Annotated in this window: 53 protein-coding genes (1 of these 53 only partly in view); 43 read left to right on the forward strand and 10 right to left on the reverse strand. The window is 51.2% G+C overall.

Going from position 1 to position 57,671, the window contains the following annotated elements; genetic code table 11:
* Positions 1-61 precede the first annotated feature (61 nt).
* The 4 genes from FHS18_RS25165 to FHS18_RS25180 all read left to right on the forward strand — a co-directional run bounded on the left by FHS18_RS25165 (position 62) and on the right by FHS18_RS25180 (position 3,247).
* Positions 62-832 (forward strand): glucose 1-dehydrogenase, encoded by a 771-nt coding sequence (locus FHS18_RS25165; protein WP_183603152.1) that lies wholly within the window; start codon positions 62-64, stop codon positions 830-832.
* A complete protein-coding gene (locus FHS18_RS25170) occupies positions 829-1,680 on the forward strand; it encodes an MBL fold metallo-hydrolase (RefSeq protein WP_183603153.1) in 852 nt (283 codons plus the stop codon). The genes FHS18_RS25165 and FHS18_RS25170 overlap by 4 nt, the downstream gene beginning before the upstream one ends.
* A gap of 602 nt (positions 1,681-2,282) precedes the next feature.
* Positions 2,283-2,789: a hypothetical protein gene (locus tag FHS18_RS35270; RefSeq protein ID WP_343060673.1), complete on the forward strand. Its 507-nt coding sequence runs from the start codon at positions 2,283-2,285 to the stop codon at positions 2,787-2,789.
* Positions 2,786-3,247, forward strand: a complete 462-nt coding sequence (locus tag FHS18_RS25180) for a hypothetical protein (RefSeq protein WP_246427901.1) — start codon at positions 2,786-2,788, stop codon at positions 3,245-3,247. The genes FHS18_RS35270 and FHS18_RS25180 overlap by 4 nt, the downstream gene beginning before the upstream one ends.
* A 33-nt stretch (positions 3,248-3,280) precedes the next feature.
* Here the strand turns inward: FHS18_RS25180 and FHS18_RS25185 are convergent, their stop codons facing one another.
* Positions 3,281-4,150 carry an AraC family transcriptional regulator gene (locus FHS18_RS25185; RefSeq protein WP_183603155.1) on the reverse strand — a complete coding sequence of 290 codons (870 nt, stop codon included), beginning with the start codon at positions 4,148-4,150 and terminating at the stop codon, positions 3,281-3,283.
* 137 nt (positions 4,151-4,287) lie between these two features.
* Here FHS18_RS25185 and FHS18_RS25190 point away from each other — a divergent pair, with 137 nt between their 5' ends.
* The 10 genes from FHS18_RS25190 (at position 4,288) to FHS18_RS25235 (ending at position 15,793) form a co-directional block, all read left to right on the forward strand.
* Complete coding sequence (locus tag FHS18_RS25190; protein ID WP_183603156.1) at positions 4,288-5,817, forward strand: glycoside hydrolase family 31 protein; 1,530 nt, start codon at positions 4,288-4,290, stop codon at positions 5,815-5,817.
* Positions 5,818-6,048: 231 nt separating this feature from the next.
* Positions 6,049-7,140, forward strand: a complete 1,092-nt coding sequence (locus FHS18_RS25195) for a GerAB/ArcD/ProY family transporter (protein ID WP_183603157.1) — start codon at positions 6,049-6,051, stop codon at positions 7,138-7,140.
* The gene (locus FHS18_RS25200) at positions 7,137-8,678 is read left to right on the forward strand and encodes a spore germination protein (protein ID WP_183603158.1); all 1,542 of its coding nucleotides are present in this window, start codon (positions 7,137-7,139) and stop codon (positions 8,676-8,678) included. Before FHS18_RS25195 ends, FHS18_RS25200 begins: the two co-directional genes overlap by 4 nt.
* Positions 8,675-9,778, forward strand: a complete 1,104-nt coding sequence (locus tag FHS18_RS25205) for a GerAB/ArcD/ProY family transporter (protein ID WP_183603159.1) — start codon at positions 8,675-8,677, stop codon at positions 9,776-9,778. Before FHS18_RS25200 ends, FHS18_RS25205 begins: the two co-directional genes overlap by 4 nt.
* A gap of 1 nt (position 9,779) precedes the next feature.
* A complete protein-coding gene (locus tag FHS18_RS25210) occupies positions 9,780-11,003 on the forward strand; it encodes a Ger(x)C family spore germination protein (protein WP_183603160.1) in 1,224 nt (407 codons plus the stop codon).
* 3 nt (positions 11,004-11,006) lie between these two features.
* On the forward strand, positions 11,007-11,228 hold the full coding sequence (locus tag FHS18_RS25215; protein ID WP_183603161.1) for a hypothetical protein: 222 nt from the start codon (positions 11,007-11,009) through the stop codon (positions 11,226-11,228).
* A gap of 82 nt (positions 11,229-11,310) precedes the next feature.
* Complete coding sequence (locus FHS18_RS25220) at positions 11,311-12,000, forward strand: response regulator transcription factor (protein ID WP_183603162.1); 690 nt, start codon at positions 11,311-11,313, stop codon at positions 11,998-12,000.
* Positions 11,997-13,001: a sensor histidine kinase gene (locus FHS18_RS25225; protein ID WP_183603163.1), complete on the forward strand. Its 1,005-nt coding sequence runs from the start codon at positions 11,997-11,999 to the stop codon at positions 12,999-13,001. Before FHS18_RS25220 ends, FHS18_RS25225 begins: the two co-directional genes overlap by 4 nt.
* Positions 13,002-13,100: 99 nt before the next feature.
* Complete coding sequence (locus tag FHS18_RS25230; protein WP_183603164.1) at positions 13,101-13,856, forward strand: ABC transporter ATP-binding protein; 756 nt, start codon at positions 13,101-13,103, stop codon at positions 13,854-13,856.
* Positions 13,853-15,793: an FtsX-like permease family protein gene (locus FHS18_RS25235; RefSeq protein ID WP_183603165.1), complete on the forward strand. Its 1,941-nt coding sequence runs from the start codon at positions 13,853-13,855 to the stop codon at positions 15,791-15,793. Before FHS18_RS25230 ends, FHS18_RS25235 begins: the two co-directional genes overlap by 4 nt.
* A 90-nt stretch (positions 15,794-15,883) precedes the next feature.
* On the opposite strand, the gene FHS18_RS25240 is transcribed toward FHS18_RS25235, so the two are convergent.
* The gene (locus FHS18_RS25240) at positions 15,884-16,756 is read right to left on the reverse strand and encodes an AraC family transcriptional regulator (protein ID WP_246427902.1); all 873 of its coding nucleotides are present in this window, start codon (positions 16,754-16,756) and stop codon (positions 15,884-15,886) included.
* 196 nt (positions 16,757-16,952) lie between these two features.
* Here FHS18_RS25240 and FHS18_RS25245 point away from each other — a divergent pair, with 196 nt between their 5' ends.
* The 4 genes from FHS18_RS25245 (at position 16,953) to FHS18_RS25260 (ending at position 21,980) form a co-directional block, all read left to right on the forward strand.
* On the forward strand, positions 16,953-18,113 hold the full coding sequence (locus tag FHS18_RS25245; RefSeq protein ID WP_183603166.1) for a Gfo/Idh/MocA family protein: 1,161 nt from the start codon (positions 16,953-16,955) through the stop codon (positions 18,111-18,113).
* Between the two features lie 20 nt (positions 18,114-18,133).
* On the forward strand, positions 18,134-19,210 hold the full coding sequence (locus FHS18_RS25250) for a Gfo/Idh/MocA family protein (RefSeq protein WP_183603167.1): 1,077 nt from the start codon (positions 18,134-18,136) through the stop codon (positions 19,208-19,210).
* Positions 19,211-19,236: 26 nt separating this feature from the next.
* The gene (gene uxaC / locus FHS18_RS25255; protein ID WP_246427903.1) at positions 19,237-20,652 is read left to right on the forward strand and encodes a glucuronate isomerase; all 1,416 of its coding nucleotides are present in this window, start codon (positions 19,237-19,239) and stop codon (positions 20,650-20,652) included.
* A 362-nt stretch (positions 20,653-21,014) separates the two neighbouring features.
* Positions 21,015-21,980, forward strand: a complete 966-nt coding sequence (locus tag FHS18_RS25260) for a hypothetical protein (protein ID WP_183603168.1) — start codon at positions 21,015-21,017, stop codon at positions 21,978-21,980.
* Between the two features lie 7 nt (positions 21,981-21,987).
* Here the strand turns inward: FHS18_RS25260 and FHS18_RS25265 are convergent, their stop codons facing one another.
* Together FHS18_RS25265 and FHS18_RS25270 are read right to left on the reverse strand one after the other, a co-directional pair.
* The gene (locus FHS18_RS25265) at positions 21,988-22,485 is read right to left on the reverse strand and encodes an arsinothricin resistance N-acetyltransferase ArsN1 family A (protein WP_183603169.1); all 498 of its coding nucleotides are present in this window, start codon (positions 22,483-22,485) and stop codon (positions 21,988-21,990) included.
* A gap of 4 nt (positions 22,486-22,489) precedes the next feature.
* Entirely contained in the window at positions 22,490-23,035 is a 546-nt protein-coding gene (locus FHS18_RS25270) for an NAD(P)/FAD-dependent oxidoreductase (protein ID WP_183603170.1), read from the reverse strand.
* Between the two features lie 432 nt (positions 23,036-23,467).
* Between FHS18_RS25270 and FHS18_RS25275 the strand changes: the two genes are divergently transcribed.
* A complete protein-coding gene (locus tag FHS18_RS25275; protein WP_183603171.1) occupies positions 23,468-23,920 on the forward strand; it encodes a MarR family winged helix-turn-helix transcriptional regulator in 453 nt (150 codons plus the stop codon).
* Between the two features lie 73 nt (positions 23,921-23,993).
* On the forward strand, positions 23,994-25,406 hold the full coding sequence (locus tag FHS18_RS25280; RefSeq protein ID WP_183603172.1) for an NAD(P)-binding domain-containing protein: 1,413 nt from the start codon (positions 23,994-23,996) through the stop codon (positions 25,404-25,406).
* Positions 25,407-25,506: 100 nt separating this feature from the next.
* Here the strand turns inward: FHS18_RS25280 and FHS18_RS25285 are convergent, their stop codons facing one another.
* The 4 genes from FHS18_RS25285 to FHS18_RS25300 all read right to left on the reverse strand — a co-directional run bounded on the left by FHS18_RS25285 (position 25,507) and on the right by FHS18_RS25300 (position 28,251).
* Complete coding sequence (locus FHS18_RS25285; protein WP_183603173.1) at positions 25,507-25,938, reverse strand: protein-tyrosine phosphatase family protein; 432 nt, start codon at positions 25,936-25,938, stop codon at positions 25,507-25,509.
* Positions 25,939-26,060: 122 nt separating this feature from the next.
* Complete coding sequence (arsC, locus tag FHS18_RS25290) at positions 26,061-26,486, reverse strand: arsenate reductase (thioredoxin) (RefSeq protein WP_183603174.1); 426 nt, start codon at positions 26,484-26,486, stop codon at positions 26,061-26,063.
* Between the two features lie 28 nt (positions 26,487-26,514).
* The gene (locus FHS18_RS25295) at positions 26,515-27,924 is read right to left on the reverse strand and encodes an arsenic transporter (protein WP_183603175.1); all 1,410 of its coding nucleotides are present in this window, start codon (positions 27,922-27,924) and stop codon (positions 26,515-26,517) included.
* Between the two features lie 12 nt (positions 27,925-27,936).
* A complete protein-coding gene (locus FHS18_RS25300) occupies positions 27,937-28,251 on the reverse strand; it encodes an ArsR/SmtB family transcription factor (protein ID WP_183603176.1) in 315 nt (104 codons plus the stop codon).
* A gap of 276 nt (positions 28,252-28,527) precedes the next feature.
* On the opposite strand from FHS18_RS25300, the gene FHS18_RS25305 reads away from it, so the two are divergent.
* Entirely contained in the window at positions 28,528-28,944 is a 417-nt protein-coding gene (locus tag FHS18_RS25305; protein WP_183603177.1) for a hypothetical protein, read from the forward strand.
* A gap of 267 nt (positions 28,945-29,211) precedes the next feature.
* On the opposite strand, the gene FHS18_RS25310 is transcribed toward FHS18_RS25305, so the two are convergent.
* Positions 29,212-31,551, reverse strand: coding sequence for a glycoside hydrolase family 127 protein (locus FHS18_RS25310; RefSeq protein ID WP_183603178.1), 2,340 nt, complete (start codon positions 31,549-31,551; stop codon positions 29,212-29,214).
* A gap of 131 nt (positions 31,552-31,682) precedes the next feature.
* On the opposite strand from FHS18_RS25310, the gene FHS18_RS25315 reads away from it, so the two are divergent.
* The 7 genes from FHS18_RS25315 to FHS18_RS25345 all read left to right on the forward strand — a co-directional run bounded on the left by FHS18_RS25315 (position 31,683) and on the right by FHS18_RS25345 (position 41,304).
* Positions 31,683-32,534: a helix-turn-helix transcriptional regulator gene (locus FHS18_RS25315; RefSeq protein WP_183603179.1), complete on the forward strand. Its 852-nt coding sequence runs from the start codon at positions 31,683-31,685 to the stop codon at positions 32,532-32,534.
* A gap of 449 nt (positions 32,535-32,983) precedes the next feature.
* Positions 32,984-34,324, forward strand: coding sequence for an ABC transporter substrate-binding protein (locus FHS18_RS25320; protein ID WP_343060675.1), 1,341 nt, complete (start codon positions 32,984-32,986; stop codon positions 34,322-34,324).
* Between the two features lie 73 nt (positions 34,325-34,397).
* A complete protein-coding gene (locus tag FHS18_RS25325; protein ID WP_183603180.1) occupies positions 34,398-35,321 on the forward strand; it encodes a carbohydrate ABC transporter permease in 924 nt (307 codons plus the stop codon).
* A 1-nt stretch (position 35,322) separates the two neighbouring features.
* Positions 35,323-36,150 (forward strand): carbohydrate ABC transporter permease, encoded by an 828-nt coding sequence (locus FHS18_RS25330; RefSeq protein WP_183603181.1) that lies wholly within the window; start codon positions 35,323-35,325, stop codon positions 36,148-36,150.
* A 96-nt stretch (positions 36,151-36,246) separates the two neighbouring features.
* Positions 36,247-37,821 (forward strand): glycoside hydrolase family 43 protein, encoded by a 1,575-nt coding sequence (locus FHS18_RS25335; protein WP_183603182.1) that lies wholly within the window; start codon positions 36,247-36,249, stop codon positions 37,819-37,821.
* A gap of 94 nt (positions 37,822-37,915) precedes the next feature.
* Complete coding sequence (locus FHS18_RS25340) at positions 37,916-39,721, forward strand: cache domain-containing sensor histidine kinase (protein ID WP_183603183.1); 1,806 nt, start codon at positions 37,916-37,918, stop codon at positions 39,719-39,721.
* Positions 39,718-41,304, forward strand: a complete 1,587-nt coding sequence (locus FHS18_RS25345; RefSeq protein WP_183603184.1) for a response regulator — start codon at positions 39,718-39,720, stop codon at positions 41,302-41,304. Before FHS18_RS25340 ends, FHS18_RS25345 begins: the two co-directional genes overlap by 4 nt.
* Positions 41,305-41,552: 248 nt before the next feature.
* Here the strand turns inward: FHS18_RS25345 and FHS18_RS25350 are convergent, their stop codons facing one another.
* Positions 41,553-42,407 carry a helix-turn-helix domain-containing protein gene (locus FHS18_RS25350; protein ID WP_183603185.1) on the reverse strand — a complete coding sequence of 285 codons (855 nt, stop codon included), beginning with the start codon at positions 42,405-42,407 and terminating at the stop codon, positions 41,553-41,555.
* A 128-nt stretch (positions 42,408-42,535) separates the two neighbouring features.
* Between FHS18_RS25350 and FHS18_RS25355 the strand changes: the two genes are divergently transcribed.
* The 15 genes from FHS18_RS25355 to FHS18_RS25425 form a co-directional block, all read left to right on the forward strand.
* Positions 42,536-44,473: a glycoside hydrolase family 127 protein gene (locus FHS18_RS25355; RefSeq protein WP_183603186.1), complete on the forward strand. Its 1,938-nt coding sequence runs from the start codon at positions 42,536-42,538 to the stop codon at positions 44,471-44,473.
* 98 nt (positions 44,474-44,571) lie between these two features.
* The gene (locus tag FHS18_RS25360) at positions 44,572-46,302 is read left to right on the forward strand and encodes a sensor histidine kinase (protein WP_183603243.1); all 1,731 of its coding nucleotides are present in this window, start codon (positions 44,572-44,574) and stop codon (positions 46,300-46,302) included.
* On the forward strand, positions 46,296-47,726 hold the full coding sequence (locus tag FHS18_RS25365; RefSeq protein WP_246427904.1) for a helix-turn-helix domain-containing protein: 1,431 nt from the start codon (positions 46,296-46,298) through the stop codon (positions 47,724-47,726). Before FHS18_RS25360 ends, FHS18_RS25365 begins: the two co-directional genes overlap by 7 nt.
* A gap of 162 nt (positions 47,727-47,888) precedes the next feature.
* Positions 47,889-49,598 (forward strand): extracellular solute-binding protein, encoded by a 1,710-nt coding sequence (locus FHS18_RS25370; RefSeq protein WP_183603187.1) that lies wholly within the window; start codon positions 47,889-47,891, stop codon positions 49,596-49,598.
* Positions 49,599-49,668: 70 nt separating this feature from the next.
* Positions 49,669-50,559: an ABC transporter permease gene (locus tag FHS18_RS25375; protein WP_183603188.1), complete on the forward strand. Its 891-nt coding sequence runs from the start codon at positions 49,669-49,671 to the stop codon at positions 50,557-50,559.
* Positions 50,560-50,574: 15 nt separating this feature from the next.
* A complete protein-coding gene (locus FHS18_RS25380) occupies positions 50,575-51,459 on the forward strand; it encodes a carbohydrate ABC transporter permease (protein WP_183603189.1) in 885 nt (294 codons plus the stop codon).
* A gap of 684 nt (positions 51,460-52,143) precedes the next feature.
* A complete protein-coding gene (locus FHS18_RS25385; RefSeq protein WP_183603190.1) occupies positions 52,144-52,422 on the forward strand; it encodes a GNAT family N-acetyltransferase in 279 nt (92 codons plus the stop codon).
* Positions 52,423-52,653: 231 nt separating this feature from the next.
* A complete protein-coding gene (locus FHS18_RS25390) occupies positions 52,654-53,103 on the forward strand; it encodes a cell wall hydrolase (protein WP_183603191.1) in 450 nt (149 codons plus the stop codon).
* 232 nt (positions 53,104-53,335) lie between these two features.
* Positions 53,336-53,824, forward strand: a complete 489-nt coding sequence (locus FHS18_RS25395; protein ID WP_183603192.1) for a hypothetical protein — start codon at positions 53,336-53,338, stop codon at positions 53,822-53,824.
* Between the two features lie 256 nt (positions 53,825-54,080).
* Positions 54,081-55,148 carry a histidine phosphatase family protein gene (locus FHS18_RS34635; protein ID WP_183603193.1) on the forward strand — a complete coding sequence of 356 codons (1,068 nt, stop codon included), beginning with the start codon at positions 54,081-54,083 and terminating at the stop codon, positions 55,146-55,148.
* A gap of 524 nt (positions 55,149-55,672) precedes the next feature.
* Complete coding sequence (locus FHS18_RS25405; RefSeq protein ID WP_183603194.1) at positions 55,673-56,170, forward strand: 2,4'-dihydroxyacetophenone dioxygenase family protein; 498 nt, start codon at positions 55,673-55,675, stop codon at positions 56,168-56,170.
* A gap of 161 nt (positions 56,171-56,331) precedes the next feature.
* Positions 56,332-56,760 (forward strand): hypothetical protein, encoded by a 429-nt coding sequence (locus FHS18_RS25410; RefSeq protein ID WP_183603195.1) that lies wholly within the window; start codon positions 56,332-56,334, stop codon positions 56,758-56,760.
* Positions 56,761-56,949: 189 nt separating this feature from the next.
* The gene (locus FHS18_RS25415; protein WP_183603196.1) at positions 56,950-57,240 is read left to right on the forward strand and encodes a hypothetical protein; all 291 of its coding nucleotides are present in this window, start codon (positions 56,950-56,952) and stop codon (positions 57,238-57,240) included.
* A gap of 54 nt (positions 57,241-57,294) precedes the next feature.
* On the forward strand, positions 57,295-57,537 hold the full coding sequence (locus FHS18_RS25420) for a hypothetical protein (protein WP_183603197.1): 243 nt from the start codon (positions 57,295-57,297) through the stop codon (positions 57,535-57,537).
* 80 nt (positions 57,538-57,617) lie between these two features.
* Positions 57,618-57,671, forward strand: the 5' end (the start) of a protein-coding gene (locus tag FHS18_RS25425; protein WP_183603198.1) for an isocitrate lyase/PEP mutase family protein. The gene runs 717 nt beyond the window's last position; only the first 54 of its 771 coding nucleotides appear in the window; its start codon is at positions 57,618-57,620; its stop codon lies off the right edge, out of view.

The following is a 57,671-nucleotide window of genomic DNA, read 5'->3' on the forward strand; positions in this document are numbered from 1 at the left end:
CGGGCTTCGGGTAAAAGAAAGTAATGGTATGGCATGCGTATGCAATGGAAGGAGGGCTAACGTGGGAAGCCGGCTTCAAGGCAAGGTAATCGTCATCACGGGCGGCACGAAGGGCATCGGCAAAGGAGTCGCGCTAATGTGCGCCCAAGAAGGTGCTGTAGTTGTGCTTGGGGGAAGGAATGAACAGGACGGCGCAAGCGTCGTCCAGGAGATCAAGGACGTTCATCATGCAGAGGCGTTGTTCGTCCAAGGGGACATCAGCCGCGAAGCGGCGTGCAAGCAGTTGATTCACGAAACGGTGAACCGCTACGGCAGAGTGGACGGGCTGGTCAACAACGCGGGTATCTTCCCTCGAGGCACCATGGTGGATACGTCGGAGGAGCTGTTCGATTCGATTTTTGCCGTCAACTTGAAGGGCGCCTTCTTCTGTTCGATGTACGCCATTCAGTCGATGCAGCAATCCGGCGGCGGTTCTATCGTCCATATGGGTTCGACGAACGGTTACAAAGGAGCAAAAGAATTGGCCGCGTATTCCTGTTCGAAAGGGGCGATGCTGACGTTAAACCGCCACATCGCTGCCCATCATGGCAGGGATCGTATCCGCTCGAACTGGGTTACCGTCGGCTGGGTTGCCTCCGAAGGCGAGATCGAGCTTCACCGGAACAATGGCGTAAGCCTGGAGGATTTGCAGACGAAGGCCTCGTCCCATATCCCTTCGGGCCGCATGCAGACGCCTGAAGACATTGCGTATGGAGCCGTCTATCTCTTGTCCGATGAATCGAGCCAAGTAACCGGCACCGAGTTGCACATCAATGGGGGGATTGGCTTATGACGAACACGAACAAACCATTCACGAGAATCGGGGAAGCGCTCATCAGGGAGATCGACGAAACCCGCGTACCGTTCGGTATGCTGGCGATTTGGTTTCTCGGCCAATGCAGCGTCGTCGTGAAAGGCGGGGATGTGGTCCTGTACATCGATCCGTACTTGACGCCATCGCCGCATCGGGCTTTCGAGCCGCCTTTGAAGCCGGAGCAAATGACGAATGCGCACTATGTGTTGATTACCCATGACCATATGGATCATATGGATCCGGATACGATCGCGGCATTGGCTGCGGCTCACGGCGACACGTTCTATATGGCTCCCGGATACTGCCGGGAGCCGATGCTGCGGCTCGGCGTTCAACCCGAGAAGCTGATTCAGGCACGGTCGAATGAATGGTGGAACGGCCCCGGATTTCGGATCAAGCCGCTGCCTTCTGCCCATGAAGAGCTGGAATACGATGATGAACTGGACCACCGCTTCGTCGGTTATGTGGTGGAACTTAATGGCGTTACCCTGTATCACGCCGGCGACACGATCGTATATCCCGGATTGATCGAAGCGCTGCAAGCCGAATCGATCGACCTCGGCATGGTGCCGATCAATGGGCGCGACCCGTTCCGCAATGCAATGAATATCGTTGGCAACATGAATTATCGGGAAGCGGCAGAACTCGCGGTCGCAGCCGGTTTCGAGACCGTCATTCCGCTTCATTACGATATGTTCGCCGGCAATTCGGAGCATCCCGGTTATTTTGTCGACTATCTATACGATCGGTATCCGACGCAGAAGAGCCATGTCTTGGCGCGGTTCGAGCGGTATGTGTACGTCTCCGACGCCGCGTTGCGTTCGTAAGAAAGTCAGTTACAAGGTACTGCATCCATAGGCGGGATCTATGTCCCCTCCGAAATGTATCTATTACTCCTTACGATTGCATTCATACTATAATAAGGTGCGAAGCAAAATCACTGGTTTAACGGTTTTATTTATGCTCGCACTGGCTATTGATGGCGGCACACGACGTGTGCCGCTCTTTTTTTGTGCTTGGGGGACGAGATTGGTTCGGGAGCAGGTTGCCGCCGCGGCAGGAGCTTCCTTTTTGACATTGGCGTGCAGTGAATGAATAGCCTTTCGGTCAATATGAAATCATAGGATAAATTGGTAAACCCGGAGGCGGCATGGAAAATTTCAGAAACCGATTTCGTAATAGAAGGTATATCGCGCATGTCAGCATGTTGGGGACTACTCAACTGCATAAGCGAAACCCGTATACATTGGCCTGCTGGTCCATGGCATTCCCTGGTTTTGGACATTTGCTCTTAAATAAGTATTTGCGCGGGTATGCGTTAATTTTGTGGGAGATGTTCATTAACCAAAAAATTCATTTGAACTTAGCCATGGTGCTTACGTTTAACGGTCAATTCCAAGCAGCCAGAGACGTATTGGATCCTAAATTTATGTCATTGTATATTCCGGTTTACTTATTCGCGATCTATGACAGTTACCGAACAGCTGTCGATCTGAATAAAGTTACGCTTCTCGCCCAAAGGGAAAACGGACGGTTCAACGAGTTTACTATAGGAGCGCTCGAGATCAATTACCTGGATAAACGCAGTCCATGGGTAGCTGCCGTCTGGTCAATGGGAATCCCAAGCGTCGGACAATTGTATCTCCATCGTATCGTTTTGGCTGTATTTATTCTGGTCAGCACGATTGTCATTATGTGGCATTCGAATTTTATCCTGGCGCTCCACTATCTAATATTGGGAGATGTGAGCAAGTCTTCTTCTGTCCTCGACGCGCAGTGGCTCATGTATTTTCCCTCCTACTACTTCTTTACGATCTATGATGCTTATACGAATACCGTCGAGAATAACAAACTGTTCAATGATGTACAAAAAAAATACTTGGAAGAAAATTACCAGCCAGTTGGACATCTAATAACCACGGGAGACAAAACATGATGCAGATTCTGGCTACATTCGAATACTCCACTTTACTCGAAATCGCGATTACGGAACTGGAGGAAAAGGGCATAACGACGATTTACGCGGCAACGCTCGATCTGCGTAAAAAAGAACCGAGACTTCTAGATAATATTCACCGGGCGGATGGGCTGTCCTTTATGGATAAAGGCATGATTTTCGCATTCATGTTTTCAACCATAGGGGCTAGTAAGGGGTTCGTGTGGCAAGGGGGTCCCATTATTTGGGGTATTGCCGGCGCACTACTCGGTTTTGTTCTAGGCGTTGCGCTGAATTGGGCGATTTACCTGATCAAACGGAACAAAAATCAGCTTCAAATCAAGAAAGGGAAAAAGGGAGAGGTGATCCTGATCGTTACATGCGATGAGAATCAGGCCTCCATGGTTGAAGATATATTGTGGGACCATAGGGCTCTTGGGATGACAAGCACAAGATAACAATGCCGATTGCAATATAAACCCATTCGCGCGTTACTCATAATAGATCGCATCATAAGGGAATTCCAGTTCTCTTAGCCGATATTCGGTTGGCGTGAGGGACATGTAGGCACGGAACACTTTGCCAAAATAACTCGGGCTCTCGAAGCCGCAGCGTTGACCGATTTCCTGAATCGGCAAATCCGTCGTCCGCAGCAGCGCGATAGCGGCTTCGACCCTGCGGTCTCGCAAATAGGCGAGCGGCGAGGTTTGCTCCGACTTCTGGAACAGCCGGCAGAAGTGGTATTTGTTGATCTCCAAGTGCTCGGCAATCGAGTCGAGCGTATGCGGCAGCGCGTACTGCTCCCTCATGAGCCGCTTGGCTTTCTCGATCAGCGCGCTCGACTTGTTCGTTAGTTCCTTGCCGGCCGCCTGGCTTGTTCGTACTAAGGTGAGCATCCATTCATAGACGGAGACGGACAATCGGTACTTGTCGGTCACCTTGTCTTCCGCTACCGTTCGCAGCAGCTTCCACAGCCCTTGAATCAAGGGCGAATCAGGATCTCGCCAGATGACGGGGCCTTCCTGCTTCATGACGATGTCCCAAATTCGGCTGGCCTCTTCGCCTCGGAGATTGATCCAGAGCACCTCCCATGGTTCCGGCTGCTCAACGTAATAGTAACGGCTTGCGCTTGGAATTTTGAGCAGGAAACCCGAGCCTTGCGGCAAGGCGATGCGCTTCTGCTCGTATTCCAGAACACCTTGGCCGCTTAGCGTATATTGAAAGATGACATGCCCAGCGTCGGGTCTGTCGTCGCTTGCGAAGTTATAGCCGTGGCTGTCAATTTCCTGCCAGCCGATCGAATCCAACGTCAAGATCGAATGATCATCGTGTCGGAATCCATAGGCAGAATGCTTAAGCATCTGATCATCTCCTGCTGAGATAAAGTCAATTTTGTACTAGTATAGCGCACGATCTTAAGATTGTCTTCCCTTCGGCTCAGTTGTACGATCTTGGTAGATGTACGCCAAAGCGCAACTCTCGACCTTAGGAGGCTATCATGCATAACGAAATGATTCGAATCGCGTTAACGGAGAACGAACAGTGGTGGGGAGGGGCCGTCGGCGACGGTATCCATATGCCATTCGGCAGCCGGTCGTATCAGAGAGACCTGTTCGGGGATGCTGCGTACAATCAGGCCTGCCCCTTGCTGCTATCGAACAAAGGAAGATCCATCTGGTCGGAGGAACCATTCCGCTTTGCGTTCGAAGGCAGCGAATTGGTCGTCGAGGGGAAGGCCGGGACGATCAAGGTCGAGCAGGGCGGCGATGATCTGCGCGATGCCTTCCGCTATGCCTCGAAGACGTACTTCCCGGCGTCCGGGACGCTTCCCGACGAAGTGTTCTTCGCCGTTCCCCAGTACAATACGTGGATGGAGATGGGCATTCATCCGACCCAAGAGAAGGTTCTGGCATACGCGGAAGCGATCATTGGCAGCGGATTGCCGCCGGGCATTCTGATGATCGACGATAATTGGCATGAAGACTATGGCACGCTCGTCTTTCATCCGGGCCGGTTCCCCGATCCGAAGGCGATGATCGAGCAGCTTCATGCGCTTGGTTTCCGCGTCATGCTGTGGGTATGCCCGTTCATTAGTCCGGACGGCGAAGTGTTCCGCTATCTGCACGAACAAGGATACCTGCTCAGAGAAGCGGACGGCAGGCCGGTGATTCGCAAGTGGTGGAACGGCTACAGCGCGGTTCTCGATGGATCGAATGAGGAAGCGATGAGCTGGTTCACGGGCGTGCTGGACCGGCTGATGGACCAATACGGCGTCGATGGATTTAAGCTGGATGCCGGAGACCCGCAGTACTATGAGGCGACGGACGTCGGGGCGAGACCGGCAACGCCGAACGAGCAGTGCGAAATATGGGCAAGACTCGGCCTTCGGTATGCCTTCAACGAATACCGCGCTTGTTGGAAGCTCGCCGGTCAGCCGCTCGTTCAGCGGCTGGCCGACAAGAATCACAGCTGGGGAACGGACGGACTTGCGAGCCTGATCCCGAACGGGCTTGCGCAAGGATTGATCGGCTACGCCTTCAACTGCCCGGACATGGTCGGCGGCGGCCAGTACGGGGATTTGATCCGTCCGGATTTCCAGGTGGACGGCGAATTGTTCGTCCGCTACGCCCAATGCTCGGCGTTGTTCCCGATGATGCAGTTCTCGACGGCTCCATGGCGGGTGCTCGGCGAGTCGCATCTTGCGCTTTGCATCGAAGCGGCACAGCTTCACTGCCGGATGGGCGACGAGATTACCGAGCTCGCCAGACACGCTGCGGCGACGGGCGAGCCGATCATGCGGCACATGGCTTACGTCTTCCCGAGTGCAGGCTATGAGACGATTACGGACCAGTTCATGCTGGGCGACAATATCCTGGTTGCGCCCGTCATCCAGAAGGGCGCAACGGCCCGGAACATCGTATTCCCGGAGGGCACGTGGATAGGGGATGATGGCAGCGAAGTGGTCGGACCGTGTGAGGCAGAGGTAGAGGCGCCGCTTTCGAGGCTGCCATGGTACTGCAGAGGATAGCTTCCCGGCTCCGAGTAACCGGTCGTTCATAACGATACGCAGACACTTGCACATTGCGGGTGTCTTTTTTGACTGTAACAACCACGCTGATTGGGGGTGTGCAGAGGGCCGAGGCCCCTCCGATGGAGAGGTGGGGAGGCGAAACTCGACTAGCATACATAAGGATGGATGCAATTGGCAAAAGTAACGGTAAGGAGCGTACACCCATCATGGAAAGGGGCGAACAATGGCATGGAGCGTACGAGTACTTTTCAACTTACCGCACTGATCATCTTATTCCAAATCGGCAGCACATCGTTATTCCTGCTCGCCAGCGACGCTGACCGCGATGCATGGATGGCCACGCTCATCGCGATGATCGCGGGTCTTGCGCTGCTGGCATTCGTAACGCTGCCTATCCAACATATGGAGCCCCGCAAAAACCTTGTGGAAATTCTAAAGAGTTATCTTGGGCGGTATGTCGGAACGGCGCTTGCGTTTACGTATATCCTTTATTTCTGCTACAAGTCGGTTCGAAACGTACGGGAATACGGGGATCTGATGATTATTTACATGCTCCCGAATACTCCGCTGTTCGCGATCATGCTCATACTGGTTCTCTTATCGGGCTATGCCGTTTATCAAGGGGTAGAAGTTTTCTTTCGGCTTACGGAGATTCTGCTGCCGATCATTCTCCTCATCTATATCACGCTCATCATCATGTTGACGAGCAGTGAACTGATGGATTTGAGCAGGCTGCAGCCGATGCTTGAGAAGGGGATTAAGCCCGTCGTGAAAGCGGCGATTCCCGGCGTCATTTCGTTCCCGTTCGGCGAAATGGTCGTCTTCCTGATGCTATGGAGCTTTTATAATGGCGAACGGCCGATGTCCAAAGTCTCCATATTGAGTTATGCATTCTCCGGGCTGTTCATCCTGATTACCAATATCTCGATTATCAGCAGCCTGGGGCCACTCTCGACGGTAAGCACGATGCCGTTCATGCTGGGGACGAGTTACTTGCAAATTACGGAGTTGATCGAGCGGATGGACCCTTTTGTGGCGTTGCTATTGTTTGCCGGCGTGTTCGTCAAGCAAACGACTTATTTCCTCGCGGCCGTCCTTACGGCCTCCACCTTATTTAAGGTGAAGCGCCGAGTTATGATCCTACCGATCGGCGCCGTCATTTATATCGGCTCCTTCTTGTTCCAGAGCCATATGGCGCAAGTATGGATCGGGTTCAAATACAATCTGAAATACCATTTCCCGATCTTCCAGATCGCCATTCCAATCCTGTTGCTGCTGATCATGCATATGAAAAAACATCGAATGAGAGAGCGCCTATGACGACCGCGATTCCGAAGCAGCTGAAAGTTGCCCTGAACTGGATCAACTCCGAGCTCGGCAATAGCCCGGATACCGTTACGCGAATGTTCACGCCTTCAGGCACGGATTCCGTATCGGTAGGCGTGGTGTATATCGAAGGTCTGGTCAGTATGGACACGGTGAACGGCCGCATTATCCACACCCTTATGGATGCACCCGATCTGGGTGATCAGAAGCCGCTGAATTGTGACGGTTACTTCCGGTTTCTGAAGGAGAAGGTGGTATCCGTCGGCCGCATTGCCGAGTTGTCTACCAGCGAAGAGATGTTGACCGCATTGCTGGACGGCTATACGGTCCTGCTGATCGACGGCTGCACGTCTGCCCTTGCGGCCCAGACCCCCGGAGGGGCCAAACGGAGCGTCGAGGAGCCCAGTTCGCAGACGGTTATCCGCGGCCCGAAGGAAGGATTCACCGAGGATCTGGGGACGAACATCTCGTTGATTCGGCGCAAGATCAAATCGTCGAAGCTGAGGTTTGTCCAATTCAAGATCGGCCAAGTGACGCAGACCGATGTCGTCGTTTCCTACATTGAGGACATTGCCAATGCCAAAATCGTCGATGAGATCCAAAAGCGGTTGGAGTCGATCGATACCGACAGCATACTGGAGAGCGGGTATATCGAAGAATTCATTCAAGATCGGACCTTCACGCCATTCCCGACCCTGCTGAACATGGAACGGCCGGACTCCATCGTCGGCGGCATTCTGGAGGGGCAGATCGCCATTCTCGTGGACGGCACCCCATTCGTCTTGCTTGCGCCGGTTACCTTTAATCGATTCTTCCAGTCGAGCGAGGACTACTATCAGCGTTTCGACATCGCTTCCTTCTTGCGCATCATTCGCTATGGTTCCTTCTTCGTCTCGATGCTGCTGCCGTCGCTCTATATTGCGATTTCGACGTTCCATCAGGAAATGCTTCCGACTACGCTGCTGATCAGTCTGGCCGCGCAGCGGGAGGGCACCCCGTTCCCCGCGCTGGTCGAGGCGTTCATTATGGAGTTGACCTTCGAAGTGCTCCGCGAGGCAGGCGTTCGCATGCCGCGGGCAATCGGCTCCGCGATCTCCATCGTCGGCGCGCTCGTAATCGGCCAGGCCGCCGTCCAGGCGGGATTGGTCTCGGCGGCAATGGTCATCGTCGTATCGTTCACGGCGATTTCGAACTTCGTCATCCCTTCGCTCAGTATGGCGACGGCTTCCCGTCTCATCCGGTTCGGCATGATGATTCTGGGGGGAACATTCGGCCTGTTCGGGATTATGTCGGGCCTGATGTTCCTGCTTATCCATATGGCCGGCCTTCGTTCGTTCGGCATTCCGTTCCTGCTGCCGATCTCGCCGGTATCCGTCAAGAATCTGAAGGACGTCTTCATCCGCGTGCCGAAGTGGGCGATGACGACCCGTCCGCGTCTTATATCGGATCCGCAATCCAGCAGGCGGCAAGCTCCGGGTCAGAAGCCGGCACCGCCGGATGCCGATCACGCTACAGGAGGGGAATCGGAATGAATGAGAAAATCACTTCCTTACAAGCGTCGGCCTTGATCATGTTCGCGATCGTGCCCACCGGCATCTTGCTCGTCCCCGGCGCCGTCGTCGGAGTAGCGGGGCAGAATGCCTGGCTGTCGGTGTTGGCAGGCATGGTCATAAGCGTCGGTCTTGCCATCCTCGTCGGCATCGTATGCCGTCAGTATCAGGACGCCCCGTTCCTGCAATGGATTGAGCAGCGCTGCGGCCGGTTGGTTGCGGCGCTGCTCGGTCTCTACTTGACGCGTTACTATATGACGACGGCAGCCGTGACGCTGCGCGAGTTCACGAACTTCATCTCCGAAGAAATCATGCCGAACACGCCCGAGCTGCTGCTTAAGATCATCATTATGCTTGTCGTTGTCTACGCCGTCATTCAAGGTATCGAAACGATCGTCCGCGTCAATATCGTGATCTTCTTTATTTCGGTCGTGCTGATGTTCATGGGGCTGTTCCTGATTGGGGAAAATATAGAGATCAGGAATCTGCTGCCCATCTGGGAAGGTACGCCGATGTCGTTCATGCACGGGGCGCTATTGACATTGGCCTGGCTCTCGGAAGTTTCGCTTCTATTGATCCTCGGCCCATACCTGAGGAAGAATTCTCCGCTCATCCGTACGGGAATCGTCGGCGTCATGATGGCCGGCTCCGGCATTCTGATTACCGTGATCGTTGCCATGGCCACATTCGGCAACAAGATTACGCAAATGCTTACCTTCCCGAGCTTCGTCATCGTGAGCTTGGTCGAGATCGGCAGTTTCTTGGAGCGCCTCGAAATCGTGTTCATCTCGCTCTGGATCATGACCATGTACGTGAAATTAGCCGTCTTTTTATTCGGGGCGGCTCACTGCTTCATATCGGCGTTCAAGTTGGAAACGGAACGGTTGTTTATTCTGCTGCTCGGTTTATTGATCTTGCTGACTTCGCAATATTCCTGGGCGAATACGGCGGAGTTCCACCGGTTTACGTTAATGTTGGGCACGCCCGATCTGTTCGCGTCCAACATCGTGCTGCCTCTTGTCATTGGCGTTGTTCTCGTGGTTTCTTCCCTATGGTCCAAGCGTGTGGAAGGGAGCGGATAATATGCGTAAGCAAGGTGCGCGGCTCCTGGCAAGCGTAATGCTCTGCATGCTTCTGACCGGATGCTGGGATCGAACGGAGCTGAATGAGCTCGGGATCACGGCTGCGACGAGCGTGGACAAAATCGGCGACAATTGGATCGTATCGTATCAACTCATCATTCCCTCGGCGATATCCACGCTCTCAGGCGGAGGTGCCGGCGGCATCTCGCCGATCACCGTCCATTCGACCAAAGCCAGGACGATTCGGGAAGCGGTAGCCAAAAGCAAGCTCGAAAGTCCCCGCCAATTGTATTTTGCGCATAACCGGATTCTGGTCGTAAGCGAACGGGCGGCCCGTTACGGACTGAGCTCCCTTATCGATGTCTATTTCCGGCTTCCGAACTCGCGGGAGACGGTCAGCATGCTTATTACCGAAGGCAGTCCCGTCCGCATCCTTCGTCAGCTGATGAGCATACAGCCGATCTCCGGCCAAGGCGTTCAACAAATCATTAGCAACGAGAGTAGGAGCTACTCGCTGCTGCCGCACGTCAAATTGTACAAGTTCGCGATGAATATCGTCGGGGACGCCCGAGCCGGCGTTATGCCGGAAATCCTGGTCAGCGGCTCGCCCAACGTGGATGCGGTGAATCAAATGGGCGAGACCAATCAGCCATCGCGGCTGAAGCTCGGCAGACTGGCCGTCTTCAAATCCGACCGGTTCTACGGTTGGTTCTCGCAGCGGGAATCGTTCGGCGTGTCGTTCCTGACCGACGAAGTGAACCAAGCTTCGATTTCTTTTAATTGCGGAGGCGGCTCGGATCAGCAAGGGGGGATGAATTCCGCCGTTACGCTGACGCGTTCCCAGACGAAGGTAAAGCCGCATATAGTGGACGGCCACTTGCAGATGGAGGTTCACGTGAAGTCGGCGGGTATGCTGGAGGAAACGGTCTGCACCGATAACTTGCAGGATCCGAAGGTAATTAAGCGAATGGAAGGCAGCATCCAAAAGGAAATCAACGGCATCATCATGGCGGCTTGGGAGGCTTGCAAGCGCGACAAGGTGGATGTGCTCGGGTTTGCTGGGGCGGTTCACCGCAAATATCCGAAGCAGTGGAAGCGGATGAAACAAAACTGGGATCAGGAATTTGCGTCTGCCGACCTCAAGCTTACGGTGGATTTCAAGCTTGAACGAATCGGGGTCAGCAATAAGTCCTTCAAGTCGCTCGAAGAACCGGAAGGGGAATGATGCATGCTGAGCACAGCCTTGAGCCTTATGCTATATGCCGCCATTTTCTATGCGGGATCGAAGGCATTATCCGCGAGCAAACGAAAGGTCGAGCTCGTTCTGTTCGTGCTCGTGACCGGTTGGTGCGCCTACATCCATATTGCGGTCCTGAACCATTGGCAGGTGCATACGCCGGTTACGCTGCAATCGGATTTGCTGGAATACGTGAGCGTCTGGCTCCGGTAATGCGGACAACCCTTTAATCCCACCAAGGTTTCGTATACACTTGTATAGGACAATTCCGGTGGAAAAAGTGGTGACCTGATTAATGTTCAAAATTATGCTGATTGAGGATGACGCGACTCTGTTTCATGAAATCAAGGAGCGTTTGTCCCAATGGTCTTATGAGATATACGGGATCGGGCAGTTCGATCGCGTCATGCAGGAGTTTGCGGAGGCGGGACCCGATCTCGTCATCATTGACATCCAATTGCCGAAGTTTGACGGCTTCCATTGGTGCCGGATGATCCGTTCGCATTCGAATGTGCCGATCATCTTCCTCTCGTCCCGCGATCATCCGACGGACATGGTCATGTCCATGCAGCTTGGCGCCGACGACTTCGTGCAGAAGCCGTTTCACTTTGATGTGTTGATCGCCAAGATCCAGGCAACCCTGCGCCGCGCGTACAATTACAATGCCGAGCCGGTTCAGTTGAAAACCTGGCGGGGCGCCGCCGTCGAATATGTGAAGAATACGATTACCAATGACACGGGAACGGTAGAGCTGACCAAGAACGAGATGTTCATCCTGAAACATCTCATGGAGCGCAAAAACATCATTGTCAGCCGCGAGGAACTGATGGCTAGTTTATGGGACAATGAACAGTTCGTGAGCGACAACACGCTGACCGTCAATGTCAACCGGCTGCGCAAGAAGCTGGACATCATCGGACTCGGCGCCTTCATCGAGACGAAGGTCGGCCAAGGGTACATGGCAACGGAAGAGGCGGGGTTATGATCGGCCGATATCTCGTCGAGAGGCGAAGCTGGCTGCTCCTTTTGCTATTCCTGCATCTGCTGATTGTGTTCGTCGCCTTCATCGACACTTCGATACCGCTCATGCCCATCTTGTATATTACGCTGCTGTCATCCATGGTCTGTCTCGTCTTCATCATGGTGAGATATCAGCAAGAAACGAAGTTTTACAAGCAGGTAGAGGCGATGGAGCATGCCTACGACCCGGCTGCCCTGCGCATGGCCGAGAGCCCCTTCGAGCGGATTGTGGAGGAGGCGATGTCCACGCACAGCCTCCGCAACAAGAAAGAAGCATCCGGCCATATGCTCTTGCTCGAACAAGAAAAGGACGAGCTGTTGTCCTGGATCCATGAAGTGAAGACGCCGCTAACCGCCATGCAGCTGATGATCGATCGCTTGGCCGAAGAACCGCTCAAGTCCCGGCTTAACTACGAATGGCTGCGAATTCACCTTTTGCTCGACCAGCAGCTGCATCTGAAGCGGATTCCCTTCATTGAGAACGATCTGTATATCGAGGATACGTGGTTGGAGCCGGTTATTCATAAGGAAATCAAGGATTTGAGATCCTGGTGCATCCAAAAAGGGATCGGCTTTGACCTCTCTCTGGAGGCGGACCACGTGCTGACCGATGCGAAGTGGCTCGGTTTCATCGTGAGGCAGATCCTCACGAATGCGGTCAAATACAGTGAAGCTTCCGACATTGAGGTGAGGAGCTTCCATGAAGAAGGACATGTGATGCTGATGGTTCAGGATTACGGCCGCGGGATCAGCGCGAAGGATTTGCCGCGCATATTCGATCGGGGATTCACGTCGACCGTGCTGCATCAAGATAGCGCGGCTACGGGAATGGGGTTGTATCTGGCGCACAAAGCAGCCGAGTCGCTTCATATTCGCATTGAAGTGGAATCCGTTTATGGGAAGGGCTCGACGTTCCGGCTCGCGTTCCCCGTACCGAACGATTTTGACCAAATGACGGGCATGTGACAACAATGTCACATGCTTTTTGATTTTGTTCGGGCAATCGAAGGAAAACATCGTTCGTTAACGGTATGATGGGGTCATTAGAGTAAAGGAGCGAGGGCCATGGTCATTCTAGAGGCGAACAAAATCCGCAAAATATACGGCAACAAATTCAATAAGCAGGAAGTATTGAAGGGCATTGATCTTCAAGTTCATAAAGGCGAATTCGTGGGCATCATGGGCGCTTCGGGTTCCGGTAAGACGACCCTGCTGAACGTGCTGTCCTCGATCGATAAGCTCAGTGAGGGGACCATCGAGATTGAGGGCAAGCAATTCACGGGCATGAAGGAGAAAGAACTGGCTGAATTTCGCAAAAACCATCTCGGTTTTATCTTCCAGGAGTACAATCTGCTCGATACGCTGACCGTGAAGGAGAACGTGCTCCTGCCCTTATCGGTTCAGAAGGTGTCCAAGCGGGAAGCGCTTGAGAAATTCAAGCAGATCGCAACCGAACTCGGAATCTACGAGCTTGCCGACAAATATCCAAGCGAGATCTCGGGAGGCCAAAAGCAGCGGACATCCGCGGCGAGAGCTTTCGTGCATGATCCGAGCATTATATTTGCGGACGAACCGACGGGAGCGCTCGATTCGAAGTCGGCCTCCGACCTGTTGAACAAGCTGAGCAGCATGAATGGGAAGCATGCGGCGACGATTATTATGGTCACGCACGATCCCGTGGCGGCGAGCTACTGCAGCCGTATCGTGTTTATTAAGGATGGCCAGATTTATACCCAACTTCATAAAGGCGAGGAATCCCGGCAATCGCTCCTCAGCGATATTATGAAGACGCAAGGCGTGCTGGGCGGTGTTCAAGGGTGAGCCTAAGCACGATCATTATTCGGAACTTGAAGAAGAACATGAAGAATTACTATCTCTATGTATTCGCGCTTATATTCAGCGTCGGGCTGTACTTCTCCTTCGTCACGCTTCAGTATGATCCGGCCATGGATGAGGCCAAGGGCTCGGTCAAAGGCGCGGCGGCGCTTGGCGCGGCTTCCGTGCTGCTGGTTGCGATCGTCGCGGTCTTCCTGCTGTATGCGAACACGATCTTTATAAAGCGCAGAAGCAAGGAGATCGGCTTATTCCAATTGATCGGTCTCACGAAGGGACGCATATTCAAGATCCTAACCGCCGAGAATTTGATTCTTTACTTTGGTGCGATGGTGATCGGCATTGCGGCGGGATTCGCCGTCTCCAGGCTGATCCTGATGATTCTGTTCCGAATCGTCGGCATCGACGAGATCGCGGCCTTGCGATTCTCGCCGGAAGCGCTGCTGCAGACGGTCATCGTGTTCGCGGCCATCTATCTGCTCATCATGCTGATGAACTACACGTTCATCAAAGGGCAGACGATCCTGTCTCTGTTCCGGGTCGTGTCCGTATCCCAGAAGCCGGTCCAGAAAATGTCCGCGGTCGAAATCGTCGTCGGCATTCTCGGCATCGCGTTCATCCTGCTCGGCTATTATATTTCGGCGGGCTTGTTCACCGGCCGATTCACGGATATGAGCGAGCTGATGATGGCCATGATCTTCATTCTAGCAGCGGTCATCGTCGGTTCCTACTTATTCTACAAAGGGTCGGTCAGCTTTATCTTCAACGCGATCCGCAAAAGCAAGAACGGATACTTGTCTATCGGAGAAGTGCTGTCCCTGTCTTCCATCATGTTCCGCATGAAGTCGAACGCGCTGCTGCTCACGGTCATTACGACTGTATCGGCGCTTGCGATCGGGTTGCTCTCGCTCAGCTATATTTCATACTACTCCGCCGAGACGCAATCGCAGAGCGATGTTCCGAATGATTTCACGTTCGCCAATGCGGCAGAAAAAGACCGGTTCCTTGCGGAGCTGGATGCCAGCAAGATTGCCTACACGGTGATTCATAGAGAGCCCATATTCGTTGAGATGGATATATCAACGCTCACGTCTTCCGCGCTTCTCTCGGATGAGGACCACACCTTCATCGCGCCCGTGCTCAGCGAGACGATGGTCGACGGTATCGAGCTTGCGCCCAGCGAAGCGATCTTCATGGGTTACAGCGGGGCGCTCCAGAACTTCTTGGCGATGAAAGAAACCGGTGAATTCGACTTCATCGGACGAAGCGGCATGGTTCACCAACAGCTTATCGAGACGAAGGAAAGAAGCGTCTTGGCTTATCGATACAGCGGAGGCATCCCGACCGCGATCGTCGATGACAGCGTGTACAAGCAGCTTCGGCAAGACCTGCAAGACGAAGCGCAGAAGAAGGATCTGCAGGCGTATTACGGCGTAGACCTTAAGGATCAATCGCAGGTGAAAGAGGCGCAGCAAATTTTCGCGGACACGAATAAGGACGACTCGCTCTCTTCATTCTCGCAATACGAGATCTTGATGAACGGGCGGATGAACATGGGTTTGATTATGTTCATCGTCGCGTTCCTTGGCCTTACGTTCCTGATCACGTCAGGCTGTATCCTGTACTTCAAACAGATGGATGAGAGCGAGGAAGAGAAGCCGAATTATACGATCTTGCGCAAGCTTGGCTTCAGCCAAAGCAATCTGCTGCGGGGGATTATGTATAAGCAGCTGTTTAATTTCGGCATTCCGCTTATTGTCGGGTTGTCGCACAGCTACTTTGCGGTCAAATCGGGCTGGTTCTTATTCGGAACCGAACTCGTCACGCCAACGTTGATCGTCATGGCCTTGTATACGGGACTGTATTCGATCTTCGGCTTCCTCTCTGTGAGGTACTATAAGCAGGTGATTAAGGAATCGTTGTAAACGAAGACATAAACGCAGAAAGCCAACACATCCGAGAGATTCGGATGTGTTGGCTTCTTTTTCGCGCAAGCGACAGGAGCGGTCTGTAAATCAATGCGGCGTCCACTTCTTGCGGTATTGATGGGGGGTTACCCCGAGCTGCGATTTGAACAATTTGCAAAAATAAGAGCTGTTCACAAACCCGATCTCTTCGGCAATCTGCGAGACGGGCTTATTCGTCGTGGTCAACAGCCGAACGGATTGATGGATGCGCCGCGTCGCGATATATTCCGTGATCGTGATCCCGGTGGCTTCTTTGAAGAGATGGGACAAGTGGAATGGCGAGATATGCAGCGACTGAGACATCTCGTTGAGCCGGTACGGAACGGCGTAGTTGGCTTCGATCCAACTTAGAATATTCTCGACCTGATGCGTCTTCCGGCGAGTCTGATAGACGGCCGCATGCTGGTTCCGACGCTCCCATTCCTGTTTCAGCAGCCGGTACAGGTTAACCAGGAACAGGGAGATTTCCTCCTGTTTGTCCGCCTCCGGCAGCGTTGGCATGCGCTCGTTCATATTCCGAAACAAATGGTCCAGCAAGGTAAGGTCTTGCAACTCGTACAGGCAAGGGTAAGGAAGCTGCCCGGAACAAATGAAGGCATAAAAGTCATGCAGCGCAGGCCACTTGTCAAAATAATCCGCGAACATGGTCGGCTCGAATATGGCCATGGACCGTTCGAAGCTCTGGCCGCCAGCGTAGTCCAACGTCAGATGATGGAGTTGCAGAGGCTGGAAGATACAGAGCATGCCCGGCTTGATCTCATAGCGGTTGTTGTTCACGATCATGGTGCCCTTGCCCTCATGAATCAGCAAGATCTCGACGCCAAGATGGGAATGAAACGTCTCCCTATGCTCGTTATTTACGCTTGTGCGATGATAGGCAAAATACATGGGAACATCGCTGTAACTCATCGAAACCGGCAAGAAACTCGCCCCTTCACCTGGTCTTGTATGCGGTCTGGCTCTAGTACCACTATATCGGAGCAGTCGTGCGCGTTCAACGGGACCGAGAGAATAAAAACCGCAACCTAGCGTTATTTCTACCCAATATCGAAACACAATTGCATCGCCGTCTCGGCTATGATTTCACTATGAACTTCATTCCCTGGGAGGAACAGCCATGATCAAAGTAGCTATTATCGGTGCGGGAGCGATTTCGTCCGCGCATATCGAAAGTTATCTGCAATTCAAGGAACGCTGTACCATCGTGGCCTTATGCGACCTGTATCCCGAGAAAGCGGAAGCGAAGCGGGAGCAATTCGGACTGGATGCGGTAATCGTCAAAGATTACAAGGAGCTGCTCGACCGGGAGATCGACCTTGTGTCGGTGTGTATGCCTCCGTTCGTCCATGCGCCGGTTACGATCGATTTCTTGAATGCGGGCAGCCATGTCATCGTCGAGAAGCCGATGGCTTCGTCGCTTGAAGAATGCGACGCGATGATCGAAGTGGCGGAGAGAAGCGGGAAAGTGTTGTCCGTCGTCGCCCAGAACCGGTTCCGGAATCCGATCATGAAATTAAAGCATGTGCTGGATAGCGGGCTCGCCGGCAAAATTCTTCATGCCCAGATCGATTCGTTCTGGTGGCGGGGCCACTGCTATTACGACTTGTGGTGGCGCGGGACGTGGGAGAAAGAGGGCGGCGGACCAACGCTGAACCATGCGGTTCATCATATCGACGCCTTGCTCTGGATGCTCGGCCAGCCGAGCGAGCTTCAAGCCTTCATGAGCAACGTCGCCCACGATAACGCGGAAGTGGAGGACTTGTCCATCGCGATGCTCAAGTATCCGAACGGCAGCTTGGGTCAGATTACGAGCTCGGTCGTCCATCATGGCGAAGAGCAGCAGTTCATCTTCCAAGGGCAGAATGCCCGGATTTCGGCGCCATGGCGCGTAACGGCATCCGAGTCTTTGCCGAACGGCTTCCCGAAGCGGGACCAATCGCTGGAGGAGAAAATCCAACACTACTACGATAACCTGGAGGATCTGCCATACGAAGGCCACGCCGCGCAGATCGATAATGTGCTGCATGCCATCGAGACCGGGGAGCCGGTGCTGATCGACGGCGTCAGCGGCCGCAATACGTTGGAACTCATCATGAGCATTTACAAATCCGCAACCACCGGAGAGAAGGTCACGCTTCCCCTGCCTAAGGACGATCCGTTCTACACGCGGGAAGGTGTAATGAATAATGCGCCCCGCTTTTATGAGAAGGGTGCCGCCATCGAGAATTTCGCGGATCTCACCATTACGACGGGCAGCAATTATAAAGGGAATTCATAACCGAGATGGAGGACAAGACGATGACGAACAACGACGGCATGACCTATGCGCCGAAAGGCAAGCCCAACCCGGTGGTAGGCCCGGGCGAATTCACGATCGCGGCTATAGCGCTCGACCATGGTCACATTTATGGCATGGTCAACGGGCTGATCGAAGCGGGCGCAACTTTGAAGTGGGTCTATGATCGTGACCCTGCAAGAGCGGAAGCGTTCGCGCGCACCTATCCGCAAGTGAAGATCGCCGCTTCAGAAGAGGAGATTCTGGCCGATCCGCAAGTGCATCTGGTTGCCGGGGCGGCGATCACTTCCGAGCGCTGCGCGCTGGGACTTCGCGTCATGGACGCGGGCAAAGATTATTTTACGGATAAAGCTCCGTTCACGACGCTCGAGCAATTGGAATCGGCGCGTGCCAAAGTTCGTGAAACCGGCAAGAAATACGCGGTCTATTACAGCGAACGCATCCATGTGGAATCTGCGGTCTACGCAGGCGAGCTTATCGAGCAAGGCGCGATCGGACGCGTGCTCCAAGTCACCGGATTCGGCCCGCACCGCCTGAACGCGCCGTCCAGACCGGACTGGTTCTTCGAGCGGGAACAATATGGCGGCATTCTGTGCGATATCGGCAGCCATCAGGTCGAGCAATTCCTGTATTATGCCGGCTGTAAGAAGGCTGAGGTGCTGCACAGCAAAATCGCCAACTACAACAACCCTGACTATCCTGAGCTTGAAGACTTTGGCGATGCTACCCTGCTGGGGGACAACGGGGCCACGCAATATTTCCGGGTCGATTGGTTCACGCCGGACGGTCTAGGCACATGGGGGGACGGACGTACGATTATATTGGGCACCGAAGGATACATCGAGCTGCGCAAATATATCGATGTCGCCCGTGAACGGTCCGGCAACCACGTCTATCTGGTCAATCAAACGGGCGAATACCATTTCAATGTCAGTGGGCAGGTCGGCTATCCGTACTTCGGGCAGCTCATTCTGGATTGCCTGAACCGGACGGAGAACGCGATGACGCAGGAGCATGCCTTCATGGCGGCGGAACTGTGCTTGAGAGCGCAGCAGGAAGCGATCAGAATCGAGCAATAATACGATGCCAGAGGAGGGAATGAAGCTTGGGTAATGCTTTTATGGACGATCACTTTCTGCTCGAAAGTCCGGTCGCGCAGGCATTGTATCACGATTATGCCAAGCAGATGCCGATCATCGATTATCACTGTCATCTGAGTCCGCAAGAAATTCTCGAGAATAAGCGATACCGGAACCTGACGGAGGTATGGCTGTACGGGGACCACTACAAGTGGAGAGCCATGCGGGCGAACGGGATTGACGAAGCGCTGATCACCGGCGACGCGGACGATTATGAGAAATTTCTGGCGTATGCGCGGACCGTTCCGCTGCTGATCGGGAATCCGTTATATCATTGGACGCATCTTGAGCTGAGACGGTACTTCGGCATTGAAGAGCCTTTGAATGCGGATACGGCGCCGCGAATCTGGGAGCAGGCCAATGCGATGCTTGCCGGGGACGGGTTTGCCACGAGGGACTTTATTACGAAGTCCGACGTACGCGTCATTTGCACCACGGACGATCCGACCGACTCGCTCGAATATCATCGCATGATCCAGGAGGATCCAACCTTCCATGTCGCCGTGCTTCCATCGTTCCGTCCGGACAAAGGGCTGGAGATTAACGGATCAGGCTTCCTGCCTTGGATCGCGAAGCTGGAACAGGTGACGGGCCTAGCTATTACCGACTACGCAGCCTTATTGGCAGCGCTTGAGCGCCGGGTCGACTACTTCCATGCCGCCCAGTGCAGAGTGTCCGATCATGGCTTAAACGAAGTCCCTTATGCAGCGGGTACGGAAGCCGAGGCAGCTGCAGCATTCGCTAAGGCGCTTGCCGGGGAGACGGTAAGCCTTCAGGAGGAACAGCTCTACAAAACCTCGCTTCTCGTCTATTTGGGCCGGCAATATGCGAAGCGCGGGTGGGTCATGCAATACCATATGAACGTGCTTCGCAATAACAATACGCCGGCATTGAATCGTATCGGCGTGGATGCCGGATATGATTCGGTGAATGACGGGGTAATGGCCCGACCGTTATCCCGGTTGCTGGACGCGGTCGAGACCGCGGGCGGTCTGCCGAAGACCATTCTGTATTCGCTTAATCCCGCTCACAACCATGTCATCGGTTCGATGATCGGCAACTTCCAGGGCGGGGGCATCGCCGGCAAAATCCAGTTCGGTTCGGGCTGGTGGTTCAACGATACCAAAGAAGGCATGATCGCGCAGATGAAGTCGCTGGCCGAATTGGGCATGCTCAGCCGTTTCGTCGGCATGCTGACGGATTCGCGCAGTTTTCTCTCTTTTACCCGGCACGAGTATTTCCGGCGCATCCTATGTAATTTGCTCGGCGAATGGGTCGTCAAAGGCGAGTACCCGGACGACCGGCAACAGCTTGGCGCGATTGTGCAGCAGATTTGCTATGACAACGCGAGCCAGTACTTTCCTTTTCGGGTTCATCGCTAGTTGGAATAGCTTAGACAATGATCCAATACAGCCAAGATATCCTACTACTGGCAGCAATGTTCTATTGAAGCGGGGAAGTTTGACCTTTATAATTCTAGATGGACACGGTAATGCGCTGATTCCTTCGGGAGTCGGCGCATTTTTTTGCATATTAGCACGTGCAAGAGCCCTTACCCCATTGCTGTCCAAGACAATGGTCGAGTAGTAGGTAAATAACAATTTCATCCCTATGAGTCGTGAGATCCCTCACGGCTTATTTTTTTACAAGAAATCTCGCATTATTGCGATAGGAAGGGGAAGATCGCCTGATTAGAATGAGAGGGAATGCGTTTGTGGCAAGCGTGCATAGAGGAGGCTATACGTTGCTGGAGAAGATCTCGCAAGTCATAACTTACCCTATACCAGCCCCATTGCCGAGGAATCGGGATTACTCGGTATTCGTGCGGACGGAGGGCGGAGAGTGGAAGGAACTGGACGTCCTGCTCGTTAAGGTGGACATGCATCAGCTAAGGGAAGCCGCTATGGTCCAATTCGATTTCTCGGGCATTGTCGAGGTCGAAGTCGTATGCCATCGGGAAACGGTGCATCACGTGGCGATCCGCCCCTTATCGGCTGCTATCACGGCAGAAGTGATGGAAGAACGGCGTATCCGGTTTACGCTCCGCGAGCCCCGGAAGCTGTCGGTCGAGATTAACGGCGGAAGGTTCAATAATTTGCATTTGTTCGCCAAGGCGCTCGAGCGCAGACGGCCCGACCCGACGGATCCGGAAGTCGCCGTCATTGAGCCCGGCATCCACCGCATTGAGGATGTGCAAGCGAAGCTGCAAGATAGCAGCTACACGACGATCTATTTCAAACCAGGTATGCATCATATCGAGCAAGTCCTCATCCCGGTTCCGTCCGGCAAGCGAATCTATCTGTCTGGCCGGCGGGTCGTTCGTAGCGGGATCCTTTTGAATATTAGGAAAAATGAAAAAAGCGTAAACAGCGCGTATGGGCGATCGGCTGGAAGGCGCGGGTCCATTTGGAAGGAGTACCGCAAAAACAAATATTTGTTCTTCATGTTATTCCGGCATTCAACTGGCGTTCAAGGATTTCAGTCCGGTCAAAGGCATCTGGGGGAGTCCGTGGGTCGGATTGGAATATTTCAAGTTTCTGTTCTTCCAGTCGCCGGACTTTGGCCGGATCCTCCGGAACACGGTCCTCATCAGCTGTTACAACCTCGTCTTCGGCTTCCCGGCGCCGATCATTCTGGCGCAGCTGCTGAACGAGATCCAAATCGGCATCTTCAAGCGATTCGCGCAGTCGATCACGTATATTTCCCCTAATTAAAAACTAATTTATCAACTTCTCCATTGCCATAACGTCAACGAACTCTCCGTCCAAAATGCCCTGTTTTTGAAATACACCGACTTCACGGTACCCTTGTTTCCGATACAACCCTTGCCCCAGACCATTATAAGAAAAAGTAAAGAGAACAATTTTGTAAAAGCCATTCCGTTCTGCCGTCTCTTCTAACTCCCGAAGTAGCCTTTGACCGATTCCTTTGCCTCTGTGAGCTCTTTCAATGTAAATGGACAAGTCAGCAACACCATCATATGCCGCGCGCGGAGAATACCTATTCAGTGCCGCCCAGCCAATAATGGAATCATTATGCTCAGCCACAAGAACCGAATAACGATCACCGTGGTTACTAAACCAAGTAGTCATGTATTCAAGATCTTTCGTATCCATCTCCAGTGTGGCTATACGATCTTCTATACCTTGATTGTAAATGTCCAGGATCGTCTGCAGATCTTGAGCGTTTGCCATTCTAACTGTGAGTGCCGACATACAATTACCTCCGACGAATCGAATTAATAATGGTTTTTGAGGTTTTTCCCAACCCCAGTATAAATCGGAATGTAGGACCGTGACTACGTGAAGACAGCGGTCCCGCAAAATAAAGTCCGCTTATACTGCTTTCGAAATGTTCGTTTAAACGGGGATATTCAATGCTGCCTGTTTCTCTAACAATTGCTGATTTAAGCTCCGTATCCAAGAAAGGCAGTTTATCAAAATTAATAATAAATCCAGTGGCAACAATAACATGATCTGCAATTATGCGATCCCCGTTAGAAAGCTCTAACTGCACTCGATTATCTAAAGCGACAGCGCGCTCAATTGATGTACTGCTTATCTGAGGGACCTTGCCATCCACATAAGGTTTAAGAAAGTGAGCGATTGGCACCGTCATGTCTGCGATTTGTCTCAACTTCTTCTTCAGAAAATGCGGCAGCTTGAAGAAAATGTTACCGATCTGCCTAAGGATAACTTCTTGGGTGCGATTGCCGCCGTAAACAGGAGCACTCTTTCGAAATACGATCTGTACGTTAGAATTCACTTGGTGAAGAAGTGCCGCAGCTTCCCATGCACTCTGTCCACTTCCGATTACGACCGTATCTTTTCCTCGGAATTCCTCAAAGCTTGTGTATCCAAGAGTGTGCGAAACCAGTGTTCGGGGTAATCCTTGGAATTTTGAAGGTATAGCGGCCCTCTGGATCCGAAAAACTCGCTAGGTCATGTGGTGTCCGAATGAACATATTCTGCGGCATTTGGTTTTCCCAGAAATCCATGGGATACCCCAGCAACTTATACGACAAGTTACTTGCAACTGCATGTGCGGCAACTGATATACCATATGGACCTGCTCCAATAATAATAAGATCTAACATACAATGCCCTCCCAAGATCAATAAATTTCTTGGCTCGATTATACACAAACATTTGCATTTTGCAAATATTAGTGCTATAACTGTATCAGGAGGTTATGACAATGGAAAACGTACGAAATTTGTTTCAGCTGCTTTCGAGAAACTTTGGATTATTGAATGAGCAGTGCTGCGATAACTGCTGTGGTCAAGAGATTTCTCCCGTCCAAAGTCATATCTTGTATGAGATCAACCGGCAGCACCAACCCTCGATGCAGGAAATCGCAGGCGCTTTAGGAATGGACATCACAACCTTTAGCAGACAGGTCAAAACCTTGGTGGATAAGGGATTTGTCAAGAAAACTCCCCATCCAGCCGACAATCGCATAAATATCTTGTCCTTAACTCCTGAAGGGCTTGGGATCGAGAATAACATTAATCTTACTGTAAATACTCAGCTTCATAGCGTTCTCTCCACCATGACAGAATTCGAAAGAGAGACAGTTATACGGTCCATCAAACTCTTTAATGACGCTATGCAGAAATCAACGTCTTCTTGCTGTACACCTCCAAAGTAAGGGAGGTTTTCTTTTCGACTTATAATTGCGAATTACAAATATTAAGCCTGTTTTAATTAAGGAGGATGAAGAAATGTTGAACCAATTACCAACAGCAATCATTGGCGGCGGTCCAGTGGCATTAGCAGCAGCAGCCCAGCTTGTAAAAAGAAATATGCCCTTTGTGCTGTTTGAAAGAGGAGCCTCTGTTGGAGCGTCTGTGCTCAGTTGGCAGCATGTAAGAATGTTTTCTCCCTGGGAATTCAATATCGATTCTGCTGCAAAGGAACTTTTATTGGAAACAGGATGGAACATGCCGCCGGAAGAGCTAATGCCCACTGGTGAGGAACTAGTTAATCAATACTTGGAGCCGCTATCCCAATTGGAACAAATCAAGCCCTTCATCAATCTCGACTCGACCGTGAAAGCTATTCACCGTAAAGGCTTCGATAAGATGAAGACTGCTGGTCGCGAACAGGCCCCTTTCATTGTTAAATATGAGAAGCAAGGTCAATCCCTTCGTTTAGAAGCTTCGGCGGTAATTGATGCAACAGGAACTTGGCTTACTCCAAATCCAATTAACGCAAGCGGTATTGCGGCTGACGGTGAAAAGGAAAACAGGCTTCACATCACCTATGGTATTCCGGACATTTTAGGCTCGAGCAAAGAACGATATGCCGGTAAAAATATTGTGGTTGTAGGTAGTGGGCACTCCGCTATTCAGTCGCTTACGCTCCTTCACGAACTGAAACTGGAAGTTCCAGAAACCACGATCCATTGGGTACTAAGAAAGCAGTCCGTCGCGGAGGCCTTCGGCGGTGGAGAAAACGATGGTTTACCTGCACGGGGCGAGCTTGGAACACGTGCAAACCAATATGTACGGAACGGGAATGTTCTGGTGCACACACCATTCCTCATTGATCAGATTAGGAAAAGTGAAGAGACATCCACGCTCTCACTTCAGGGATCGATGTTAGATCGAGAATATTCGATTGATAAACTTGATGAGATTATCGTGGCAACAGGGGCTAGACCGGATTTTTCCTTTCTCCGAGAACTGCGCTACGCTGCGGACTCAGCTATCGAATCCGTACCACTATTGGCTGACTTAATAGACCCCAATATCCATAGCTGCGGCACTGTTCGTCCACACGGTGAAGCTGAGCTTCGCCAACCTGAGAAGAATTTCTATATTGTGGGTTCTAAGAGCTACGGCCGCGCACCAACATTCTTACTTGCTACAGGTTATGAACAGGTTCGCAGTGTTGTGGCTGCTTTAGCGGGGGATTTTGATGCCGCTCGTGAGGTAAAACTCCACCTCCCTGAAACTGGTGTTTGCTCAGTTCCGAAGTCCTTACTAGCCGTTACTGAAAACGATAACTGTTGCGGCCCAAAACCAAAGAAACTTTCAATCAAGCCCTTGATTGTAGCTTCCCCAAGTAGTTGCTGTGGGACTACGAATCAAGAAATTAATACACCTTCCTGTGGCCCATCTACTTGCTCTTAAGAGTGACAGGACAAGAAAGAGAAAGCATGATACCCGGCCAGTTCGTTGCTGCTAACTACAAAGCGGAGAGCCCAATTGGAGCTCTCCGCTTTGTTTAACTTTACTTATACAGCTTTCCCAACGCCTCACGTTGTGGAGGCTTGATATTAACTTTTGGTCGGATAGACTTTGCTAGGGCTTCAGCCTCATCAATGGATTGGCTGTTTCCCAACTCAATCAGCGTTCCTGCCGCAACAGCACCGGTTCTGCCGCTGCCGCCGCCACAATGGAATCCCACTTTCTTACCACTCTTGTATGCCTCTACAACGTGTTCTATGGCTTGTTTAAACAATTGATCTTGCGGACCATCTGCATTGTCCCCGAGCGGCACCTGAATCCACTTTAAGTTCTCGTTTGGATATGCGCATTCGGTTGCTTCTCCTCGTAAATCTACAACGACTTCAATACCCTCATTTTTAAACATATCCTCGACATCAGCAGCCCCTCCGAAAAAGATTTTATCTTCAACGAGGCTTTGATAATTCTTTTGCATGTTATCGTTCCCCTTATATTCGTTTGAATAAATAAACCCACACCTTGTCCTGTACGGCATAGCAGCAAGTGGTGTTCAAGATCGGAGCACATCTGAAAAGATTGTGCGCCCCATTATGATTATTATTTACCAGTCTCAACGAAAGCACTGATACGACGTTTAATCGAATCTCGCACTTCACGGAACTTAGCTGTGATCTCTTCCTCAGTTCCCGTTGCCTTTGCAGGATCATCAAAGCCCCAATGCCATTTCACTACGTTTTTATTCGAGATAACCGGGCAGTGCTCGTCAGCGTGACCGCAAAGTGTAATAACGTAATCGGCACGATTGAGAATCTCAGGGTCAATTACGTCGGAAGTATGGCTTGTAATATCGATGCCAGCTTCCTTCATCGTTGCAACAGCACGAGGGTTCAAACCATGCGCTTCGAGACCCGCGCTCTTTACTTCGTATTTATCTCCACCGAGCTCTTTCAGGAAGCCATCAGCGATTTGACTGCGGCAAGAATTTCCCGTGCACAAAAAATAAACGAGTGGTTTCTTCTCCATAAATAAGTTCTCCTTATATTTGAAATGGTTAATTAACGGCATTGCTTTTACTGTTCTTACCGGATTGAAGCTTATTGAAGATAAACAAAGTAAGACCCGCTATAACTGCAATCGCTGCGATGATGATCCAGATGTTCATCGTAACGGAATCGATCACCAACAACCATAAATACAAACCAATAAGGGTGATGAGAAGCGTCGGAACGGTCAACATGATGCCAACCTTAAAGTAATAACCCCAGCCGATTTTCACGCCCTTTTGAGCAAGAACATGGAGCCATAGCAGTGTTGCAAGTGACCCGATCGGTGTGATTTTTGGTCCTAGATCAGAACCAATGACATTGGCATAAATTAATGATTCTCTAACGATGCCTTCTGTCTGTGTTCCTTTTATCGCTAGCGCATCGATCATAACTGTAGGCATGTTATTCATGATGGAGGACAGAATGGCCGCGATAAAACCAGCACCGACCGTGGAGACGAATAAGCCTTGCTCACTAACCCACTGGAATACTTTCCCCAATTCGTCTGTTAAACCAACATTACGCAGTCCGTATACAACCACGTACATGCCGATGGAGAATACAACAACAGCCCAAGGCGCGCCCTTTGCCAACTTCCATGTGTGAATCACATGACTCTGTCTTGCAAAGAACAAGAACACAATTGCCGCTATACCTGCGATAATGGAAACCGGCACATGGATGAATTCACTCAACATGTACGCGACCAAAAGCACTCCAAGTACAATCCATGAAAGTCGGAACAACCGCATGTCTCTAATTGCATCTTTCGGCTTCTTCAGCTGTTTCAGGTCATAGTCCGTTGGAATGTTTTTACGGAAGTAAAAGAACAGAACGAACAAGCTCGCCACAACTGAGAAAAGAGTAGGGACGATCATGCGACTGGCATAATCAACAAAAGTAATCCCGAAGAAATCAGACGATACGATGTTGACTAGGTTACTAACCACTAATGGCAACGATGCTGTATCCGAGATAAAACCGCTGGCCATGATAAACGGTAAAATCATTCGGTCATCAAACTTCAGGGCTCTAACCATTGCGAGCACGATCGGAGTCAAAATTAGTGCTGCTCCGTCATTCGCAAAAAACGCCGCCACAGCTGCGCCAAGCAAGATCACGTACACGTACATTCGCCTTCCGTTTCCTCCGGCAAACCGGGCCATATGTAAAGCAGCCCATTCAAAGAATCCAATTTCATCGAGAATTAAAGAGATCAGGATAACGGCCACGAACGCAAGCGTTGCGTTCCATACAATTTGCGTAACGTCCCATACGTCGGTGAAATTTACGACACCGAATAGCAAGGCAATAATGGCACCGCCAGCAGCAGACCATCCGATGTTAAGCCCTTTTGGCTGCCAAATGACAAATACCAACGTCACTAGGAAAATAACTGATGCAATAGCTAACATGGTACCTCCCGATCAGTCACATTTAATACCTTCCCGTGCAGAAATCTCTTCTTTCATGGAAGGGAGTTGCTGCATGATGCTGTACAAATGAGGTTTATCTTCGATATTCAAGGAATAATAAATCCATTGGCTTCGCCTGGTTTCATTGACAAGTCCGCCAAGTTTTAACTTTCTTAAGTGTTGGCTTATATTGGGTTGTGTGGTTTGCAAAATATCGACAATGTCACAAACGCACATTTCCTTCTCTTTCAGCAAGGCCATTATGGTTAACCGCGTCTTATCCGAGAGGAGTTTCATACACTCAGACAATTCATCAATTGTATTCATCACGAATTCCCCTTTCTTCTTCAAGTATCGGTTTGGATAGTTGTATTATATACGCAGGTTCTTATATAAGTAAACATTAATATAAACATTCAGTTATATATGATGGGAATTATAGATTTAGCTTAACAGGAGACGCTAGTTCAACAAAACGGCGGTAGATGAAGAACATAAATGGCCGTCTCGAAGGCATGTGATTCGGGTGCTCAGAGAGCGGGCCTTTAAACCTCGGCGAGAAAATCTACAAGAAATCTTGCATTATTGCGATAGTCATGCGAAATGAAAATGCAACTTGGTCGCAAAGCGGTCGTGGGCGACACGAACTGGACGAACTACTCGTTCCGCGCGAAAGCGACGAAGAAGAAGGGCATCCGAGGATTCATTCTGTACTTCGGCCATCTGGATGAAGCGAATTGCACGATGTGGGAGGTCGGGAGCTTCACTAATACGGAATCGATGATTCATGCCATGTCCAGCGGGACGAGATCGTGCCTGACGCAAAACCTGCTGTCGATTGAGCTTGACGTGGAAGACGAGCTGGAAGTGCGGGTGGAAGGCCGGAAGATCCGTACTTTCCTCGATGGCGAGTTGGTTAGCGAGACGGAGCATCTCGTGCCTGTCATTGAGCCGCTGTACTACTCGGCGAGCGTGGAAGAGGCAAGCGGTGACGTAATCGTTAAAGTCGTAAACGCCTAGGATGTAGTCGTTCCGGCTCAGCTTCAGCTTGCCGACATGGTTACGGACAAACTCGCGGTCGATATTTATGAGTTGTCGGGTCATACGCTGGATGAAGTGACTAGCTTCGAAGCTCCGGAGAAAATTATACCGCAGCTAAGGAGCATGCAGACAACCACGGATCATATCAACTATGAATTCCCGAAACATTCCGCACGGTGTTCCGGATGAGAAAAGGATAAAAAAACCGATGTCCGTCATCTGACGGTCATCGGTTTACGAATTCCCTTAATTACTGCTCGCGTCGTTGCTCCACTGCTCCGACTTCAGCCGATCAATCACCCGAATGCCGAACACGCCGCCGGCAACTCCGCCATCCGTCGAAGCGAACTTCACTTCCACCTGTTCGACGCCGCTAAAGAGCTCTTCCGGGATATCGTACTGCACGTCGAACAGCTGCTCCGGATGCTGAGCTTCCAGCTTCTGGCGAGCGATGACGTGTTCATTGATCAGAATATCGAATTCCCGTTGTTGAAGTCCCCGATCATGATGGATTGGGCCGTCACTGCCGTAGTAAGTCACTTGAAGGGCCATCGGCCGGCCAGGCACGACCTTCATGCGGTAACTGAAGTAACCGCCGCTCTCCGCGATGCGATAACCTTGCTGCGCATGAGCGGAGTAGCCCGATTTCGACTCCTGTGACGCAATGCCATGCTCGACTTCCGACTGCTGCTCATGGGGACTCACGGCATCGACCGTTATCGCATGGAGCCGCTGCCGCTCCGCTTTCTCGTGATCCACATAGCTCCCGTATTGTTCTTTGTTCATGAGCGTCCAATAGATGGTGTAGCGCTGATGATGAAGCTCGTAGAACGGGATCAGCGTAATACGCTGGCTGCCCGGTTCGCCGATGGCGTCCGTTACGAAGGTCAGCGGTTTTCCCTCTACCGGCATAATCCACTTCTTCACATCGTCCTCGTCCGTGACCAGAATCGGGACGTCAATGAGCGGATGCTGGTGCAGCTTAAGATGATTGTCGACGATATCGCACGCCGGGAAATGATCTCGGCCCAATGCGCCGGCAAGCACGACCGGTCCGTACATGAAGCCCACCTTCTTCGCGTCTTCCTTCGAACGGTAGACATGAAGATCCATCGGCAGCGTGACGGCGATGACGTCGCCCGTATTCCAGACCCGATCAATCTCCAAATACCCTTGCTCCGAGCTGGAGTAAGTCTCGGTATCGCCAACGACGGCCGTAACCGCTCCGGCAGCCCAATACGGGATGCGAATACGAAGTTTCATACGTTCGCCGCCGGCTTCCTCTAGCGTAATGCGCGTCTCGTTCGAGCGCGGGAAATCCGTTTCCTGACGCAGCACAAGTTTCCCGTCCTGCAAGACGGCCTTAGAGCTGATGAACAAGTTGACGTAAACCGCGTCGCGATCGGCGAAGTAGATATCGCGCGTATATAAGGCCGGGTTTTCCATGCCTGTCCCGGTGCAGCACCAGAAAGAATGGTCATCGGTTCCGTACACCTTGAAGTGGCCAGGCTCGGTGGAGATGAAATACATTTTCGCGCCGGAGTCTGGATCCTGCGAAGCCAGGATATGGTTGTACAGCGCCCGCTCGTAGAAATCCATATATTCGGCATTCGGCGACCATTGGAACAAGAGTCGGGTCAGCTTGAGCATATTGTAGGTGTTGCACGTCTCTGCCGTCTCCACGCCCAGTTTCTCCGAATCTTTTTTGCGAAAATGCTCGAAAATGCTGTTGCCGCCAATGATATAGGAACGGCCCCGCGTTACCTCTTGCCAGAAGAATTCGGCCATCTTCCGGTACTTCTCTTCCCCGGTGATCGTATAAAGCTTGGCCGCTCCGATCACTTTCGGAATCTGCGTATTTGCATGCTTGCCTTCCAGTTCGTCTACGCCGCGGGAGAGCGGCTCCAGAATAGCCTGGTGGCAAAAACGGACCGCTAGCGCCAAATAATCGCGGTTCCCCGTGATGAGGTAGAGATCCGCCATCGCTTCGTTCATGCCGCCATGTTCGCAGATCAGCATGCGTTGGAATTGCTCCTCCGTCAGCCGGTCGGTGCCTTGTTTGGCCCATTCGGCCAGCTTGATGACGACCTCGAGCGCCTTCTGGCTCCCCGTCAGCTTGTAGGCATCAATCAGACCGGCATAAATTTTGTGGATGCTATACCACGGTACCCAAGAACCGCCCAAACCGAAGTTATGCACTTCAAAATCGCCATTGCCATCAAAAACGCGATCGAAGCAGTCGCGCGGGAATCCGCTGACATATCCATCCGGATCATGCGATTGAACGAAGGCCAGCTCGTCGATGGCCTGATTCAGCCGCTGTTGCAGCACGTCGTCCCCCGTGACGGCAACCATTGCGGCGGAAGCGGACAACCAGTGTCCGATGGAGTGACCCGCGATCGGCGTCGACTCCCAACCGCCATAGCGTTCCTTCTTCGGCTGCAGCTTGGCCGCCTCATAACACGGCGCCGCCAGGCGATCCACATCCATACGCAGCAAATAGTCTCTTCCCGTTTCTTGCGAACTCTTGAATAACCCGTCCAACAGGATCGTCTGGCTCGCGGCTTGCGCAGAAGTTTCCACCATGAATTTCATCGCTCCAATATATGAAATTTGATTGTTCACTTCCACCAGTGTATCCTTGTAAATAATCGGTTTCTACGAACGAATCCACCTAATTTCTTATAATATTTCACACAAAAAGAAAGGGAGTTTAAATGAATAAGATTCTGTTCGAGCTCCCGCCGATGCCGTATTACATCACGATTGGACAGACGCATTACGAACCGGGACAGCAGCATCCGAATCGACGCAATCTCGGCGTGTTTGATCTCCTGTTTGTCCTTCAAGGGACGCTCTTCATGGGTGAAGACGAGAAGCAATGGCAAGTCCGCCAAGGCCAGTCGCTGCTGCTCCTTCCCGATCGGTATCATTACACGACGGCCGTTTGCGCGGAAGAGACGATCTTTTATTGGATCCATTTTGAGTATCACGGCACATATCGCGAGGTAAGCGATCCCCGTGCTTCTCTCCCGATCCGGCATGCATGGGCGAATCCTTACTACCTCAAACTGCCGCAGCATTCGGCGCCGCGGCAGTTCGCCAGCATTGTGCGTCTGCTCGAGCTGATGCACGAGCAGACGACCGCGAATGGCGCAACGGCCTATTGGAAGGAACAGCAGCGGTTCATGGATTTGATCCAGCTGCTCGAAGAGGAAGAGCAGGACGATTCCGCCGCAAGTTCGGTCGTCAAGCTGGCCGAGCGGACAGAGGCCTTTCTGCGCCGCCATTATCAGCAGGACTTGACCAATGAGACATTGGCCGAGTCGCTTCATTTTCACTCGAATTACATTGTCCGGTGCATGAAGGAAACCTATCAATGCACGCCGATGGAATACCTGCTGCAGTATCGCCTAGAGCAGGCCAAGCTGCTGCTGATCAAGACCGAATGGCCGATCGCCAAAGTCGGCGAGCAGGTGGGGTTTCATTATGCGCCGTATTTCTCCAGCTGCTTCAAACGTCAGATCGGGATGACCCCGCTATCCTTCCGGAAGCTTTATGCGCCCTGAACCCTTCCGTAACGATCCAATCAAAAAAGAACCCAACCTTGCCATTCTGCAAAGTTGGGTTCTTTCGGTTCTTGGAATCCAGGCTAACGGTCAGATCTTCTACCTTGGTCTAATTGCAATTCAATTATTAGATTAAGGTGCAACGACTGCGAAGGTGGCGCGAACTGGCTATTAAGGCGTACCGATCACATGGTCGGGCGATCGGCTCGATATGTTGCATTTATACGAGCCCGCAAGTCGAAGGCCGCTCCCGTCAGAGCGGCCTTTTTTCTATTCATTTTGACCCCGATCAACTTCTTAAATTCCCGCATATCAAGCTTAAAAAACAGCATACTAAGCGATTTGGGTCTATGATACCTTTAAGACACGGAAATGAAAGCGGTGCACATTCATCCCGCACTGCTCCTTCTAACGAATGAAGCGACACATAAAGGGAGGCTCACCCAGCAATGACCATGCACACCAAAACAATGGCATTATCCGTTATCAGCGTCATGGCGCTCTCGCTCATCCTGTCGGCTTGCGGCAACAACAATGCCGGCACGACGGCCAATTCGAACGGTGCTTCATCTAACGAACCGGCGAACAAAGAAGTCAAGTTCTCCATCGGCGCGACGGGAGATCCGGCTACGAAACAGGCGATGGCGGACGCGGTCGCGGCATTCACCAAGGCTAATCCGAACATCAAGATCAACGACCTGTCCGAGGGCGGATCGATGGCCTACCTGGATTGGCTCAAGACGAAGGAAGCCGTGGGCGAGTTCCCGGACCTGATCGAGATGCGCGATACCCAATTATTCGCGGAAGCGGGCAAGATCGCGGAACTTCCGCAGGAATGGCTCGATCTGGTCGCGGATGCGCCAACGCTGAATGACAAACATTATACTGCACCGATCGTAGGGGCTTTCCCGCACGGCATCATCTACAGCAAGAAGGCGTATGAGGATGCCGGGGTATCGGCAGAGCCGAAGACGTACGACGAATTCCTCGCCATCCAAGAGAAGCTGAAGACTAGCGGCATCACGCCGTTGACCTTCGGCGGCAAAGATATTTTCCACTGGGGATTCTGGATCAACAAGTTCTTCATGGACGATATGCTCGCCGACGACCCGAATTGGAATGCCAAGCGAACCAAGGGTGAAGTCAGCTTCACGGATGCAGGCCCGATGCAGGCGATGACTGACTTTACGGAGCTGTTCACCAAAGGCTATGTGGAGCAAGGTTGGGCAAGCACGGCGGATAACCAGACGGCCTCGATGCTGGTGACGGGCAAAGCGGCTCAATTATTCTCCGGACCTTGGATGTTCGCGCAGATCTCGCAAGCCGATCCGAGCTTCGAGTTCGGCTGGTACCCGGTTCCGGATCGCAAAGGCAGAATCATCGTCAACGGCACGAACAATCTGCAAGGCTGGGCGATCTCGACCGCGGCGAACGAGGATGCGGACAAGCAAGCGGCCATTACCGAATTCGTGAAGTTCTTCTTCTCGAAGGAGCAATATACGAAGTTCGTGCAGGCGGTCAACGGCATTCCGACGACGAAGGAAACCATCACGTATGAGGCTTCGCCGCAGATGAACCGCGTGCTGGAAGTGATGAACGACCCGAACACGATCAAGTCCATGCAGATCAACGCTTTCTGGGGCGAAGCCCAGATGCCGACGCAATGGAGAAACTGGTTCTACAAGCTGGCGCAGGAGTGGCTGACCAAAGGCGACTTTAGCGCGGACTACATGAAGAAAGCCGATGCGGAGTGGGATGCCAACGTGAAGGCGAACGCGGCCGCGAAATAAAATTTTCTATTTCAAGGTGAAACTTGTACTTTCTTATCGTTCGAGGAGAGAAGCAGGCTTTAGGAGTGAGCGTATGGCTAACACAGAAACGATACCCGTTACGGCACAAGGGACAGCCAAAAAGAGAAAACGGCTTTCCTATTCGATTTGGTTTATTCTACCTGCTTTTATCCTATATACCGCATTCGTCATCTATCCGACCTTGAACAGCGTCAACCTCAGCTTCACGAGCTGGGACGGAGTCAGCGATGAAATCCGTTATATCGGCTTCGACAATTTCGTAGAGATGTTCCGCAGCGAACGCGTCTACAACGCACTGAAGAATACGTTGATATTGTCCCTCTCGTTAGTCGTTCTTGAGAACATTGCCGCTCTTATTCTCGCCATCCTGGTGGACCAGGTGCGCTGGTTCAAAAGCCTGTTCCGCAGCATTTTCTATTTTCCCGTGCTGCTTAGCGGGATCGTCATGGGTTTCGTATGGGCGATCATCTTCAACTTTAACTTTGGCGTAATCTCCCAGCTGCTCGACCGGATCGGCTTAAGCGATTGGAAGATCGATTGGCTAGGCAATCCGAATTATGCGCTCCTGGCCATCATCATCACCACCGTCTGGAAGGGCTCGGGCTACTATATGATTATTTACTTGGCGGGGCTTCAAGGCATACCGCCGGAACTGAACGAAGCGGCCGCAATCGACGGGGCTAACCGCTGGCAGCGATTCCGCCATATTACGTTCCCTCTCTTGGCGAGCGCTATGACCGTTAGCGTCATGTTATCCATGATCGGCGCGCTGAAGATTTTCGACCAGATCGCGGTTATGACGGACGGCGGCCCAGGCTTCGCGACTGAGACGCTTACGTACATCGTCTATAAAGTCGGCTTCGGCGAACTCCGCCAAGGCTACGGAACCGCGCTGTCGCTTATGTTGTTCGTCTTAATCCTGATCGTGTCGCTGATTCAGATCAAGCTGCTTCGCAAACGGGAGGTGCAGATGTAACATGGACAAAGTCAAACTTCGCATCGAAATCATCATGTTCATCGCGGCTCTCGTACTGGCCGTCCTGTTCTTCTTTCCCGTCTTCTTCAGCTTGATATCGGCGTTCAAGACGAACGGGGAGATTCTGCGCAACGCCATGTCGCTGCCATCCGGTCTATATCTGGACAGCTTCAAGTATCTGCTCACGGAGACGGACTTTCCGAAGGCGATGTTGAACAGCTTGATCCTGACCGTCGTATCCATCGTGTGCATGATCGGGATTATCCCGATGGCCGCTTATGCGATTGAACGCACCGGGAAGAAGTGGACGAATGCCGTGTACGTCTATTTCCTGGCCGGGATGATGATCCCGTTCCAAGTGTACATGATTCCGCTGTTCAAAGAGATGAAGACGCTGGGGTTATACGGCACGTTGACGGCTCCGATCCTAATCTATATCTCCGGGTCTGTCGGCATGGGCGTCCTGCTCTACACCAGCTTCATCAAAGGCATTCCGGCCGAGATCGAGGAAGCCGCGGCGATCGACGGCTGCACCCGGGTGCGGACGTTCTGGCAGATCGTGTTCCCGCTGCTCGGTCCATGTACCGCAAGTATGGTCGTGCTTCAGGGCCTCGGGATCTGGAACGACTTCCTTATGCCGAGTCTGGTGCTCCATTCCGATCAACGGACGCTGATCGTCGAGATCTTCCGATTCGTCGGCGAGCTTGCCTCGCAGTGGGACCTGGTATTCGCCGGTACGACGATGTCCATCGTGCCCGTTCTGATCGTGTTCATCGCCCTGCAAAAGTATTTCGTCAAAGGGATCGCTGCAGGCGCTACGAAAGGGTAAGGCGAGGGGCCGCTCCTGGCGTTCAGGTGCGGCTTTTCCGTATACCGTTCGAATGCTGTTCACCATTAAATCACGAGAATTCGGAAGGAGCTCCAAATGATGATCCACAATCCGATCTTACGCGGCTTTAACCCTGACGCTTCGGCCATCCGGGTAGGCGATGATTATTATATCGCTACCTCGACCTTCGAATGGTTCCCGGGCGTGCTCATTCACCACTCCAAGGATCTCGTCCATTGGAGACCTCTAACGCATGTGCTGACCCGCGAGAGTCAATTGACTTTGAGGGGAATTCCAAGCTCTGGCGGAATCTGGGCCCCTTCCCTTAGCTATGACGAGGGGACGTATTATCTCTGCTTCACCAATGTGGTCGGCCGCAAGGGCGTCTATAAAGACCTTCATAATTATGTCGTCACGGCGCCTTCCATCGAAGGACCATGGTCCGAGCCGATCTATCTCAATTCCAGCGGCTTCGACCATTTCTTGTTCCATGACTCGGATGGCCGCAAATATCTGTTCAATATGCAGTGGGATTTCCGCAAAGGCAAGAACCGCTTTGCCGGCATCATCATGCAGGAGTACGATCCAAGAGAGCAGAAGCTGACGGGACCGGTCAAGCTGGTGACCCAAGGGACGAATATTGGCGTTACGGAAGGTCCGATGGTATACAAGAAGGACGGCTATTATTATCTGCTCGTCGCGGAAGGCGGCACAGGCATCAATCACGCGGCGACGCTGATGCGTGCCCGGTCGGTGGAAGGGCCGTACGAAATTGATCCGCACTATCCGATCCTGACGACCAAAGGACATCCCGAACATCCGCTGCAGAAAGCGGGGCATGGTTCGCTCATCGAGACGCAGGGCGGCGAGTGGTACATGGTGCATATATGCAGCAGACAGCTGCCAGACGGGAGCGGACTAAGCCCGCTTGGCCGGGAGACCTCGATTCAGAAGCTGAGCTGGACCGAAGACGGCTGGCTGCGACTGGCCTCGGGCGGCAGACTGCCTGAGCTGCAGTTGCCGGCGCCGGCGCTTCCTGCTCATCCGTTCCCCGTGGAACCCGAGCGGGATGATTTCGATGAGACGAAACTTAGCGTCCACTGGCACACCCTTCGTACGCCTGCGGATCCTTCATGGCTCAGCCTGACGGAGCGTCCGGGATATCTGCGCCTTAGAGGGCGGGAATCCTTGTATTCGCTTCATCGGCAGAGCATGGCCGCAAGGCGCGTCCAGAGCTTCCGCTGCGAGGTCGAGACATGCGTGGCGTTCGAACCCGCGAACTTCAATCAGATGGCCGGACTCGTGCTTTATTATGACGACCAGGACCACTACTATTTGCGAATCAGTCACGATGAGGAACTCGGCAAACATCTGAACGTCATCGTCAGCGATCAAGGTCAGATGGACGAGTTGGATGCGAAGGTTGTAACTGGCTGGGAGCGAGTCTACCTGAAAGCGTCGTTCGACCAGGATAAGTTGCAATTCAGCTTCTCGCCGGACGGCTTGAGCTGGCAGCCGATCGGCCCCGAGTTATATACGGGCCTGCTCGCGGACGAATATAAGAATAAGCTCTCCTTCACCGGCGCGTTCGCAGGGGTGTGCGCGCAGGATTTGAACGGGACGATGCAGCACGCGGACTTCGATTATTTCGTCTACCGGGAGCACCCTTAAGGAGCATGGTCATGCCTGGTTTGGTAATGGTATGATGATAGGACAATGAACGTGATCCGTATGCGTCACCGGCAATGAAGGAGGCTATCTAACGTTGAGCGCATTCAGACTGAACCGGCTGCGAAAAAGCATTTTTGCGAAGTTCGCGCTTTCCTTCATTATCGTCGGGCTCATACCGCTGCTCGCCGTAAGCTACTTCTCGCTCAATACGTTCGGCAATTATATGGAGCGGTATTCCATCAATAATTTCGAGCAGATGGTGATGAATGCGGGCAATAACGTGGATGAGTTCTATACCAAATACAATAATATCTCCAAGCTGATGTATTCGTACGGCCAACAGGGCGGCGTCGGGCAATTAGCAAGACGCATCGCGCCGGGAACGTCCAAGAACGAGAATGAGATCGCCGCGGCCGTGGACGATCTGCTGCAGACCGTCGTAGCCACGGATGTGCATATACGCAGCGCGGCCTTCGTGTTCCCGGACGGCAGTTACCGCGATATGAACCGGAACGGAGGCATAATCGACTTCCGCGCCGACTTCCCGCCTCCGGCATGGCGAATGGCGCTATTGGAGCAGCCGAACCAGCTGGTGATGATTCCGACGCATCATCAGGATTATTACTTGAATTCGGGCACCAGCGTCCTCACGTTCGCGCGCAATCTGATCGATGTGGTCGGCAGCGCCGGACTGGACGGCAAAGTCGTCGGCAGCTTGTACATGGATATCTCGCTTGATGCGTTCGAAGATATCTTCGAGCGGTTGACCGTAGACCGGCATGACGGCATGTACGTGGTCGATCAGAACGGCTGGATCTTATTCAGCAACAAAACCGACCGAATTGGACAAAGCTTCCATGCTTCTGAGTCCGGCGCATTTCAATATGTAACGCAGGATCTTCCGAATGGGGGATGGCGCGTCATCGGCGAGGTGAACAAGGATGAGTTGTTCCGCAAGATCGATAGCATCAAAGGCACCATTACCCTAGTCGTCGCGCTCTCGATCGTCTCGCTGATCATCGTGGCGGTCTGGTTCTCCAATAACTTGTCGAACCCGATCCGCGTCATTATACGCCATATGGCCAAAGTAGAATCAGGGGATTTCAATACGCAAGTCCAGGTGAGGAGTCCCGACGAGATCGGCATGCTCGCCCGGGGTTTCAATAAGATGACCGACCGGTTGAAAAGCTATATTGACGAGGTATACGTGGCGCAGATCAAACAGAAGCAGGCCGAGCTGACCGCCTTGAAAAGCCAGATCCGACCGCATTACCTGTACAATACGTTGGAAGTAATCCGCATGAGCGCGGTCGCCAATGACGATGAGGAAGTGGCGGACATGATCCTCGCCCTGTCCCGGCAATTGAAATACGTGCTCGATTACGGGGAGGAGACGGTCTCCCTTCTCGACGAGAGAACGAACATCGAGCAGTACTTCAAATTGATGGAGCTGCGGTATGGCGAGCATCGGCTGGCGATGGATATTCGAATCGGCGGGGACCTGCTCAGCTGCGCGCTGCCCAAATTATCGATCCAGCCGCTCGTAGAGAATGCGATCTATCACGGCATTATGCCGAAGACGAGCAAAGGGACGATCCGGATCTCCGCCGATATCGAGGAAGATAAGCTGGTCATTACCGTCGATGATGACGGAGTCGGAATGGACCGCGACAAGCTGGAACTGCTGAGCGCGAAGCTCAGCGGCAATCCCATCGACGGGACTTGCGACGATATTCGTTCGGAACAACATGGCAATGGCGGCATTGGCGTCAAAAATGTGCATGACCGGTTAGTCGCGCTATACGGGCCAGACTATGGCGTACATGTGAGCAGCAAGCCGAATATCGGGACTTCCGTACGGCTATATTTGCCTTACCGAAGAGAGGGGAGCGGGCCATGATTAATGTCGTTCTGGCTGACGATGAACCGATCATCATCAGGGGCCTTAAGAAACTGATCCCCTGGGAGGAGCTCGGCATCCGAATCATAGGCGAGGCATGGACGGGACGAGGGCTGATGGAGCTGGTGCAGCGGGAGCGTCCGTCGCTGGTCATTACAGACATAAGCATGCCGGACGGTACGGGCATCGAAGTGTTGAAGGAGATCGGGCGGCTAGGCCTCGGCACGAAAGTGATCTTCATCAGCGCCTATCAGGAATTCGCTTACGCGAAGGAAGCGCTGGCGCTGGGAGCCGTCGACTATCTGGTGAAGCCGATCGAGAAGGAACTGCTGCTGTCGGCGGTCAGGCGTGCCTTGTCGCTGCTGCAAGAGGAGTCCGCGGAGCGCGAGACGAAGCACAAACTGGCCCAATACGAGCACAAGGATCGCAAAACCCAGCTCGAGGAATTGTTCGATCGCCTGATCGACGGCGACATCCGGAAGGAGGAGGCGCAGGAGAAGCTGCGCATGCTCGGTTCCGGGTGCGAATACGAATGCTACACCGTCTTGCTGCTGGAGCCCGAGCTGCAGAAGTCGGATGTCCGCTGGGGCGAGCATGAGCGGCGCCTGCTGCTGTTTGCCATTAGCAATATGGCCGAGGAGCTGATGACGAGCTTCGCCGCAGGCGTGCTGGTCCGAAAGGGAGACCGGATCTGCGCCATTGTGAACCATAGCCAGGCAATGTCCATGAAAGAGCTGGCTGCGGAGATCAGCCTGCATGCGGCGAATTTCCTCAAGATCGCCTTGTCGGTCGGAGTCGGGGAGGATCAGCTTGGCATCGAGGGCATTCGCAGCTCCTACCAGACGGCGGCGGAAGCGTTGAACCGCACTTTCTTCGCGGAAGGCGGGGCCGTCATACGCTGGGCGGAAGAGAATTGGGAGAGCCTCGTATCCGCCAAAGAGCTGGGAGAAGCGAGGGGGCATGTGCTGCAATCGTTTCTGAAAAAAGACTTGGAGCTGATGCGAGCGGCATGTGAGTCGCTGTTCGAGAAGATCGAGCTTCACGCCGGCGGCAGCCGAGAGAAGTCGATCATGGCTGCGAGCGGGACCGTCACGGATTGGGCGGAGGGCTTGGCGGAGATCGGGATCGTGCTAGATGAGACCGAACTGCAGCAGCATTTGGACGCGATGCAGAGTTTCGCTAAGTACGCCCAGCTGAAGACGTACATGCGGGACATCGCGAACGGCTTTGCCCTGCGCCTGGAGACGGGAGGCAAGGAAGGCCAACAGCTGACGACGGTGAAGACTTATATCGAGAACCGCTATCGGGAGAATATCACCCTCGAAGGGGCGGCCTCCAAGATCTTCATGAATCCGTATTACTTCAGCAGCTTCTTCAAGAAACATACGGGGATGAACTTCAAGCAGTATCTCACCGAGGTGCGCATGAAGCAGGCCGTTAAGCTCCTCCTTCAGTCCGATCTGATGGTGTACCAGATCGCCGAAGAAGTCGGCTACAACAACGCCAGGCAGTTCAGCGATATGTTCAAGAAGCAATACGGGAAGCTGCCGCAGGAGTTCAGAACATCGGGCGAGTCGAAGTGATATGGATGGGAAAGGCTGCAGAAGGGGGAGACCTCGTCTGCAGCCTTTTTTGCTATAAAGAGGGGCGCAATTAAGTATCAGGCGAATCGGCCGGTAATATCACTGGTCAGGGCACTTATACCTGAAGTGGTACTTGTATAGCGGCAGCTGGCAATTGGCTCCCGTAGTTTCTTACCTCGTGAAATGCCGACCGTTTGGCCATGGGCAATAGAACCATTAATGATGGATAATTTGCAAGCGTGATACAGTCAATCCCAATGCTGCTTCCTGAAGCGAAGTGGCGTGATTCCTGCGCTGCGCTTGAAGCAGGCGATGAAATGCGTCGAGTATTGAAATCCGATTTCTTCGGCGATTCGGTCCACGGACCAATCTGTCGAGATCAGAAGCTGCTTCGCCCGTTCCATACGAAATTGAAGCAAGTATTGGCTTGGGGTGATGCCGTATCTCATCTTCATGCAGCGAACGACGTAATTGGGATGGAAGTGGAAGACCTCGGCTAATGACTCATTGGTAATGTCATCCCGGTAGTTCTGCTGCAGGTATGAGGCTGCTTTCTCCGCCAATCGCGTGGCCGGAGTACTGGTTACGCCGAATCCCTTATCTTCCAACAAGGCGAGAAGCCGCATCAGCAGATATTGCTTCTCCCAGAAAAACTCGCCGATGGGGAGATCAATCAGTCGCTGCAGCGTATCGAATGCTACCGCAGGGTGGGGCAGCCTCGATTGTTTGGGGATACGAATCGCCTTCGGGGCATCAAAGGGTGATCGTAAAGGTTTTGTTACGGCGTCCTCTTGTGCAAGGCGACCTTCTCGCCAGAGCGCGTGCTCGAAATGCACCCAGTAAAACACGGTTTCCCGCTCGCAAGGCTTGACCGAATAGTGCTCCCCTTCTGGCAGGAGCAGCAGTGTGTCTCCTTCAGCAAGCGACCACTCCTTCCCGTTTTCTCCAATATGCAGCGTTCCGCTGACGACGAAGAGCAGGTCGAACAGGCCGAATTGCCTGCGGTTCGGGTGACGGTCATGTGTCCGGAAGACCGTGCATCCGGATTCCCAGTAATAGGGGAGCGGCGGCGTCTGTAATTCTACGAAAGTCTCCTCACGCACCAGATTTCCTCCTTATGCTTGTGTGAATTTGTATAGGAAAAAGCTCAATCCGATTCTATTTAATCACTAATTAAGAGAATATACTCGAACTTATACAGAGTCAAATTCTATAGTTTTGAGGTGTAATCATGCAGAAGATGGACATTCAGATTCAGGATGAATTTTGGAACCGTTATACGGAGCTTGTTCGCAACACGGTGATTCCTTATCAATGGGAAGCGCTCAATGACCGAATTGAGAACGCGGAGCCTAGCTATGCCATTCAGAATTTCAAGATCGCGGCTGGACATATGGAAGGAGAGTTCGGCGGCTGGATTTTTCAGGATAGCGATTTGTACAAATGGCTGGAGGCTGTGGCTTACTCGCTTCGCCGCCATCCCGATCCTGAGCTGGAGCATATCGCCGACGAAGCGATTGATCTGATTGGCCAAGCGCAGCACGAGAACGGTTACGTGAACACCTATTTCACGATTCAAGAGCCTGGAAGAGAATGGTCGAATATGTACGAGGCGCATGAGTTATATTGTGCGGGCCATATGATCGAAGCTGCAGTTGCTTATTATCAGGCGACAGGTAAGCGGAAGCTGCTGGACATCGCCTGTCGTTTCGTTGATCTCATCAATAGGACGTTCGGCACGCAGCCGGACCAAATCCGCGCTTATTGCGGGCATCAAGAAATTGAATTGGCTTTAGTTAAGCTGCACGAGTTAACAGGAGAAGCGCGATACTTGAACTTAAGCCGCTATTTCATTGACGAGCGTGGCACCAAGCCCAGCTATTTCGTGGAAGAATGGGAACGCCGCGGCCGGACGAGCATTTGGAACCAAGGGACGCCTAATCTTGAGGTCTATCAAAGCCATCTTCCCGTAAGGGAACAGACGGTTGCGGTCGGTCACTCGGTTCGTGCGGTGTATATGTACACGGCGATGGCTGATCTTGCACGGTTGACGGGGGATGCGAAGCTACGCGTGGCTTGTGAGCGGTTGTGGGCGAATACAACGGGCAAGCAGATGTATATTACCGGCGGTATCGGTGCGACCCATCTCGGGGAAGCCTTCACCTTCGACTACGATCTTCCGAACGACACCGTCTATGCCGAGACCTGCGCTTCGATCGGCCTCATTTTCTGGGCACGACGGATGCTCCGTCTGGACATGAAGAGTGAATATGCAGATGTGATGGAACGCGCATTATTCAACAATGTGCTCGGCAGTATGTCCAAGGACGGCCAGCATTTCTTCTACGTTAATCCGCTTGAAGTGTGGCCGGACGCCAGCCTTCATAACCCGGATCGACGCCATGTGAAGCCGGTTCGGCAAAAATGGTTCGGCTGCTCCTGCTGTCCGCCCAATGTCGCCCGTCTGCTCAGCTCGCTGAATGAGTACATCTATGATGTGTCCCACGACGGCAAGACCGTCTTCACCCACTTATATATTGGAAGCGAAGCGACATTCGAGCTCGCTTGCGGCAAGGTGAGACTGCGTCAGCGTGCAGCGCTCCCATGGGAAGGCCGAGTCGAGTTCCAAGTATCGCTGCCGGAAGGCGGGAACAACGCAGAATTTGAGCTGGCGCTGCGTATTCCGGCATGGTTCCAGAAGGGGCAGCCCTTGTTGAACGTGAACGGAGAGGCACAGTCTTATGATGTGGACAAAGGCTATGCAAAAGTGAATCGCATCTGGACAGAAGGAGACCTGGCGGAGTGGCTGCTGCCGATGGAGACGACGCTCATTGCCGCTCATCCGGCTATACGGGCAGATGCAGGCAGGGCAGCGATCCAACGCGGACCGCTCGTCTACTGTCTGGAAGAAGCGGATAACGGTAAGCCGTTGACTTCGCTTTCGCTCTCGAATGAACCGAATCTGAGTGATTATCTGGATGCGGAACTTCTGGGCGGCTGCGTTGTCGTGGAAGGTGACGGTCTGGTAACGGATGACACCGCATGGCCGGAGGGGCAACTATACCGTCCGCTCTCCAAGGAGACAACGGCCGTTCGTTTCAAGGCGATCCCGTACTTCCTTTGGGGCAATCGTCAAGCTGGCGAGATGAGCGTCTGGATGCGCCAATAGTTCGATAACGACCTAGAGTCCCTGAAGGAAGCTTCAGGGACTCTTCCTGACTTCAGGCAACTTCCACTATTGCTGCGATGGAGATGGTTCTCATGAACATGAAGCCCGAGCATGAACGCAAGTCCCGCATAACGTTGAAGAACCGGATTCTGCTGCTGTTTACTGCCGCAACGCTCATCCCTTTCATTTTGACCTGCTATGCCTCCTACAATACCATCTCTTCTATTCTGGACAAGAAGCTGACGTCTGGTATTCAAAGCAATCTGAAGCAGTTGCGACTATCGCTCGACAACACGCTGAGTAACCTGAACCACGTCTCCCAGCAGCTGTCATTCGAAGGGAGCATCGGTCAACAGCTGGAACAGTTCATCACGGCCAAGCAGCCCTATGAGCGCAGTTTCTTAACCAACCAGATCAAAAACCAACTGAATCTGGTTACTTTCACCAATCCCAATATTGGCTTGACGATGTACTATTTTCACGATGACGGCACCTTTCTGTTCGAGAATTATGGCGTGAAAGACGGTTTCGATATCCAGCAGCTTCCCGTTCTGGCTTCCTATTACGGAATTACTTATTATGGACCGCACATCAGTAAGGACCGGTTCAACGATCAATATGTGCTCTCCGCCTTACGCAAGGTCGAACTGCCGGAGCGGGATGACGCCTACGTCTACATTGAATCCGGCTTCAAGCTGACGCAGAGCATTCTCGATCTCGATGATGTGAGCAAGCATGCTTACCATATGATACTGGATAACAACGGCCGAATTTCATATAGCGAACTGAAAGCATACCCGACGAATGGACTTTTCGAAGGAGCATCTACAAAAGAGGCAGCGGGGGCTGCTTCGGGATACTACTGGTACCGCGAGATTAGCAGCCAGGGCTGGAGTGTCGTGTCGCTTATCTCCAAGTCCGATTACAACCGGGAGAAGAATGAATGGATGATGCAAATGCTTGCACTAGCGCTGCTATTCTTTGCGATCAGCTTATTAATTGGCTGGCTGTTGTGGAAAATGGTCTACCGGCCGCTCTCCCGATTCAACAAAGAGATGAAATGGATGGCCAACAGCAACTTTAATGCGGTCATGATGCAGACGAACATACCCGAATTTGAGGTGCTGCTCAAGCAATTCCAAACGATGAAGTCTCAAATCGCGGAGCTGTTCGCGGAGGTGGAACGCAAGGAGAAGCGAAGGGCGGATCTAGAGATTGAGAAGCTCCTCTACCAGATTAACCCTCATTTTCTGATGAATACGCTGGATACCGCCCACTGGCTTGCGGTCATGAACGGTCAGCCGGAGATCGATCGCCTCATTACCTCGTTGAACAAGCTGCTGTACTATAATCTCCGAAAAGGAGACCGGTTCTCCACCATTCAGGAGGAGATCGACTCGCTCAAGCAATATCTCATTCTTCAGCAGATTCGCTATAATTTTCAGTTCGATGTCCGACTGAATGTCGATGATACGCTGCTGAATGTGCCTGTCCCACGATTCGTCTTGCAGCCGCTGGTGGAGAATGCACTCTATCATGGCCTGAGTGATGACGGGAGGATTGACGTCGAGGTGAGCATGAACGGCCATCTGGAGATTGTGATTATCGATAATGGCGGCGGGATTCCCGAAGAGAAGATTGCAGCATTGCTGGCCGGTGAGCAGACGGACAGACATCGTGTCGGAATGGGCATCGGCATGAACTATGTGAAACGAATGCTGGAGTTCCATTATGAGGGCAAGGCAAGTTTGTTCGTGAAAAGTGAATTGGGCGAAGGAACGCAAATCGTCATCCGTCTGCCGATGAAGGAGGCCAATGAGATATGTTGATTCGTGTACTTGTCGTTGATGATGATAATCTGGTGCGCCGGGGGCTAATCTCTTCCATGCCTTGGGCATCCTTCGGCATGCAAGTCGTCGGAGAAGCCGCCAATGGTGAGAAGGCGCTCGAGTTTCTGGCCGCCAACCAGGTGGAACTGCTCCTGACCGACCTGGCGATGCCGGTCATGTCTGGGATTGAATTAATTCGAATCGTGCGCGAGCGATATCCCGATCTTGCGGTCGCCGTTCTGACGCTGCATCAGGACTTCGAATATATTCAGGAAGCACTTCGTATGGGGGTCATCGATTATATCGCCAAGATACAGCTCGAGATCGAGAAGTTCGAAGAGGTGCTTGGGCGGATTCGGGCGAGAATTGTGGAACGCAGACAGAATCGGGAAGAAGAAGGAATGCCGGTGACAAGCGATGTGTGTATGGACGACGATGTCTATGCCCTGCTTGCGATTCAGGATCTAACAGATCCATCCAGCATTCGAACGGTTGCGGACAGCGCAGGAAACTGGGGAGCGGGGGTGGATCCGCAAGTCTGGATGTGGCTTTGGGCTAAAAGTGATTCATTGATTGCGTCCGTTGTGGAAGCGGTACGAGTACCGCCATACCCGGATGGAATGGATCGATCGGCCTGGCGGATGATCCACATTAGGAATGCGGCTGGAGAATCTCGGTCAGCGATGGAGCAGCGACTGGCCCAATATCGGCAGCAGGAGCTTTTCTACGCATGTGATGGTACCGAGTCCGACCCAATCGAACTTTCCCTTCAGCAGCTGAGTGAGGAGCAGCCAGCTCCCGGTCAGGAGGATATCGAACTAGCGAGGGTGTCGCTTCATTCGTTCCGTTGGCTGCAGGATGAAGCGAGTTTCAATGATCTGATTATTCAATTGCGGGACCTGAGGCTGCGGATTCCGACGCTCATCCAGTTGCTCTATGGTTGTACGGTGGATTGGAATCGGATTTACCGTACCGTTAACCTTGCTCACATCACGCTACCCCAAAGGTTTTATACCTGGCAGGAGGCCATCAGCTGGTTAGCGGATTTTCGGCAGACCGCGCTATCCATCTCCGGCAGGCTGCAGCTAAGCCCGGAAGTGAGTGGCAGCATCATGGCTGCTATTAGAATCGTCCATGATGAGCTGGAGCAGCCCGTCTTTGCGATCGAGGTCGCCAGGCGAGTGAACTTGAGCCGAAGCTATTTTAACCAATGCTTCAAGGAGCTGGTCGGTTGTTCATTCAATGAATTCTTGCGCAAAGCGCGGATGGACAAAGCGCGGGAGTATCTCGAGAAAACCTCGTATCCGATCCAGTGGGTGGCGGAGCATACCGGCTACGCCGATGACAAATATTTCAGCCGCTCCTTCCGGGAACAGACGGGCATGCTGCCTAGCGAATATCGGCAGCGACACCGGCAAGGGTAGAGGGATGACCGCAAGAAGGGGGTGGGATGATCGATCTATACCAATGACGTTCATTTCACCCCCTGCGCTTCGTCTCCCGCTCTATCTATGAAGCGCTTCCAACCGTGATATATTGAACTTGCTTACAGTGAAGGAACGCTCAATCAAAGGGGGAACGTTGCTATGATTAAGAAAAAGATCTCGATTGCGATGGCTCTGATGCTCGTCGTCTTAAGCGCTTGTAGTCAATCTGAAGGTAATAAGGTCAATACGCCAAGCAGCAGTACCGAGGAAGAGACGACGCATCAGACGGATGAGAGCGAGCAACCTTCTGATCCATTCGGCAAGTACTCGGAGACGATTACGCTCACTTACGGCAAAGCGGTCGATCCATCGGACAAGAGCTTGCCTGCAGGCGACACGCCGGAGAAGAACCAGTACTCGCGCCATATTCTGGACAACTTGAATGTGGATACGAAGGTGATCTGGCAGGCGGCATCCGGCACTAACTACGACCAGAAGGTGAACCTGGCCATCTCGAGCAGTGACCTGCCCGATGCACTCGTTGTAAAGGACACGCAGCTGCGGAAGATGGTGAAGTCTGGTCAACTGGAGGATTTGACCGACATATTCGACAAGTATGCCTCTCCGGCAATGAAGAATTTTATGGCCAAGACGAACGGCCAATCCGATAAGTCAGTCACCTTCGATGGCAAAATGTACGCGATCCCAAGCATCCAGGTGCAGTCCGACGGCGTGCATGAGATGTGGATTCGTAAAGATTGGCTCGACAAGCTGGGTCTTACACCGCCGAAGACGATCGAGGAGCTGGAGAAAGTAGCCGCTGCTTTCGTCGAACAGGACCCGGACGGTAACGGCAAGAAGGATACGATCGGCATTGCCGGGCAGCAGAATGGCGGGAGGCTGTACACGAACTTCCTGGAATCGACCAATAATACGTTCGGATTGGACCCGATCTTCGGCGCGTTCAAGTCGTATCCGGGCTTCTGGTTAGAGAACGAGTCAGGTGATCCGGTCTATGGTTCTATCCTGCCGGAGACGAAGGAAGCGCTCGGCAAGCTGCGTGATCTATACGCCAAAGGGCTGATCGATAAAGAAATCGGCATTCGCAAAAGCGCTTACGAGCCGGTGACGGGCGGGAAGGCAGGCATATTCTTCGCTCCATGGTGGATGGGCTATGGTCCACTGCCGGATGCGATAAAGAATGACCCTTCGGCGAACTGGCAAGCTTACTTGCTCCCTCTGGATGCAGACGGACAGTTCAATTCCCGGATGGGGGCGCCATCTACGTCATTCGTCGTTGTCCGTAAAGGCTACGAGCACCCTGAAGCAGTGATCAAGATGCTGAACTTGCTCGTGCGCGATGAAGCCAAGTTCGATATCAGCGTTCCTGTCGGGTATTATCCGCTTCGCGTGCCGATGTCTTATACGGATGAGAGCGAGTATTCTGCTAAAGCGCTTAAAGAAGTGCTGGCTGGTACGAAGAAACCAGAGGACTTCACTGATCCGGGATACAAGTTGCTAGCAGCCGATATTCAGAACGTGAAGAAGGTAAAGAAAGAACCTTATGACAACATGGACATCCAGCATTGGGATCCTCAAGCGGATACGGGTACTTGGAGCCGAATCTATTCCCTGCTGGTAGGGTCGTCCCCCTTGGAGCAGAACTACAACAAAGTGTACAGCGTGCTGTATTCGCAGACGAAGACGATGGAGAGCCGCTGGTCGAACCTCAAGAAACTAGAGGACGAGACCTTCATGAAGATTATTATGGGGGCAGCACCGCTGGACCAATTCGATAAATTCGTAAGCGATTGGAAAAAACAGGGTGGAGACAAAATCACCGAAGAAGTGAAGGCATATAACCAATAATACTGCTGGCAGAGGCGCCGGACTATCCGGCGCCTTTGGACTGCCGGCCGATCGAGGGAGGTTCGGCTGAATGCGCAATACGGGGTTTACGAAGCATTACTACATCATGTTACTGCCTGGTTTCATCTGGCTATTACTGATTAATATCATCCCGATGTTTGGCATCGTGATCGCCTTTGAGGACTTCAATCCTGGCAAGGGATTCTTTCATTCTGAATGGATTGGCCTGGAGAATTTCGAGTATATGTTCTCGCTGAATGACACCGCGGTTATCTTCTCGAATACGCTCACCATTGCCGTTATGAAAATCGCAGGCAATCTCATCGTGCCGCTGATCTTCGCTATTATGCTGAACGAGCTCCGCTTCGCGGTGATGAAGCGTTGGATCCAGACGGTCGTATATTTGCCGCATTTTCTCTCTTGGGTTATTCTATCCGGCATTTTGCTGGATATTTTCTCCTACACAGGTCCCGTGAATACGCTGCTGAAGCTGTTCGATATCGACCCCGTGCTATTCTTCGCACGTGCCGATCTGTTCCCGTTCATTGTCGTCGGTAGTGATGTGTGGAAGGAATTCGGTTTCAATACCATCATCTATCTGGCGGCTCTGACCGGAATTAACCCTTCCCTTTATGAAGCGGCATCAATCGATGGGGCTGCCCGGCTGCGACGTATCTGGCATGTCACCTTGCCAGGGCTTCGAACGACCATTGTGCTGCTCGCCGTCCTCAGTCTGGGCAACGTGCTGAATGCGGGCTTTGATCAAATTTTTAATCTGTACAATCCAATGTTATACTCCACCGGCGATATTATCGATACATGGGTGTATCGGGAAGGGCTGCTGAATATGCAATACGGTCTTGCGACAGCGGTGGGATTGCTGAAGTCCGTGATCAGCTTCGTGCTCATCGTCGTTTCGTATGCCTTGGCTTCAAAATTTGCGAACTATCGTATTTTCTAAGGAAGGAGTCGTCTCATGACCAAAGATGCGACTATACAAACAAGACTATTCGACTGGACGCTTGTGATCGTGCTCCTCCTCATCTCGTTCCTGTGCTTATTACCGCTCTGGTACACGCTTGCCGTCTCGCTCAGTGAAAAATCCGCCGCGTCAGCCGGTCAGGTATGGCTGTGGCCGGTCGGTTTCAATTGGAACTCGTACAAGCAAATCATGAATGACAGCAGCTTCTTTCACTCCTTCTGGATCTCCATTCAGCGGGTGGTGCTTGGGGCGTCCATCACGATGATCATCACGACCATGATGGCCTATCCGCTGTCACGGAGCGCGCGGGACTTCCGGCTAAGGAACGCATTGATGTGGATACTCGTCTTCACACTGTTGTTCAATGGGGGGTTAATCCCATGGTATATGACGATCAAGGCGTTGGGGCTATATAATACCATCTGGGCGCTCGTTCTAGGCGGCGGCGTACCCGTGTTCAATGTGATTCTAATTGTCAACTACTTCCGCAATTTGCCGAAGGAACTGGATGAAGCGGCTCTTGTAGATGGAGCAGGTCCGTGGCGAATGTTGTTCACGCTGTATGTGCCGCTTGCTGTGCCGGTCCTTGCAACGGTGACGCTGTTTACGATTGTGTATCACTGGAATGAGTTTTTCCATGGTCTCGTCTTAACGTCCGGTGAGGAGCACTATCCACTGCAGACTTACATTCAGCAACTGGTGGTCGTCATCGATACCGCCAACATGACCGAGGATCAGTATAAACGGCTGAACGAGCTGTCCAACCAGACATTGAATGCCGCCAAGATCTTCATCGCGATGATCCCTGTACTCCTGGTCTATCCGTTCTTGCAGCGGTTCTTTATCCATGGGATTACGTTAGGATCGGTGAAAGAGTAGATTCATGCTGCAATAAACTCGGCCACTTACGGGGGCTGCCGCGTTTACTGCGGCTTCTTTTTGCTGCTAATGGAACAGTTCGGACTTGGGCATGAAATACGCATCGCTTGAGTCAACACCGCTTCGCAAGTGCCTGTCCCTATACCGTTCATGCGGCATAAGATAGTGAAGCATGACTTAGAAGGAGGAGTCGAGATGAAGTGGGATACTGGCTTAATCGCCAATATAGGACCGGGCCGGATGGCTGGTATGGTGATTACCGCAGCTAACCAATCCGGGAACTAAGCAAATGTGCTGCTTGAAACGTATACTCGCACCGGAGATAGTGGTCCTATGACCGTATACGCCCAAAATCTGTTTACGGTCACGGACGGCTCAGTGGAAACCTATGCGTTCGCCGGGTCCGACCTGGTCGGGCGCCGGTCCGGGATCGAACGGCGTGGTGCTGTCCATAAGGGCTTACAACGCGGAGGGAGGAGGTGCAGGGCAATTCATGATCCCGCTCGTTTTTGCAGATCCAACCTATTTGTACCTCTCCTCGGAAAATGAAACGGGGATCGTAAGGGTCGAATCTGATCTGCGGTCGTTCGCCGCGACTGGCGGGAGCGTTCATTTTATTGAACTACGGTCAGAATAGCTGAACGGATGAGTTATATGAAATTGCATAAATCCTAGAGTGCTGTAATGATTCCAGAAATAGCAGAAGGTTATCTTGGTGAAATTGGTTATCGCTTCATGAGGGAGCATTGGGGATGCGGTTTTGCGTATGAAGCGGTTTCAGCAGTCATTGAGCATTGTAAAAGCACATTAGACCTTAAACGCCTATTTGCTACTATAGATAATAAAAACATGAAGTCAATAAAGTTAATTGAAAAACTCGGATTTACTTTGATAGCGGTGTTGCCTGAATCGAATTTACGCGGCAGAGTTACCGATGTAGCTTACTATTCTCGTAAAGTATAAGTATTATCTTCAGTACGCTTAATTCTCTACCGCTTTGATAAGTATATCAAACTCGACTAAGCGATTAAGCTAACGAGGAGTTCAACCATTACACAGCGGCAGCCGACCAAACGATCGGCTGTATTTTTAAGTTTTGACACTCTGGCACACATGAGATCCGCCCCGCACGCCAAAGGACATTTTGCCCAAAATGTGAATATAGTGTGTTAACCAGTTAAAGGGGGTTTTGCCATGGGTGCGAGGGTTAGGTATACGTCGTCTGACGTTGATTTGTTGGCGCGGCTTATGAGGGGCGAGGCACAGGCGGAAGGCGAAAAGGGGATGTTAACGGTTGGCGCTGTCGTGATTAATCGGGCCGTAGTCAGGTGTTCGGACTTCAAGAACGTCAACAATATTAATGATGTTATTTATCATTATATGAATGGCGATGCCATGTTCGACGCCATATTAGAACCCGATTTTTATCAGAAGTCACGGGAACGAGAGCGGCGACTAGCTGAACAGACCATAAAAGGCTGGCGAGAATGGCCTTCAAAATACTCGCTGTGGTATTTCAACCCGTGGGGGCCAACGTCTCAAGCTTGCCCCGCAATGTGGTATGGTCAACCGCTCGCGGGTACTTGGAAAAATCATTGTTTTTACCAGCCTACAAGCGCGGAATGCGCGGAAATTTACCGATAAAAAACTTTATAAGGGCGAATGCCATAAGACATTCAATGCCTTTTATTTTTAAGTAGTATCGGAAGAAGATTAAGCTAAAGGAAAAAAACTATAGCTCAATCATAAACAAAGCGGCGGCCGGCCACTCAATCGGCCGCCGTTTATCGTTAAACTAAAGGGCGGGATAACGCAACAATTAAAGAGAACGCTCGTCTAATGTGTAAAGGCATAAACTCCAAAAATGGGGGGATTCATGAGATTAGTAGCATTATTCATCGTATTTGCATTGGTTTTCGTTGGGTGTAATACTACGAACAAGATGCCTAAAGAAATACCCGATGATTTTGCCTTCTCTGTCCAGTTTGGTATCGGAAGCAAAAACGTAATTGATTCTTTTAACGGCGTTGTTATTAAAGACCTAATAGTAGCTGGTACTGCAGAAGCAAAGATTAATTTTACACAAGAAGAGATGTTAAATATTTATGAGAAAATGAAGATAATAAACGTTCTGGGGTCAAAAGATTTTGTTGACGACATGAGCTGTTCACGAGAACCATCAGGTGATGACGTATGGAAAATTAGGATTAATGGCAATGAGCAGACAATACAGTGGTCAAGTGAGTACTGCGAGTTATCGGATGATGCAAAGCACTTTGAAGATTTACGAAATTTTGTATTAGACATTGTAAAAGAAAAAGACGAATATAAGACATTACCTGAGCCAAAAGGTGGATACGAATAAGAAGCCTTGATGACGGGAGACGATAACTGAATAAATCCATGATGACAGCCGGTCGCACGATCGGCTGTCTTTGTTGAACTAACGGGCAGGATAATGGAATAAATCCTTGTATTAGGAAGGGACATTCTCCCTGTTGTTAAGCAAGCGGAGTTATGTGAAATAAACACGGTTTTGCGGAGGAAAAACCATTCTGTATCACGAATCCTTAATATGGAATTCGCCTTTTGATGGAACACGTAAAGGAGATGCCCTTCTTATGAAGACGATACTATATATAACTCGTCATGGAGAAACGGAATGGAATGTTGAAGGAATTCTGCAGGGCCATAAAGATTCACCATTAACCAATTTAGGAAAGCGTCAAGCAAAATGGTTAGGTACATCTCTCAAGGAAATTGAATTCGATGGAATATATTCTAGCCCTAGTCCAAGGACCTACCTTACTGCCGAAATAATTCGAGAAGAACGGAAAATTGAAATTTTTTCATGTGATAGCTTAAAAGAGATCAGTTTGGGCTCCTGGGAAGGACAAAAAAGATCATATATTGAGAATGTCTTTCCTGATGAACATAAAGCCTTTTGGAATACACCACATTTGTATCAACCTACAAATAGCGGAGAATCCTTTTCACAGTTACAAAATAGAATCATTCCAACAGTACTAGATATTATTGCTAAACATAGGGGCTGTAATGTTCTAATCGTTACTCATGCAATTGCACTTAAAGTTATAATGGCTTATTTTAGAGGGATTTCACTTGAAAAATTATGGAGTCCACCATTATTTCAACCCACCGCACTAAACAAGATTGTTATTGAGAATACCGAATGCAACATTGAACTGCATGGGGATATTTCGCATTATCAGACCGTTCGAAATGCGGTAGGCGCTATAGCGTATCAAGGGAATAAATTCATTTTAGTTCATAAAGTTTTGAATACTTTTGGGGACCCATCTGGAGTTTGGGACTTTCCTAAAGGCGGAGTAGAAGAAGGGGACTTAAGCTTAGAGGATACGGTTCTACGCGAATTAATTGAGGAAACTGGGACCGATAAATACGTTGTTAAACAGGAACTCCCTGAGAAAATAACGTTTAATTTTAATGAAGACATAAGAAAACGAATTGGTTATACACACCAAGAGACAACTATGTTTCTTGTCGAGTTTATCGGAAATCAAAATGATTTAAAACCAATTGATAAAGAAATTGATGAGATAATACTTGTGGAATCAGAAGCCCTTTTGAAGAGGCTATCCCATGAAGAAACAGTTGAGTATGTTCGGAAGCATTGCCATTTTTTGTTAAGCTCCCATGAAAATTAAATCCGCGAAAAACCCGAAAAAGACAAAAACAAACTAGATCCAGCCGAATGTTTCAAAAAAAATAAGGCTGAGCCTGAAATGAATTGTAAAACTAAGATACCAGAGGACTTATAAGGCTGAAGAAAAATGAGGGCTGGTGCAGCAACCAGAGTAGGATTAATCTCCCATGAGTGCTTCCCGAAAGGGAGCGACAATCTGTGATGCACCGTGGTCGTTGGAGTCAGACTAAAGGATGGGCTCTAAGGCACCATAGTTCATCGACCTTCCTCTCCCAGCCGTATTAGTAGTATGGCCAGATTCGCTAACCCATTTTCATCATCTGTGGTGCGGCGCCTGCGCTGCATGTGTGGCTAACTGGGAACGATAGTAGAATCAAACCAGGGAGTAGGTTGCCGCGGCAGCTGCTCCCTGTCTTCATTAAGCTAAAGGGCAGTTTAACGTGATTGAAGGTATTGGGAATAAAGGTGAAATAAGGGTGGTTATCGAATAATATGAACTAACCAAATTGAATGAAGGTGCTACTAATGAATCCCCTAATTGAAGAATCAGTAATAAAACTCGCAGAGAGATTTCAGTTGCCAGAGCGTATTGTGAACATTGAGGATTTACCTTGGGTCCCGTTCACTGAGAATCACTCTTGCTACTTCAAACCATTACGTTTTGATCTAAATACCGGAACATGGATTTACTTATTTAAAATTAAGTGTAATCAGGTTTTGGGAAGACATAGACACACTGGTGGATCGGTAATTGGTTATAATATTCAGGGGAAATGGAGATATGAAGGGCGAGAATGGGTTGCTGAACCGGGAACCTTTATCTTCGAGCCGCCTGGTGACATTCATACCCTTGTAACAGAAAACGAAGAAGTAGTAACTCTGTTTATATTAGGAGGAGCTCTTCAGTACTTTGATGAGAATGATGAAATTGTTGGTCAAGACGATATTTATACCGTTCTTAATAAGTATAGAGCTTATTGCGAATTGCATGGGATTGAAGCCAGAGAAGACCTGATTTATTAAGGACCTGCAGATAATCCGTTCAACTATCTGGGAACTTTAGTTCAACGTCCAGGAGCAGTTTGCCGCCGCGCAGCTGCTCTTCTGTCGTTGAGCTATCGGGCTAACGGCGTATTAATACGTATTATAGTTGGTTAAAAATCTACAAAAGTATAGGAGTGCGCATGAAATTTCTAATAATCTGGAATGCCTTTTTTAAGGTTAAGAATGAGGAAAAAGCTGTTCGTCTTATTAATCAGATTGAAAAGAGAATAGGTCACTTAACTGTGTCGAAACAATTTGAAAGATCTAAGAGGGAGCCGTCACTTTTAGGAGCAACGTTTGTAAGTAAATTAAATGATGATATGACTATGGAGGCAGCAGTTTTCCAAACACTTCAGATTATTAATACGCTTGGTACTGCCTGGACCGTCTACAGTCCTTTAATAACAAATGATCTTGAGAATCCATCTGAGGTTCTACTATCGTTTGAAGGTTTTCACAACAATCCAAGATTTACTGGTCTCTCGTGGGTTCAATTCCATTTAGAAACGGAAACGGGATGGGAGCATACTAGCGCTTATGGGACTAATTTTGTAAATCAGTTAGAATAACAAGTGATTGTTAATCTTCAGAGATACCATCAGACGAGGTTAAGCTAACGGGAAACTTTAGTTCAACGATCCAGAAGCAGTTTGCCGCCGCGGCAGCTGAACGGGAGACTTTCATACAGAAGGGCAGCCGGCTATCCGAGCTGCCGTTTTCTCGTCTAAGGGGAGTTTATAAGAGGAGTAGAAACGGAGATGAATATGAAAAAGGAAATTAACATCTATCCCCTTTTTTTCTCGATTTTATGTTGGGGTGGTTTTTATTTATTGGGATTCACCTCTGTTCCCTCTGTTTTGCCGCTTAAGGGTCATATAATAATACTTTGGGTAGCTATATTCTCCTTATTAATGAGTGTCTTTGGACTTGGTCGTATTAATATTTGGAAATCAGCTTTAAGCTCGCTTATCCCGATTCTTTTAAGTGGATTATTGGTAGTTGTTGAGTTAGTACTTTTTGTATTATCCAAGATTTTAACATTAACCTAATAGGAGACCATAGCTCAATCATGTCACAGTGGATACATGAAAGGGGCTAGATTATTGAGCAAGCCAAAAGTGATTGTATCCGTATTTATAGTCGTCATCGTGGCATTGGGGATTTTTTTGTATCAAGGTTCCTCCAAAAGTCCAGCAACTTTGGAAGAAGCGGTTTTCTTGAAACTCAATGGTGTCCCAATTACAAGAATCGAAATAAACAAATATACAGATGAAGTGCTAAGGGTTGGTACGGATAAGTCCTTTGGCGCCCGGATCGCGAGGCAAAATGGACAAGCATTAAGCTAAAAGGCAATTTTGTACCAATATATGGTATTATTTTTATTAGCATTAGGAGTCCTAATATGATATATCGGGAGGAAGAGAGTATGAGCAGAATGAAAGAGTTTCAAAGGCTACACGAATTGAATGAAGTGTTGTTG

Origin of the sequence: Paenibacillus phyllosphaerae, assembly GCF_014192105.1 — a bacterium.
Taxonomy (GTDB): domain Bacteria; phylum Bacillota; class Bacilli; order Paenibacillales; family Paenibacillaceae; genus Paenibacillus_Z; species Paenibacillus_Z phyllosphaerae.

Coding starts and splice junctions, on each gene's coding strand:
- FHS18_RS25345 (WP_183603184.1), top strand. CDS start 39,718: ATGATTAATGTCGTTCTGGCTGACGATGAACCGATCATCATCAGGGGC.
- FHS18_RS25250 (WP_183603167.1), top strand. CDS start 18,134: ATGACGAACAACGACGGCATGACCTATGCGCCGAAAGGCAAGCCCAAC.
- FHS18_RS25365 (WP_246427904.1), top strand. CDS start 46,296: ATGTTGATTCGTGTACTTGTCGTTGATGATGATAATCTGGTGCGCCGG.
- FHS18_RS25355 (WP_183603186.1), top strand. CDS start 42,536: ATGCAGAAGATGGACATTCAGATTCAGGATGAATTTTGGAACCGTTAT.
- FHS18_RS25195 (WP_183603157.1), top strand. CDS start 6,049: ATGGAGCGTACGAGTACTTTTCAACTTACCGCACTGATCATCTTATTC.
- FHS18_RS25265 (WP_183603169.1), bottom strand. CDS start 22,485: ATGTCGGCACTCACAGTTAGAATGGCAAACGCTCAAGATCTGCAGACG.
- FHS18_RS34635 (WP_183603193.1), top strand. CDS start 54,081: ATGAAGACGATACTATATATAACTCGTCATGGAGAAACGGAATGGAAT.
- FHS18_RS25370 (WP_183603187.1), top strand. CDS start 47,889: ATGATTAAGAAAAAGATCTCGATTGCGATGGCTCTGATGCTCGTCGTC.
- FHS18_RS25190 (WP_183603156.1), top strand. CDS start 4,288: ATGCATAACGAAATGATTCGAATCGCGTTAACGGAGAACGAACAGTGG.
- FHS18_RS25310 (WP_183603178.1), bottom strand. CDS start 31,551: ATGGTGGAAACTTCTGCGCAAGCCGCGAGCCAGACGATCCTGTTGGAC.
- FHS18_RS25225 (WP_183603163.1), top strand. CDS start 11,997: ATGATCGGCCGATATCTCGTCGAGAGGCGAAGCTGGCTGCTCCTTTTG.
- FHS18_RS25245 (WP_183603166.1), top strand. CDS start 16,953: ATGATCAAAGTAGCTATTATCGGTGCGGGAGCGATTTCGTCCGCGCAT.
- FHS18_RS25285 (WP_183603173.1), bottom strand. CDS start 25,938: ATGCAAAAGAATTATCAAAGCCTCGTTGAAGATAAAATCTTTTTCGGA.
- FHS18_RS25170 (WP_183603153.1), top strand. CDS start 829: ATGACGAACACGAACAAACCATTCACGAGAATCGGGGAAGCGCTCATC.
- FHS18_RS25275 (WP_183603171.1), top strand. CDS start 23,468: ATGGAAAACGTACGAAATTTGTTTCAGCTGCTTTCGAGAAACTTTGGA.
- FHS18_RS25220 (WP_183603162.1), top strand. CDS start 11,311: ATGTTCAAAATTATGCTGATTGAGGATGACGCGACTCTGTTTCATGAA.
- FHS18_RS25395 (WP_183603192.1), top strand. CDS start 53,336: ATGAGATTAGTAGCATTATTCATCGTATTTGCATTGGTTTTCGTTGGG.
- FHS18_RS25390 (WP_183603191.1), top strand. CDS start 52,654: ATGGGTGCGAGGGTTAGGTATACGTCGTCTGACGTTGATTTGTTGGCG.
- FHS18_RS25280 (WP_183603172.1), top strand. CDS start 23,994: ATGTTGAACCAATTACCAACAGCAATCATTGGCGGCGGTCCAGTGGCA.
- FHS18_RS25185 (WP_183603155.1), bottom strand. CDS start 4,150: ATGCTTAAGCATTCTGCCTATGGATTCCGACACGATGATCATTCGATC.
- FHS18_RS25325 (WP_183603180.1), top strand. CDS start 34,398: ATGGCTAACACAGAAACGATACCCGTTACGGCACAAGGGACAGCCAAA.
- FHS18_RS25295 (WP_183603175.1), bottom strand. CDS start 27,924: ATGTTAGCTATTGCATCAGTTATTTTCCTAGTGACGTTGGTATTTGTC.
- FHS18_RS25410 (WP_183603195.1), top strand. CDS start 56,332: ATGAAATTTCTAATAATCTGGAATGCCTTTTTTAAGGTTAAGAATGAG.
- FHS18_RS25200 (WP_183603158.1), top strand. CDS start 7,137: ATGACGACCGCGATTCCGAAGCAGCTGAAAGTTGCCCTGAACTGGATC.
- FHS18_RS25180 (WP_246427901.1), top strand. CDS start 2,786: ATGATGCAGATTCTGGCTACATTCGAATACTCCACTTTACTCGAAATC.
- FHS18_RS25330 (WP_183603181.1), top strand. CDS start 35,323: ATGGACAAAGTCAAACTTCGCATCGAAATCATCATGTTCATCGCGGCT.
- FHS18_RS25210 (WP_183603160.1), top strand. CDS start 9,780: ATGCGTAAGCAAGGTGCGCGGCTCCTGGCAAGCGTAATGCTCTGCATG.
- FHS18_RS25335 (WP_183603182.1), top strand. CDS start 36,247: ATGATGATCCACAATCCGATCTTACGCGGCTTTAACCCTGACGCTTCG.
- FHS18_RS25375 (WP_183603188.1), top strand. CDS start 49,669: ATGCGCAATACGGGGTTTACGAAGCATTACTACATCATGTTACTGCCT.
- FHS18_RS25405 (WP_183603194.1), top strand. CDS start 55,673: ATGAATCCCCTAATTGAAGAATCAGTAATAAAACTCGCAGAGAGATTT.
- FHS18_RS25360 (WP_183603243.1), top strand. CDS start 44,572: ATGAAGCCCGAGCATGAACGCAAGTCCCGCATAACGTTGAAGAACCGG.
- FHS18_RS25205 (WP_183603159.1), top strand. CDS start 8,675: ATGAATGAGAAAATCACTTCCTTACAAGCGTCGGCCTTGATCATGTTC.
- FHS18_RS25315 (WP_183603179.1), top strand. CDS start 31,683: ATGAATAAGATTCTGTTCGAGCTCCCGCCGATGCCGTATTACATCACG.
- FHS18_RS25215 (WP_183603161.1), top strand. CDS start 11,007: ATGCTGAGCACAGCCTTGAGCCTTATGCTATATGCCGCCATTTTCTAT.
- FHS18_RS25305 (WP_183603177.1), top strand. CDS start 28,528: ATGAAAATGCAACTTGGTCGCAAAGCGGTCGTGGGCGACACGAACTGG.
- FHS18_RS25300 (WP_183603176.1), bottom strand. CDS start 28,251: ATGAATACAATTGATGAATTGTCTGAGTGTATGAAACTCCTCTCGGAT.
- FHS18_RS25230 (WP_183603164.1), top strand. CDS start 13,101: ATGGTCATTCTAGAGGCGAACAAAATCCGCAAAATATACGGCAACAAA.
- FHS18_RS25380 (WP_183603189.1), top strand. CDS start 50,575: ATGACCAAAGATGCGACTATACAAACAAGACTATTCGACTGGACGCTT.
- FHS18_RS35270 (WP_343060673.1), top strand. CDS start 2,283: ATGTCATTGTATATTCCGGTTTACTTATTCGCGATCTATGACAGTTAC.
- FHS18_RS25385 (WP_183603190.1), top strand. CDS start 52,144: ATGATTCCAGAAATAGCAGAAGGTTATCTTGGTGAAATTGGTTATCGC.
- arsC (WP_183603174.1), bottom strand. CDS start 26,486: ATGGAGAAGAAACCACTCGTTTATTTTTTGTGCACGGGAAATTCTTGC.
- FHS18_RS25415 (WP_183603196.1), top strand. CDS start 56,950: ATGAATATGAAAAAGGAAATTAACATCTATCCCCTTTTTTTCTCGATT.
- FHS18_RS25320 (WP_343060675.1), top strand. CDS start 32,984: ATGACCATGCACACCAAAACAATGGCATTATCCGTTATCAGCGTCATG.